Genomic DNA, 57671 nt, shown 5'->3' with positions numbered 1-57671 from the left:
AACATGCGTATCCGTTTCGCCACGTCACACCCAAAAGATATGAATAATGATATTCTACGTGCAATAGCTACCCATTCCAATATTTGCAAACACATCCATCTACCCTTCCAATCCGGGAGTAATTCCGTACTGAAAGACATGAACCGAAAATATTCCCGTGAATGGTATCTTGACCGGATTCATGCCATCCGGGAGATCGTTCCTGATTGTGGAATTTCCACGGACGTGTTCGTCGGGTTCCACAATGAAAGCGAGGAAGATTACCAACAGACCCTCGCCTTGATGAAAGAGGTGATGTTCGACTCTGCTTTCATGTTCAAATACTCGGAACGTCCGGGTACCATGGCCTCCCGCAACTTGCCGGATAACGTGGACGAGGATGTAAAAGGACGTCGTTTGCAGGAACTCATTGATATGCAAGTGGAAATTTCTCACCAAAGCAACTTGAAAGACGTGGGCAAAGTATTCGAGGTACTTGTGGAAGGGGTTTCCAAGAAGAAATCGGATGAACTTTTCGGTCGCAGCAGCCAGAATAAGGTGATCGTCTTCCCTGATAACGGGGCTAAAGTCGGAGAACTCGTTCAGGTTCGTGTCACGGAATGTACCCCTGCAACCCTTATCGGTGAAGCAATAAATCAATAACCCTAATTGAAAATCGAAAATACTCAATTTTCAATTTTCAATTTTCAATTAACATGTCTCGTAAACTCCTCAATGAAGAACTGAACAGACTCACCACGGAAGAGTATAAAGACGCTGAAAAACTCCCGCTCGTGGTCGTACTGGATAACGTGCGCAGCTTGAATAACATTGGTTCCGTGTTTCGCACGTCCGATGCTTTCCGGCTTTCCAAGATATATCTTTGTGGTATCACGGCAACACCACCCCACCGGGAAATACATAAAACAGCCCTCGGAGCTGAAGAAAGCGTGGATTGGGAGTATTTCGAGGAAACCACCGATGCGGTTCATGCATTAAAAAATGAGGGATACACCATTTTATCCGTGGAACAAGTGGAAAACAGTATTTCCCTAGAACAATTTACCATCGAAAGCGGACGAAAATATGCTTTCATCTTCGGCAACGAGGTAAAAGGAGTACAGCAGGAAGTGGTTGATCTTTCGGATGACTGTATCGAGATCCCACAATTCGGGACCAAACATTCATTCAACATATCCGTCACCGCCGGAATCGTGCTATGGCAGGTCATCCATCCGCTATTTTATAAACAACTGAAATAGGTCGTAAAGTTTATACACTCCTTTTCATCGCCTCTACGATTTTCACGGCTTCCACAGCTTCTCGCACATCATGAACCCGAAGAATATGTGCCCCTTTCAACAAAGAGATCGTGTTCAGTACGGTTGTTCCATTTAATGCCTCTTGGGGTGTAATCTCCAGTAAACGCCAAATCATTGATTTTCGGGAGATTCCCACCAATAAAGGATAACCCAAATCCAGGAAGGACTCCATTTTATCCATCAACTCGTAATTATGGGCTACAGTCTTTCCAAAACCGAATCCTTGATCCAATATTATATTATTAAATCCCAAAGCATTTAAACGAGTAATCCGTTCCGTGAAAAACTCCCGAACCTCACGCACGACGTCATCGTAATGAGGATTAACCTGCATATCCTGAGGTGTTCCCTGAATGTGCATCATGATATAAGGAAGTCCTAATTCCGCCACCGTCTCGAACATCTTGTCATCCATCGTCCCCCCGGAAATATCATTAATGATTACCGATCCGAGACAATGACTGATCTCTTTCGCCACGTCGGCCCGGAACGTGTCAATCGATACCGGTAGATGCGGGTGGTACTTACGAATCAATTCCAGGGCAAAACTCAACCGGGATAACTCCTCCTGAGTATCCACGAACGCTGCTCCCGGACGGGTTGAATACGCCCCAACATCAATAATCCCGGCTCCTTGTTCCACGATCTCATCCACCCGTTCCATGATCTTCAACTCGCTCGTGTACTTTCCCCCGTCATAAAAAGAATCCGGTGTCACGTTCAATATACCCATCACCACGGGTTTCTCCAAGCTAACCTTTTCCGCTCCGATCGTTATATGTGTCATAATTTTCAACTTTCGATTTCCAATATTCAATTATTTGAGTACTTTTACAGGACAAATTAACAATTTATTTTTCAGATTTCATTATCAAAAATAAATAGAGTATGCCAAATACAGCACAAGAATATGATAAAGTGATAGATATATGTCAGGATATTTTCGTAAAGAAAATGCAGGACTACGGGACAGCTTGGAGAATACTCCGCCCGACCTCCATCACCGACCAGATCTATATCAAAGCAAACCGTATACGCAGTATTGAAGAAAAGGGGATTACGAAAGTCGGGGAAGGCATTGTTCCCGAATTTATCGGGATCATCAACTATTCCATTATGGGACTGATCCAACTCCAACTCGGACCGGGTAACGACACCCCCCAAGATGAAGTCCTTCGCCTGTATCAGAATTATTTTCTTAAAGCGAAGGAACTGATGCTTGCCAAGAATCACGATTACGATGAAGCCTGGCGAGAGATGCGGGTCAGCTCGTACACAGACCTGATTCTGATGAAGATTAACCGTACGAAACAGATAGAAGATCACCAAGGTACCACGATCATATCGGAAGGTATCGATGCAAATTACTTCGACATGGTAAATTACGCCGTTTTCGGGTTGATTCGCCTTGTCGTGGAGCAAGAGTAAGGTCTAACCGGAAAATAAACAAACATGAGACTCGTCAAAAACCTGTGCAGGATTATTGTCGGGATAGTATTCATCTATTCCGGATTCGTGAAAGGAATTGACCCGTTAGGATCTGATTACAAATTCACTGACTATTTCAACGCTTTCGGCATGGGCTGGATGAACGCAACCACGTTGTTTTTCTCTTTCGCCCTCTCACTGGCAGAATTTCTGATCGGAACTGCCCTGTTGTTTAATTTATGGGTATCCCGCATGGCATGGGGGTCTCTGCTATTCATGGCTTTTTTCACCCCGTTGACCCTCGTACTGGCACTAACGAATCCAGTGAGTGACTGCGGTTGTTTCGGGGATGCCATGATCCTGACGAACTGGCAAACTTTTTGGAAGAATATCATTTTGTTCTTGTTGGCCATCATGATCTTCGTGTACCGCAAGGAATACAAATCATCGCTTTCCTTGATGGGACAATTTTCGTTTCTCACCCTAGCAGGAGCCGGAATGCTATGTCTTTCCATCTATTGCTATCGTCACCTGCCCGTACTCGATTTCCGTCCTTACGCTGTCGGCAAGAACATCACGGAAGGCATGAGACTTCCCGAAGGAGCCAAACCGGATCAATACGAAGTCACACTAAAGTATAAAAACAAGCAAACCGGAGAGATCCGGTCTTTCACGGAAGAAAACTACCCATGGCAAGACACGCTGAATTGGGAATACGAGAGTAGCTCGGAGCGACTGGTAAAGAAAGGATATATCACACCGATTCATGACCTTGTAATCGAACACCCCACGCTTGGTAACATCACAGAAGAAATTTTGGAAGACGATAATCACACGATCCTCGCCGTAGCATACAACCTTAACCAGAGTGATACACAATATCAACCCGCCATCAACCGACTGGCGGAGTACGCTCGCAAAAAAGGAATTCGATTCTACGGGTTAACCTCATCCACGGAACGGGATATTGAAGCATATAAAAAGCGGAATCACGTCCCCTACGAATTTTGTACGGCTGACGAGATTCAGTTAAAAACCATGATTCGTTCTAACCCCGGTGTGATCATTCTCCGGGAAGGCACAATTCTCGACAAATGGGCCGGAAAAGATGTTCCCGACGTGAAAGAATTACAGGATACCGACTTGACAGCTTATTGCGTGTATTCAAGGGAACAAATGCAACGAATTTATTTGGTTTACTCCATTATCCTTCTTTTCTTTGTAGCATATTTACTGATTCCACGTAGAAAAGGGAAAAGAAACAATTAAGCACAAACAATTCAAAACATAAAGATATGAGAAAAAAGATTGTAGCAGGTAACTGGAAAATGAACAAAACCTTCGCTGAAGGAGTTGAATTGGCTAGAGAAGTGAATGATTACGTGAGATATAAAGAAGGCGGAGAAGGCGTTCTTGTTGTTCTCGGTACTCCCTTTATCCACTTGGCAAAAGTGGCTCATAACATCACAGAATCTTCCATCATGGTTGCTGCCCAAAATTGCGCAACGGAAAAAGCCGGAGCCTACACGGGTGAAATCTCAGCTGAAATGATAGCTTCCACGGGTGCTAAATGCGTGATCTTAGGACACTCTGAAAGAAGAAGCTACTATGGCGAAACAAGTCCTATTCTCGTGAAGAAGGTTGCACAAGCCCTAGACAGCAAGTTGGAAATCATCTTCTGCGTGGGTGAAGTACTGGAAGAAAGAGAATCCGAGAAACATTTCGAAGTTGTGAAACAACAGTTGACCGACGGGCTCTTCAATCTTACCCCGGAACAATTCGCTCATGTGGTAATCGCTTACGAACCGGTTTGGGCTATCGGTACCGGTAAAACCGCTACTCCCGATCAGGCACAAGAAATGCACGCTTTCATCCGTTCTGTTGTAGCAGAGAAATACGGACAAGCCGTAGCTGACGAAACTTCAATCCTTTACGGAGGAAGCTGTAACGCTGGAAATGCCGACGCTATTTTCTCTAATCCGGACGTGGATGGTGGACTTATCGGTGGTGCATCCCTGAAAGCGGCAGATTTCTTCGAAATCATCAAAGCGAGAGCAAGACATTAAATAAAGGGCGAAAAGCCCTTTTAGTTCATAAAGTTCATAAAGTTTATAAGGTCCGTGGATCCCTAGCGGGGCGCTTTACCAACGGCAGCTAGTGCTGCCGTTAAACACGGTCCGAAGGACACCCGTCACTTTGGACTTTATAAACTTTACAAACTTTTATTTCTCTTCCTCAAATCCCTTATAAAAGGTGGAACCAGACACACAATCAACTGCGCCCGAGGCCAGCGCAGACAACGCTGGAAACAGATCATTGCCAAGCCAATAAATAACGTAGCTCCCACGAGAACCTGCAAAGGCAACCACAACAAACCTTCTTCGGGAATGATCATCGGAATCAAAGCAACAGCTCCCGCCGGGGCAAAGAACTTTCCTAGAAATTCAAACAAAGAAAACATACAAAGAAAAATCGGGAGTACAACCACAACTTCCGGTAAATGCAAGTATTTATGTCCCACGATCTGAAAGAACACGCCAATAACAGCCGCCGTGAACAAGACCAATAAAACCTGTACGGGACGATTGCGGAACCCGGCCTTCGAATTGGCAAACTCCACGTAAGTCACGATCAACGGAGGAAGAATGAAGTACAAGTTTCTCGTGTAGATAGCCAATGTGGCAACCGCTATCACTGTCACCAATAAAAACGACCAACGTACCAAGTTATCCTTCCAATGGACAATCACGGGCGTATAAGTCACCCTCTCCCGCAATCCAACTTTCTCCATCCCCCATTGTCCACCAACAACAATAACCGACATAACAAGTACAGCTACCGGATAAACCCAACTTTCCGTCCCCAGTAACACAGGTAACATACAGGCAGAAATCTGCGGTACCAAAGTTGCACGAAATAACGTGAGGCAGATTGCGGCAAAAATAAAGGCAAACGCCAGATTCACAAGCAAGGGGAAAGGAGAATAACATACGATACACACACCTGCCACAGCACCTAAAATCATGAGAGCGACCATACTTGCCCGACTCACCTGCCACACCCGTTTATCCACGATCCACATACCGATTGTCAAGGCTGCCATTTCCGGAAAGATAATTTCCCTTTCCATCAACAATTCTGCTACACCAATCATTAGCAAAATCATTAACAAGGCGTAAAAATAGCGTTTACGTCGAACTATATCCCCGAACATTTGCATTCCGCTTGCACTTTTCAGCATTCTAAAATCTCCCTTTATTCATTATTTTACGACAAAAGTACACAAAATAATCCGTAATTATCATAGGTTAATTTTTCTCCGTTTTATTAGACCTACCTTTGCCGAGCTAAAAAAAATTATATATACATGCAACGAGACAGTATAGATTTTGGTTCAATGAAAGTCGGACAGTTGTTCTGTAAACAACTATTCCCGACCTTGCTGGGTATGGTTTTCTCGGCTTTATTCGTGATCACCGACGGGGTTTTCGTCGGTCGTGGAATTGGTAGTGACGCTTTAGCCGCGGTAAATATTGCCGCCCCGTTATTCGTGTTCGCTGCCGGAATGGGATTAATGTTTGGTATGGGCGGGGCAATCATGGCATCGATCAACCTAGCCCGGGGAAAAGAACGTGTGGCTAACATCAATGCCACGCAAGCAACGCTTGTTTCTTTTACCGGCATGACGTTAGTATCTATCCTTGTCATGGCTTTCCCGACATCTGTGGCTCGAATCCTCGGAGCTCCCGAAGATATTATCGGATTGGCACGAGAGTACCTGATCGCTTATGCCGCTTTTGCCATGTTCCAGACGGCTCTCTGCGTGCTTACTTTCTTCACCCGTATTGACGGACCTAAAATTGCCATGTGGTGTATAACAATCTCCACGGTAATCAACATCGTACTCGACTATCTATTTATATTCGTGTATAAATGGGGATTGACGGGTGCCGCCGTGGCTACCGGTATCGGTGAAATCGTGGGATGTATTCTCATGGTTGCCTATTTATTACGTAATTCCCCTCGTGTTCGTCTCGGTAAACTAAAATTCAGCCGAAAGAGTATACAACTCACGCTACGTAATAGCGGATATATCATTCGTTTGGGTTTCTCGGCATTCCTAGGGGAGGCAGCCATCGGTGTGATGATGCTAACCGGGAACTATGTGTTCGTGAGTTACCTCGGTACGGACGGAGTGGCAGCATTCAGCATCATGTGCTACTTTTTCCCGATCATATTTATGGTTTTCAATGCCATCATCCAATCGGCACAACCCATTATCAGTTTCAATCACGGATGTGCGGCACTTGGACGTGCGCAACAAGCACTCCGGCTGGCATTGATAGCAACAATTGCAACAGGCTTGTTTTTCTTAGTCCTCACGATTTTACTACGGGAACAAATCGTATCCCTGTTCATTGCGGACCACACAAACAATGCATGGAAGTATGCCGTATGCGGGATTCCCTTTTTCTCGATATGCTATGTTTTCTTCGGAATCAACATCACCGCTATCGGGTATTACATGAGTATCGAAAAGTCACGACTGGCAACGATATTTACTGTGTTAAGAGGACTCATATTACCTGTGGTTTGCTTCTTCCTCCTACCATTATGGTTAGGAATCAAAGGGATCTGGCTAGCGGTAGCCGTGGCAGAATTTATCACGTTTGCCGTGATTTGTATAAATGCGATGTATAAAAGAGTTTGAAAGGGGCTTTTTCAAGCCCCTTTCTCCATTATTTCGTTACCCGAACCCGTTTTGCGGTCTCTCCTGTTTCATCCACAGCGTGAGCTACATTACGAGCCAGTTCTATAAATGCCTGTCCAGTGACACTATCTTCATCCAAGGCTACCGGGCTACCATTCTCGCCTCCTTCCATAATACTCTGCACGATTGGAATTTGTCCCAACAGACGCAATCCCTTCTCGTCAGCAAGTTTTTTGGCCCCCTCTTTACCGAAGATATAGTATTTATTATCCGGTAACTCGGCAGGAGTAAACCAAGACATATTCTCAACCAATCCCAACACGGGAACTTGTATTCCCGGGGATTCAAACATATTGATTCCCTTCACGGCATCAGCCAAAGCCACCTGTTGCGGTGTACTAACCACGATTGCACCACTCAAAGCGACAGTTTGTACCAAAGTCAAGTGAATATCACTTGTTCCCGGAGGAAGGTCGATCAGCATAAAGTCCAGTTCGTCCCAGAAACCGCCTTCTACCATCTGTTTTAAAGCATTGGAAGCCATCGGTCCTCTCCATACAGTGGCAGAATCCGGGTCCACGAAGAAACCGATCGACAACAACTTCACCCCGTATTTCACTACCGGCTCGATCAACTCCTTACCTCCTACTTCTACCATATAAAGACTGGCATCCTCACACCCGAACATTTTCGGCATGGAAGGTCCATAAATATCAGCATCCACCAACCCGACTTTATACCCCAATTTAGCCAAAGCTACCGCCAAGTTTGAAGCTACCGTTGATTTACCGACTCCCCCTTTACCTGAAGACACGGCAACAATATGTTTCACCTTCTCCAAGACCAAAGGTTTCTCCAAGTCATGTACGAACACGGTTTCAATCTCCACAGTTGTATATCCTAATTTCTCTTTCAACAGAGATTCACATTTCTTTCTCACCGCTCCCACGAACGGGTCATTGGACTTTTGGAATACCAAGCGGAAATCCACCTTACCGTCCTCAGCCTTTATATTCTGCACCATATCCAGCGCAACGATACTCTTCGAAGTGCCGGGATATTTCACTTCCGACAAAACGTCACGTATCTCTTTTACTATCTCTTGCATAATATCTGTTTTTTATAAATCTTCCAGACAAAATTACTGTTTATAAATTAATTTCCCAACAAACATTCGTTTTGTTAAGGTCAACAGGCTTAAAAGTTACAAATTATTGTCATTATTCCATTGTCAATTGCATATACAAATCATAAGCTTTACGACTAAAACAAGCAACAATCACCCGCTCAAAATTCGGATGTGTCTCCAAGAAGGCCTTGATCTCACGCAAAGCAATCGGGGTTGCCTCCTCCAACGGATAACCATACACACCCGTACTGATCAGAGGAAAAGCGATGGTTTTCAAACCGTTTTCCACGGCCAAGGCAAGACTATTCCGATAACATGCCGCCAGCAACTCCGGTTCCCCCTGTCGCCCGTTAGAATAAACCGGTCCTACCGTGTGAATCACGTGACGAGCTTTCAGATTATACCCTTTTGTAATTTTCGCCTCCCCGGTCCGGCATCCGTGCAACGTCCGGCATTCCGCCAACAACTCTTTGCCAGCAGCCCGGTGAATTGCTCCGTCAACACCTCCACCTCCCAGCAAGGAAGTATTCGCCGCATTCACGATTGCATCCACGTCCAACGTGGTAATATCCGCCTCAACGATTTCCAATCTATCCATGTATCCTATAATTTATCAGGAATCAGATCCTGCAAACGTTTCAAGTCAAATCCCTTGAAATGTTCATCTAGTTCCTCGATCCCGTTCAATTGTAAATAAACTTTCAATGCCAAACGATGTAATGCCACCAGCAACACGTGTTCATGATCAAAAGCCAGAGAAGGCATATCCGACAAGGTGAACCATCGAGCATCTGCCGCATCGTCATATCCGGCCACTTTTATCCCCACGGGATTCACCAAAGCATAATAAGCCACCGTAATTGTCCGTCCCCGGGGATCTCGGTCCACGCCGGAAAAAACCTGTAATTGCTCTACAAACACATCTCTCAAGCCCGTTTCTTCCTCCAATTCCCGCACGGCACATTCATCCGTCGTCTCGTCCATATTCAGGAACCCACCCGGAAATGCCCAGCAACCTTTATAGGGTTCTCCGCCCCGTTCCACCAATAACACCTTCAATATCTCCCCATCAAACCCGAAGATCACGCAATCCGTGGTCACTGCCGGACGAGGGTATTGATAACAATATTGTCCTTCCATTGTCTTCACTTATTTAAGAAATAACTACCAAATATAACGAATAAAACTCAAGCTGGATTCCTCTTTTCCCAACATTTACAAATATATCAATAAAAAACGCCCGAGAACGTAACATTTGGCCACATTTCAGCATAAAACGTATATTAAAACTTGCATCATGAAAAGAGTCGAAATGCTATTATCTATGTTGGGAATCGTGTTCATTCTCACGTTCTGGCTAGCAAGCCGTGAAGAAAGAATACCGTTCAAACTCTGGTATTATACTGACGTAACCTACGACGCAATTGCATACACCCGGGACACACTTTTTCCATCAACGCCCAAAAATTACTGGAATGATTCTTTTCAACCGTATGACATAACTCGTGCAGAATCACGTAATCAATAATCTCATCCGGCAATTTCATCAATTTCACATTCAAGCTGATATTATCATCCGCCGAACAACTCCCCCAGTTCGATATATTATTCCGAAAAGACAATGCCCGGTAACGGAAACCGAACCGCGTTGCCAGTTCCCTCACCCGTCCCGGCAAGTAACGCTTGCTCTCCATGCGATAAATCTCTACCAAGAAATTTTCCACGTAGGGAGCAATTTTCGAGTATGCCGTACCACGGGGAATATACAGGTGGATTTCTTTTCCCTCGATCTTATAGTATGGACGAAGTTCGTCACAGGCAAGCACTTTCAGCACGTGGAACTTCGTCTTCACCTCGGAATCCATGCCTAACCCCACCCCCGTGTCTTTCTCGTAGACTTTGATCTTCGCCAAATTCTGTTCTATCCAGTCCCGTTGTGTATGCACGAATTCCTCTACCTGCCGTCCACTTACCCCGAAGGGAACGTTTACCCACACGCCTCTACCCGGTGCCATTCGCACCGAGAGGAAACGGATATTCTTTCCCCGTCTCACCTTCACCTTGCCGATTCCCGGTAATACAATCTCGTCGTTCATCATCAAAAAGAGCTACCACAGAACGTGGTAGCTCAAACATTTGGGGGCAATCATCATTTAAGCGTTCTGTTTTACCAACTCGCTCAAACGGGTAAATTCTCCGTCTACTGTTTTCAATAGATCGATAGATATTCCTTTATAATAAGATCTAGCTTCTTTCTTATCGTTAAATGATTTACGAGCAGAAATTTTACTTCTCGTTTCATTTCTATATTCAACCATCTTTTTCACGATGTTAACAACTTCCGGCTCACTCTTCCCCACGCTAGAATTGTAATTCATACAATCGGCGATTACTGCGAAAGTCAAATAATCAACATCTTTCTTCAATCTTCTAATACTTGCCATAACACTGATATTTAATTTCCAACAAAATTAATAAAGAATATCATCCTAAACAAGCTTATTGTCAAAAAAATATTTACTTCTTTCATACCCGAGAGGGTACTTTCCCGGCCTCCAGCATCATATCCAATACCAGCATGGCAGCCATCGCCTCCACCACGGGAACCGCACGAGGCACCACGCATGGGTCATGACGTCCCCGGGCTATGAAAGTCACCTCTTCCCCGAAACGATTCACAGTTTGTTGCTCCTGCCCGATCGTTGCCACGGGCTTAAAAGCAACCCGGAAATAAATATCCTCTCCACTAGTGATTCCTCCCAAAACTCCCCCGGCATGATTTGTCAAGGTCCTCGTTTGCCCGTTCCTCAGCACGAAAGCATCATTATGCTCGCTCCCCCGCATACTTGCAGCATGGAATCCCTCGCCATACTCGAAACCTTTCGCCGCATTAATTCCCATCATGTAATATCCCAGCCGGGCCTGAAAACGATCAAACACGGGTTCTCCTACACCCACGGGAACTCCCCGGATAACACAACTCACGACCCCTCCCACACTATCCTGTTCCTCCTGCATTTTTCGGATAAACAATTCCATTTCCCCCGCTACCATCGAATCAGGACAACGTACCACATTAGCCTCCGTTTCCTCCAAATTTAGCTCGCAATAAGTTTTATTCAACACGATCGGCCCCACCTGAGACGTGTAACCATGAACAGAAATGCCCAGTCTTTTCAAAACTTGACGAGCCACAGCTCCCCCCACCACACGAACCACGTGTTCCCGGGCTGACGAACGTCCCCCGCCCCGGTAATCCCGAATACCATATTTCGCCTGCATCGTGTAGTCGGCATGAGACGGACGGAATAAATCTTTTATCTCGTCATAATCCCGGCTCCGCTGATCCTTATTCCGCACGACAAAACCAATAGGTGTACCTGTAGTCACCCCTTCGAATACTCCCGAAAGAATTTCCACCCGGTCTTCTTCCGTCCTTGAAGTAGTCACGGAAGACTGTCCCGGTCTCCTTCGGTACAGCTCATACTGAATCTCGTCCACCGACAAGGGAAGTCCCGCTGGACACCCATCAATCACTCCCCCCAGAGCCTCCCCATGTGACTCTCCGAAAGAGGTTAACGTGTATAACTTACCAATCGTGTTCATAACAATTGAAAATTGAAAATTGAAAATTGAAAATGAAGGAAAACAACACTTCAATATTCAAAGATCAACGTAGATTAAACTTTTGGTCTGTATAAAAAATGGAAAATCAAGACTTGATTATCCCAATTTTCCATTTTCAATTTTCCATTTTCAATTAATTAGTGGCAGCAACCGTCACCGCAAGAGTGTTCTGAACCGCAACCGCCATCAAATCCACAACCGTGGCAGCCGCCACATTTATGAGAATGTAAGCTTTCCAGTTCTTCATCTGTAGCGTCTCTTACTGCCAACACCTTACCCTTGAAAAACAAATCTTTGCCGGCCATCGGGTGATTGAAATCCATGGTCACCGTATCGTCACCCACGGTAACGATTGTCCCGTTCAGGTGACGCCCCAAACTATCCTGCATTGGCAGCACGTTTCCGGGAATCAACTCTTCCGCCTCAACTTCTGCGAATATATCTTTAGGTAACTCTACAATCATGTCCTCGTTCACCTCACCGTAAGCGTTAGCAGCCGGAATATGGAAATCAAAAGAATTCCCCGTGTTCAAGTTCAACAGGTTCATCTCGAAATATTCCAATGTTTGCCCTTGACCGCAAATAAACTCTAAGGGGGTCTTCTCATCAGCTATCTCGATGGGTTCTGCATCCGCTGCCGTTCTCAACTCGTAACTCACGGTTACAAACTTATTCTTTGTTATCATTTCTCTGTTTTTTAATTATTCACGGGCAAAGATACAACTAATTAAGCGAAAAGCTGAAAGCGAAAAGCTAAAAGTTATATAAAACCGCAAGAGCAATAAAATAAGACCGGGATAAAAGTATCACCCTTTATCCCGACCTCAAATGTATATATGGTTAGTAGTTATGTAGTCTTCATATCATTCAACGATAACCACGCGGCTCAATTGAACTCCTCCCTCGTAAAGATTGTCAACACCACCCTTACCAACTACTTGCAATTGGCTGGCCTTAACACCAAATTTCTTCACTAAAGCGTCAGCCACGTTCTGAGCGCGTTTCTCGCTTAACTTCTGATTGTAAGCAGGAGTACCTGTTGCTTTGTCTGCATATCCGGTAACTCTATAAACTTGATTCGGATTGCTCTTGATAATCTCCGCGTAGTATTTCAAGTTAATCATTTCCTTGGCGGTAATGTTTGCTTTGTTGATATTAAAGAATATAGCCAATGGAGCAGCTTTTACCTCTTTAACAACTTGCGGTTGAGCCTTACGAGCTTGATTCAACTCATCCTGCAAACGATCTGCCCGGCGAATTTGCTCTGCCAATTTAGCCTCTGCAGCACTTAACATTTCCGGTGAAACTCCGGTAGAAATGATTTCTGTCGGTTTCTCTCTTCTAAAATTACGTTGGTTGAATTTATACGTAAATCCGGCTGTTACGCCCAAAATACCTTCACCTTTGCTACCGCCGGTATCACCGTCAAATGACTGGGGAACCAAACTACCCTTGATTTCGATGTTAAAGTCAAAAGCGTTAGATAAACGCATTTTATTGATCAAACCTGCCACGAACATAAACTTCGTGTTATCCGCAGAAGAACAACCATGAATCATACCAAAACCGGCAAACGGAACTGCCTCGTAGAAACGATCCGTACGGTAACCACCAATCCAATTGGAAAGATTCAGCAATCCATCAACATGCACGTTAAACTGTTGCCATTTTTGTTTGTAATATCCGTCTACACGAGAAGGACCTTTAGCGTAAATATTAGCAGGATCAGATGTCAAACCTTTTAACGTGAAACCACCAACCTGAGCCCGAACTCCTAATGTCGGCATCAACCATTTTCCCACGGAAAAATCAAATGTCGGGGTAATCCGACGCCCGAAATCATCCTTACTATCATACTCTCCAAAATAAACTTGTCCACCGGCACCTATTGAAATAAACCAGTTATCCCAAAATCCATTGGTAACAAAACCACGCCATGGAGCCGTAGACTCTTCTTCTACCACAGTCACCTTAACTTCTTCTTTTTGTGCGCTAGCCAATAATGGCAAAATCGCTACAAATAACAAAATAAACGTCTTTTTCATATTCATCATCTGTTTGTTAACTATTGTTTGCTTGTTATATATCTAAGTTGATCTTAAATAACACTCGAAATACGGGACTTCGTTTAAAAATGTTACACTCCCATAGGAAAAAATCACACTAAAAATTTTAATTAACTTTATACCAATTCAAACAAGGAGATAATTAACAAATATTATGCCAAAAACAACATCTTTTTGTTAATAAAACACGACTATCGACATAAATATGCCCATAAAGCCAAAATCAAGAACGTAAAAAAAAATTGCAAATCAATACACCTCTAACACGCACACCTGCCTTATTGACAGACTACAATACAATCATCGCCATAGTATATGCCAAAATCCCAATCGCATGACAAAAGGTCTTAACGATACTCCACGAAAAACTTTTTCAACAACATCGAAAAAACCTTCTCGTCATTTCCGTATGTCTTTATCATCTTATCCCACGCCTCCTTCGAATACTTGACTTTATTCCCTTTGTTATCGGAATATTCTCTCTCGTCAAAAATATTCTTCTTCAAGGTGGCACACTCTTTATAATTATGACGAAACTTCAAATCCCCGAATATATCCCGTTCCACGCTCCATTTATTTCCTTTATTATCTTTCACTTGGAGATCACCAAAAATATCTCTCCCGGCATCCACCTTGTTTCCCCTGCCATCATTTACCTGCACATGATCAAAAATATCCTTCCGGATAGAAAGACTTACCCCCTGATTATCCTTGTACTCGAAGTCATCAAACAGATCTTTCTTTATCGAAACCCGACGTCCCTCGCTATTCTTGTATTCAATATTTCCGAATATATCCACGGTGTACTCTTCCGTGTAATTTTTCTTTTTCCCGACATCTTTGGCCAACCCTAACAACAAAAACTCTTCAACATTCCCGTCTCCTCTATGTCTTCCTCTTCGGATCTTGCCAAGAAACTCTTTTGAATAGGTCACCTTATTTCCCCGATTATCCTTGTATATTATATTTTCAAAAATATCTTTTCCTAACGTGGCTCGAAACTCGTTACTGAAATATTCCAACTCCCCCATGATATTTCGCCTTAATGTCATGGACTGTCCCTGATTATTCCGATATCGTGCATCTCCAAAAATATCAATCTCGTACACCTCCTTCACGTTTCTCCGATCCCGGTATTTATGTATCAGCTCAGAGAACAAAAAATCTTCAAAATAAGGTCTATCCTTCCCCGGCACCTTCTCCCACATTGCCTTCGAATACTTCACCTCGTTTCCCCGATTATCCTTGTAAACCTTATCCCCGAAGATATTCGTGGAAAGTGATGCTTGAAATCTATCCCGAGATTCATAACGCAAATCACCATGTATATCAACAAAATATTGTTCTTCACCCATCTGAGCATAAGAAAACGACCAAAGAACAACGAAAAACAGCAACAATGTAAACTTTCTCATAGCAAAAATTTATTTCTCAAATATAACAAAATTCCTGCCAAGTACAAAAGAAAAGCGGGTAACCGTCACGGCCCCGCTATTTTAGTGAAATTAGAATTTTAAAATTGTTACCCTACGAACAATATCAATATGTATTATTTACATTACATACAAAACATAAAAGCCTCCGGACTGTAAATTAAGATCTCACCCAAAATTTAACACTACGCATAGCCACGCACCGGAGGCTTTATAATACCTTCAGCGTCGCTACACGTTGTATTATTTTCTGAGTGAGATGTGCAAATGTAATTTATATTTTCGAAATAGGAACATGAAATACAAAAAAGTTTACCGAGACCCGCCTTTTTACTATGATTCACGACGGATTCACTTTATAAATAATTCATCTATTTACTGCCCCGTTACGCACTTCTTCGATAACCATTTCAATCGCCTTCATCGTGGCCTTACCGATATTTCTTTCACGGGTAAACGAGAACACGAACTTGCGGGCAATCGTTCTTTCCGGCCCGGCAACCCCGATCCACACGGTTCCCACCGGTTTCTCCGCCGTACCGCCAGTCGGCCCGGCAATTCCGGAAGTAGAAACGGCATAATCCGTCCCGATCAAACGGCGGGCTCCTTCTGCCATCTGCCGTACCACGGGTTCACTGACTGCCCCGAATTGTTCCAAACTTTCAGGACGAACTCCCAGCACCCGTTCCTTCACGTCATTGGCATACGCCACCACACTCCCTCTAAAGTAGGCGGAAGAACCGGCTATCGACGTGAGCTGAGCCGCGATATTTCCACCCGTGCAACTCTCTGCCGTGGCAATCGTCTTTCCCTTCAACATCAGTAATTCCCCAAGTTCCCGTTCCGTTCCTCCATTCTCCCCCTCCGTGTAATGCTGTCCTTCAAGAGTCTCTTTCAAGCTATCGTAACGGGCATCCAAGTTAAAAACCTGATCCCCCTTAGCCGTCAGGCGCAACTTCACAAATCCCGGCGACGGCAGGTAAGCCAAGCTGAACCCTTCCGGCAAATGTTCTTCCCATTTCTCCAACAAAAGAGCCAACTCTGATTCCGGGATGTCATACACTTTCAACATCCTGTAATCCAGATGCAAGTGCGGATACAAGCGCTGCAATTCCGGGATCACGCTCTGGATCATCAAATCCTCCATCTCGAAAGGAACACCCGGCAAAGACACCAATACCTTTCCGTCCCGTTCAAACCACATCCCAGAAGCCGTTCCTTTCCGATTGTAAAGAATTTTGGCCGATTCCGGTAAGATAGCCTGACTACGATTTCCCTCGTTCATTCTCATTCCCCCGTTCTCCAGCAACTTCTCGATCCATCTCAACACTTCTTCATTCATCACCAAGCGAGTATCGAAATATTCTGCCAGCACCTTTTTCGTCATGTCATCCTTTGTCGGTCCCAACCCCCCAGTCACGATGATCAGTTCCGCTTGTTTCATCGCGTAATCCACCCACTGCCAAATCTCCTCCCGTTGATCGGCAATAGACAATATATCCGCCACCTCGGCCCCCAAACGGGTCAACTGCCTCGAAATATATTGTGAATTCGTGTCCAGAATCTGTCCTAACAGAATCTCGTCCCCGATAGTAATAATAATAGCTTTCATTCGTTTATATTTTTATTCGTGAATACGTTTTATAGCATCTATCCGTTTCAATAACGACGGATGAGAATAATAGATATACTCGTACAAAGGATGGGGCGTCAAGTTACTTAACGACTTCACCGATATTTTCTTCAAACCGGATACCAAGTAATCACCCTCGTAATACCGGGCCGCAAAAGCATCTGCTTCATACTCGTTACTCCGGGACCACACGTTCATCCCGATTCCCAAAATCAAATTCACGGGAGAATACAATATGGCAAAAGCGATTAATCCCAACTGGAAATATGCCCGGTCCCCACCCAGCGCCTCTGACAAAGCCGCGTTATTCACGCACAGGGAAAACAACCAGAAAAGCACCCCCATCTGTATCACGGAAACCACCATAGAACGTAACGTGTGTCGTTTCTTGTAATGCCCGATCTCATGAGCCAGCACGGCCACAATCTCCTCTTCCGTCAACTCGTCAATCAACGTGTCATACAACACGACCCGCTTTTTAGGCCCCAGCCCCGTGAAATAAGCATTTGCTTTCGTGGAGCGTTTCGAACCGTCAATCACGTATATATTATCCAATTTGAACCCGACTTTCCCCGCAAAAGCCTGTATCTTATCCCTCAACGAACCTTCTTGTAAAGGCGTCTGCTTATTAAACAAAGGCACGATCAATTGCGAGTAGAACATGGCCATAAACACGGAAAACAGGGTAACAGCACCCCAAGCGTACAACCAAAAATAAGTCCCCGCCCACGTGTAGAACCACACCACAAGCGCCAACAACACCCCTCCCAACACCAACGAAAGGACCAACTCTTTCACCGTATCCAGCCAGTAGACCCGCCTCGTAGTCTTATTAAACCCATACTTTTCCTCTATCCGGAAAGTCGCGTAATAATCAAAAGGTATATCCAACACGGAAGAAGCCACGGAAAGCCCCACCACGAAAAGGATGGTCTGCCAGACCACACTATCCGTCAGAGAAACCACCCAACTATTATACCACCCGAAACCTCCTGCCACGAGAAACACGATCATCACAACAAACCCGACTCCGGAACTCCAGCTATCCAACCGTCCGTTTTCCCGCTTGTAGGATTGAAAACGACTATACTCCTTCTCGTCATAAATTCCCTTTAGACTATCGGGTAACACGGGAGACATATGTTTAGAATTCAAAGATTCCAATATTCTCTCCAACACGAAATCCAAGCACAGGAAAACAACAATGATAAAAAATATGGTTTCGGAACTCATTTTATCTGTTTTTAAGATTCATTGCTTGCAAAGGTACAATAATAATCGTCTTTCAGATGAAACTTTAACAAAACGGTAAGATAAATTCGATTCTTTTTTACATATCTTCGCCCGTTGTTGAAAGCATTGCACAAGAATGTATGCACACAAATCTAATAAACGAGATATAATTAATTGATTAAACGAAGAGAACTATGAGGAAAATTTTACTCGCGGTTGTCGCCCTGTCATTACTTGCAGGGCCCACGGCACAAGCTTTCCCTTTCAAGAAAAAGAAGAAAAAAGCAAAAACCGAACAGACCGCAACACCTCCTGCTCCTAAAGAATCCGCTTTTGACAAGCAAGTGAAAGGAGCTAAACACTTGCCGGGAGTTATTGATGCTTACTACACCCCGAAAGGAACCTTAATGTGGGCCATCCAAGCTCGTAACTTGGACAAGATCTACTTGATTGCCAATCGTCTTTCTGAAACCAGCGCCCCGACCGATTTCGTGGCAGGCCAGATGATTAATGACCCGTTCATGGTTCGTTTCTCAACGGATTCCACGAACGTGTACATGCACTCCGTGCTTTGCGAGGACGTGTTAAGAGAAGGTGATCCTATCGCCCCATCTTTCAAACGGAACTTCAATGACCCGATCATGAAGACTTTCGAGGTGAAAGCCACCAAGGGTGACACGTTGTTGATCGACATGACCGCATTCTTCGGACGGGATGAAAAATGTATTACCCCGATGGGCTCCAGCCCGATGACAGGTAAAAAACCGAGCGCCATGTTCGACCCATCCGCATCTCGCGTGAAAGAGGTAAAGAACTTCCCTCGAAACATGGAAATCTCCTCTCAAATGAACTATAACGGACAAAACGGTCCTCTTACCCTTGTTGTTCGTCGTTCTGTTGTCGAACTGGACAAAGATCCCATGCCCATGCGTTACAAAGACAGACGTGTCGGTTATTTCAGTACTCCCCGGAACTTCTACACGAGCGATAAAGACCGCGTGGAAGATTTCGAATTCATCCACCGTTGGAGAATCGAGCCCAAAGATATGGCCGCTTACTTGCGCGGAGAACTCGTGGAGCCGGTAAAACCGATCGTGTTCTACGTGGATAACGCATTCCCTGAAAAATGGAGAGGTGCTGTTAAACAAGGTATTGAAGATTGGAACATCGCTTTCGAGAAAGCCGGTTTCAAAAACGCAATCATCGCCAAAGACTACCCGACCGATGATCCTAACTTTGACCCGGACGATATTCGTTACAACTGTGTACGTTATGCCGTAACCCCTACCGCTAACGCCATGGGACCGAGTTACGTGGATCCTCGTAGCGGTGAGATTCTCGTGGCTGACGTGATCTGGTATCACAACGTGATTTCTCTTGTACACGACTGGCGGTTCGTTCAGACGGGAGCCGTTGATCCTCGCGTTCGTACGGAAGTATTTAGTGACGACGTGATGAACGAATCTTTACGCTACGTGGCATCACACGAAATCGGACACACGTTAGGTCTGATGCACAACATGGGTGCAAGTTACTCTTTCCCCGTGGACTCATTACGCAGCCCGTCATTCACGAAAAAATACGGAACCACCCCGAGTATCATGGACTATGCCCGTAATAACTACGTGGCTCAACCCGGAGACTACGAACGCGGTGTAAACCTCGTTCCGCCCGTGCTAGGAGTATACGACATTTACGCTATCAACTGGGGTTACCGGATTATCCCGAACGCTAATACCCCGGAAGCCGAAGTCGCAACATTAAATAGCTGGATCGAAGAAAAATCTGACGATCCGATGTATCGTTTCGGGGCACAGCAATTCCCGCAAACTCTCGACCCGACAGACCAAACAGAAGATTTAGGAGATGATCACGTGAAAGCCAATTCACTTTGTATCAAGAACCTCAAGATCATCATGAACAACTTGGAACAATGGTGCAGCAAACCGGGAGCCTCGTATAAAGACATAAAAATGTACTACAATGGAATCTTGAGCCAGTACCAAAGAATGCTTAGCCACGTGTTGGCTTACCCCGGTGGTGTTGAATTCACGGACTTGGTACAAGACGGCAAAGGTGGTGTAGCTAAAAAATACATCCCGAAAGCCAAACAGCAAGAAGCAATCAAATGGTTAGTAAACGAAGTAACCACTTGTCCAAAATGGTTGATCACGAAAGACCTGAGAGAAAAATTGGAATTAGACCCGAACATGTACGACCAACTGCAATACGCCGTGGTAGGTAAAATCTTCAGCGCAGGTTCTCTTGGTAGTGTATATGAAGGAGAACGTTCCGGTCAGAAGGACGCTTACAAGCTTGATGTATACGTGAATGACGCTTACAAGTTACTTATGGCTCCGACCATCGCGTCCCGTTCACTTTCACACGAGGAAATGAACCTACAAACCGCCTTGGTAACGATTGCCAGCCAAATGAGCGGTCTTCAAACTGCAGCCTCCGCATCAGCTCCAAAAAGAGGTTTTGCCTCTATTGATCCGGCGCAAGCTTTAGCTAGCTTGGAAAACAGCGTGAATAGCCAGCATAAGCTGTGTAGCCATGCAGAATGCAACTTGGGAGAATACGACTACTTCCGTTTGACCATGAAAGCTGCCACACTTCCAGCATCAGTAGGACGTCCTGCCATGTTATCATTGTTGAAGAAAGTACAAGCTCTTTACAAAGAAAAACGGGGAACCGGAAATGCCGCTACCCGCGCATTCTACGATTACCAAATCATGACTATTGACAAGTTATTCAAAGACTAATCATTAGTCTAATATCTATAAAAGCCGGACCAAATTTGTCCGGCTTTTTTATTGGACTTCTCATTTATTAATTCTAATTTCGTTGCGACATATTAAAGAAATTTTTCCGTTATAGGAATAAAAATATTTACAACACTAAAACAAGATAGAATTATGGCAGAATTCAAGTATCAAGAACCATTTCCGATTCAAAAAGATAGTACGGAATATCGCTTACTGACAAAAGACTACGTGAAAACGATTGAAGTTGAAGGACGTAAAATATTGAAAATCCAAAAAGAAGGGCTTGAATTACTCGCCCGTGAAGCCTATGCAGATGTTTCTTTTTACCTGCGTGCCTCTCACTTGCAGAAATTAGCTAATATACTGAAAGATCCAGAAGCCAGCGACAATGATAAATTCGTGGCCCATACCATGTTGATGAACCAAGTGGTTTCCGCTGAAGGCGAACTTCCCACCTGTCAGGACACGGGTACAGCCATCGCTATCGGTAAGAAAGGCGAAAACGTGTGGACTGACGGCAATGACGCGGAAGCCATCAGCAAAGGAGTATTCGAAACCTATCGGGATCGTAACCTGCGTTATTCTCAAGTAGTTCCCTACACCATGTTCGATGAGAAAAACAGCGGTACGAACCTACCGGCCCAAATCGACCTGTATGCCACTCAAGGAAATAAATACGAGTTCCTGTTCATCACCAAAGGCGGTGGTTCTGCAAACAAGACGTTCCTGTACCAACAGACCAAAGCCTTGTTGACCGAGGAAGCACTGACCAAGTTCATCAAGGACAAAGTGAAAGACTTGGGAACATCAGCCTGTCCACCCTACCATCTGGCAGTAGTCATTGGCGGAACCTCTGCCGAAGCTTGCTTAACAACCGTGAAGAAAGCTTCCGCGGGGTATTATGACAATCTTCCGACCGAAGGAAATGATGGCGGTCAGGCATTCCGTGATCTGGAATGGGAAGCCAAAATTCAGAAAATCTGCCAAGACATGGGCATCGGGGCCCAATTTGGTGGTAAATACTGGGTACACGACGTGCGGGTCATCCGTATGCCTCGTCACGCGGCATCCTGCCCCGTGGGTATCGGTGTAAGTTGTAGTGCCGACCGGAACATCAAGGCTAAAATCACGGAAGACGGTATCTTTCTGGAACAACTGGAAAAGAACCCGGCTCGTTTCTTACCGGCAGAGAACCCGGCATTAGCCCCCGCCGTAAACATTGACCTCGACCAACCGATGGAAGAAGTATTGAAAGAACTAAGAAAATATCCGGTTAAAACCCGTCTGAACTTGTCCGGAACACTTATCGTTGCCCGCGATATCGCACATGCCCGCATCAAAGCCATGCTGGATGAAGGCAAGCCCATGCCGGAATATTTTAAGAATCATCCGATTTACTACGCAGGACCGGCTAAAACCCCGAAAGGAATGGCCTCCGGAAGCTTCGGACCTACCACGGCAGGACGTATGGATCCCTATGTTGACCTTTTCCAAGATCACGGTGGTTCTATGATCATGGTTGCCAAGGGTAACCGCTCTCAAACTGTTACAGATGCTTGTAAGAAACACGGTGGATTCTACTTGGGATCTATCGGCGGACCGGCAGCGATCTTGGCCAAAGAAAGTATTAAATCAGTAGAAATCGTTGCCTTTGAAGAATTGGGAATGGAAGCTATCCGTAAAATACGGGTGGAAAACTTCCCCGCATTCATCATCGTGGATGACAAGGGAAATGACTTCTTTGCCGAATGGGCACACTAATAAAAATAGAGGCGAATCTCACGATTCGCCTCTATTTTTATTAAGATAAAAGTTAAAAACTAAAAGATAAAAATGGAACTTTTACAGCTTTCAACTTTTATCTTTTAGTTTTTATCTTTTAACTTTCTTTACTCCTCTACCGGTTCGAAATCCTCTTTACCGACGCCACAAAGCGGGCAAACCCAATCTTCCGGAATATCTTCAAATGCGGTTCCAGGTGCGATTCCACCATCCGGATCTCCTACTGCAGGATCATAAATATAACTACATACTGTGCAAATGTACTTTTTCATAGTCTTCATTGTTTTAAAGTTTCCAACAAATATAATAAACTCACCAGACATTACATGAATTTTTTCAATAAATTCAAGTGTTTATACGGGGGATAACGGAAATGGTTATCAAAAAATGTGAAAGATTTTACCACGGAACGCAAATTACTGAAAAGTTCAAAACTCGCTTTCCCGTGATACTTTCCGATGCCACTCATTCCCACGCCCCCGAAAGGCAAACGGGGATTTGCCAGATGCACGATCGTGTCGTTCACACAAGCCCCTCCCGAAGAGGTCCGGTTTAACACTTCACGAGCCTCTCGCTCGGGTCCGAAATAATACAGGGCCAAGGGTTTCTCCCGTTTATTCACGAAACGAATCACGTCATCTATCTCCCGGTAGGTCAGCACGGGCAGAATGGGACCAAATATTTCTTCCCGCATAATCGGACTATTCGGGTCCACGTCAATCAGTACCGTAGGAGCAATATACTTTTCCTCCACGTTCACCTCACCCCCGATAACCACCTGTCCGGAAGAATGCATCAAGTGCGCTAATCTTTCTGTTCCCTCCCAGTGAACAATCCGCGGATAATCGGGACTTTCATACGGGCGATCCCCATAAAATCGTTTCACGGCCAGTCTTATGGCCTCCACAAACTCTGCCCGTTGATCTTCATGCACAAACACGTAATCGGGGGCAACACACGTCTGCCCGGCATTGATAAACTTTCCCCAAGCCGTACGACGAGCCGCAATCTCCACGTTCGCACCACGCCCCACAATACAAGGACTTTTCCCGCCCAACTCTAAAGTTACCGGGGTTAAATGTTTCGCCGCCATTTCCATAACATGCTGTCCGAAACGGGGTCCTCCCGTGAAAAAAATATAATCAAAACGCTCTTTCAACAATTGCTCCACCACATCCCCTTCTCCATCAAACACGGCGACATGACCGGGTTCAAAAACCGCCGCAACAATTTTCTTTATAACCTCCGCCGTTGCCGGGGCAAAAGGAGACGGTTTCAACACAACACAATTCCCGGCAGAGATGGCACCAATTAAAGGTTCCAACAATAATTGAAACGGGTAATTCCAAGGGGCGATGATCAACACAACACCATACGGCTCGTACATGATCCGGCTTTTCGAGGGCCAAAAAGCCAACGGGGTTGCCAATCGTCGGGGTTTCACCCACCGTCTCAAATGTTTCACGTGATAATCAATCTCCCCCAACACCATACCGATCTCCGTCAGGTAAGCCTCTCCCCCCGACTTTCTCAAATCACTCCACAAAGCCGCATTTATCTCTTCCATCTGTCCGGTAATAGCCCGCCTCAACGCCCTCAAACGTCCTATCCTGCAAGCGACCTCCCTTGTCATTCCCTTATCAAAAAACTCCCGTAAAGGAATCGTGTACTCCTCTTTTCTAGTTTCCGATTCTACCATATCTCAATCATTCCTGTATCATGTTGTTATAAATACTAAAACAAAGGTATATTTTATTTTGACAAAAAACCTTTTCCCCATCGAATCGTTATATCCGGAGAGAAACAACAAAAGAAATATGAAAATAGGTGCTTTATATGCCTTACTATCAGTTATAACATGGTCAGTTATCAGTGTCATCACCCGTTTTTGCCTGTTAAACTACGAGGCCAACATCCTCGTGTTCGCCTCCATGCAGATTTTTGCCGGGGGAGTCGCGCTATTACTTATCCGAAAACCTGTAACTGCAGAAGGCTGGAAAGCAGGTGTCGGTTATTCATGGTTGTACACGTTGCTGCAAATATTCCGGAACTTCTTTCTAGCCGCAGTTTACCTGTACATCACCAGTACCGAAACCAGCCTGTTAATCAACATAGAAGTTGTCGTGACGGCCATACTGGCCTACATCTTTTTCAAGAGAAGCCCCCACAGCAGCGACATCGTGGGGATGCTCGTGATCACGGTCGGCATTATCCTATTTATCCGTACCCTCCCGGAAGCCATACAACTACGGGTCTCCATTCTCGTCTCCCTAGCAGTTCTGGCAAGCTGTACACGAGCCATCGTGGTAGAGAAAACCACTATCGCCAGTCCCAACACCTCCGTACGCCAAAAATGCGGGATCTCCGGATTCACCATGTTCTGGGGTGGCACGTCGGTCATGCTTTTCTTGATCCTGATCGCCCTCGTGGAACACTATTTTGCCAAAGAACTCATGGCCGTTCCCTTTTCAATGCTCTACCTGCCGAAACTCACCGAGATTTTCCACCCGATGACGATTATTGCCGCCTGCGTGACAGGTTTCCTACTCACCTCACTCTCTACATACCTGTACTACGCCACCCTGCAAACGGCAACTGCCGAAACCTTCATGACCTTCCGGGCCTTCCAGCCCATGCTAACCTTCGGTCTGGAGGCATGGATTGCAGTCTACTCCATCGACTTGCGTCCCGACTTGGACACGAGAGATTACATCTTGGCCTGCATCATCATCCTAGGTTCCCTACTCATCTTGATCATGCCTCCAAAACGAGTGGAAGAAAATCGCTCGAAACAATACATGACGGACTAAATAATTGAAAATGGAGAATTGAAAATTGAAAATGAAAAATATCTCAATTTCAAGATGGTATTCCCAGAGAAAACTAAAAGTTAAAAACTAAAAGATAAAAGTTGAAAGTAGGAAATTAAGAAGCGTCGCCCTTGTGCGGTTGGAATTTAAAATTTAAAATCAACAAAACTTAAAAGAAATCGTTTGATTTCATCTTTTTGATCCGGATGGAACCAATGAATATCAGAGTCATTGCGATACCAAGTAAGTTGCTTTTTTGCATATCGGCGGGTATTTCGTTTGATTAGCCGGATAGCCTCTTCCCTGTCAAACTTGCCGTCAAAAAAATCAAACCACTCCTTGTACCCTACCGTGTTCAAGGCATTCAAATAGCGCAAAGGATAAAGTTCACGAGCCTCCTCCTCCATTCCGGCCTCCACCATCTGATCTACCCGGCGATTAATCCGGTCGAACAATTCTTCCCTTTCCCGGTTCAACCCGATCTTCACGATGTCAAACTCCCGCTCCTTCACGCTCCCGGTCAAAAAAGAAGAATAAGGCTTTCCAGTCATCAGGCAAACTTCCAAAGCGTGCATGATCCGTTTGGCATTCTTCAAATCCACCGTGGTATATGACACGGGGTCCAACCTTTTCAACAACATCCGCAACGCCTCGATTCCATCCCGTTCAAACATCTCTTTCACGGAAAGACGCACTTCCTCGTCAATCGTGGGCATCTCGTCAATACCTTTACACACGGCGTCAATGTACATCATGGAACCACCCGCCATGATCACCACCTCTTTCGTCTCGAACAACTCCCGGATTTTCCGAAGTGCTTGTTGCTCGAACTCCCAACAATTAAAATAATTCCGGACAGACTCTGTTTGTATAAAAAAATGAGGAACTGCCTCCAGTTGCTCTCGCTCCGGCACGGCAGTTCCTATATACATTTCCTTGTAGATCTGTCGAGAATCACATGAAATAATCGACGTCCCGTACATCTTGGCCAGCTCGATACTCAAATCCGTTTTCCCCACTCCTGTCGGTCCAAGCAACACGATTAACGTCCCCATACTCATTTTAGATTTAATGATTTTAGATTTTAAATTGAAAAAAAGGAACCTTGTGCGGCCAGAATCTAAAATTTAAAATCTAAAATCTAAAATTATCAAAGTCTATCTATATAATCATCCAAACTCTCGTAGCGTTCGTCACGATAGTACTCGTCATCACCACCTCGGTCTTGGCGATCCTCGTCATCATAATCCCCGTTGCCGAACTCTTCCATGAAACTATCGTCATAATCCCCCTCGTACTCTTCCTCCGGCTTGTCAAACTCCCAGTCAGCGTTCCCATCCTCGTAAGAGAACTGTTCCGGAATATCACCCTCGCAAGCCACACACACCGGCATCACGTCGGACGAATCACGAATGTACTCCCCGGCATACTCTACCTTAAAATACTTGTTAGAGAAGAAATCATACACGTACTCTAATTCAAGACATCCCGGTTTAATGATGTCACTGATTTTCGTGTTGTCCATGACGAGCGTTTCATTTTCCTCGTCCTCTGTCGTCATATCCATCAATGCAATTTCTTTCACCCGGTTTCCCATCCGGTCAAGCGTGAAAAAAGATGCCATTTGAGAGCTGTCATAATTCAACGTCTCAACTATTTTATCGTGAAATTGTTGAAACGTCTGTTCTCCACCAACAGCAATCTCACATCTAAAATCCGAACTAGTCGGTAAACTGATTTCAAATCTGTAGTCCATATGTTATTTTATTTTAACCTAGCATCAATGCTGACCCGACGCCCAGCGCCGTTACACCTAATATCATTAAAATCACGAAAGCGACAACAGCCAACGCCACGCAGATTCCAACAATACCACAAACCCGTCCGGCACTAAGATTCTTGTAGGAAGCCTCCGTGTACTCTTCCGGATGTTCCAGATAAGCCCTCCGGGGCCCGGAAGCAATGGCTACCGCCAAGATTCCCAGCACTAATCCCACGAACCCGTAACACCAGCAAAATACCAGAGACAAAATCCCTAAAACCAACACCGCCGTCGCGTTAGGAAGATCCTTTTTCTTCATTTCCATTATCTCCATGATCGTAATTTTAATGAATTATTAATTTAAGCAAATATGAAATTAAAATTATTAGCAAACAAACAAAACCTGCAAATTTTATTCCCCCGGGAGTAATTTTTTTCACCCCCACAAAATGCACCATGGCAAGGCCGATAAACACGATCAAGGGGATCAACCCCGGATAGATTTTCACGGACTCCCACAACTCTCCTTTCAAGAGCAATAACACCGCAGTCTGGAATCCACATCCGGGACACTCGATCCCGAAGGTGTCTTTAACCAAGCAAGGCAGTTGATGCCTCTCCAGCCACGTCCAGATGCTCAATTCATACATTTATCGTGTTGAGCAAATGAGGTTTTACCGAAGTATATACAGCAAAAACAACCACAAGGATAACGGCCAACAGGATGATCGCACCGATACAAATCCCGATGATGCCACATATTCTCCCGGCGTTCAAGTTCTTATAGGATACTTCCGTGAATCGCTCCGGGTTTTCCAGATAAGCCTTGCGGGGCGCCGAGGCCAGTACCACCGCCAGAATACCGAGTACCAACCCGATGATCCCGTAGCACCAGCAAAACACCAACGACAGCGCTCCTAAAACAAGCGCTGCCGTGGCATTCGGTAAATCTTTCCTTTCTCCGTCAAAATCTCCCATAATTTATACCTTAAATTTTAAATATCATGAACTACTGTTTCCAGTATATCCATTGCCTCCTTGATCAGGTTGATATTCGCTTGAGAACCCATGTGACCGATCCGGAATACTTTCCCGGCCAGTTTACCATAATTGCCTCCCACGACCATACCCTGCACTCTCAATTCCGAATCCAGACGTTCCCAAGTCATGTGTTCCGGCACGTAAACCGCAGTCACCGTCGGGGAACACACGGCTCCTTCCACGGGGTATATCTTCAATCCCATCTCTTTAATCCGTTCACGGCAGTAAGCAGCCACCTTCTCGTGACGGGCAATGCAACTCTCCACCCCTTCCTCGAAAATCAACTCGCAAGCCTTATGCAACTGGGCTGTTCCCTGCCAGTAGGGCGTGTACGGGAAATACCCGGTTTCGGTTACATTCCGGAAAGGCAACAAGGCCTCGTATCCAGCGTAATTCACCTCCGCCACGATCTTCCATGCCTCTTCACTCACGGAAAGGAATGACATATTAGCCGGGGCCGAGAGACACTTTTGCGAACCACCCAAGGCGAAATCCACATGCCAATCGTCCACGTGTATCGGGGTTCCCCCCAGACCGGAAACGATGTCCACGCAAAGCAACGGTACCCCGTGTTTCACTTTCAAATCACCGATTTCCTTGACCGGGTTCGTCGTTCCACTAGGTGTTTCGTTCTGCACCATCGTGATCATCTTCGGCTTGAACTCCACGATCGCTTTTTCCACGGCATCAAAGTCATGAATCGTCTCATCATAACCGAAATCCAGCACCCGAATCTCGCATCCCAGCGCCTTGGCCATATCGCCGAATCCCTCGCCGAACAACCCGGTAGAAAGCACCAGCACCCGATCTCCCGGTTTCAACGTGCTTTTTAAAGCCGTCCACAACACCAACATACCTTCTCCCGTCTGAATCACCACCCGGTTACGGGTTTCCATCATCTTCTGCAACAATTTTTCCGTATCTTTATACAAAGCCAAATACTCCGGCTCAAAATCGGCAGACCCGAAATTCGTGGCAGCAACTTTCAAAATCTCCTGAGGGACAGCAACAGGTCCCGGCACTAACGGTATCAGATATTTTTCCATCTCTTTTGAACTAATATTTAATTTTCTTAACTCTTAATCATTCTTTTTTCTATCGGACATATCTCCTTATACAAGAAGATAAACTAGTATTATTCAATTCATTAGCGGCAAAAATCATCTCCCGATGTCTTCACGTACCGGATTTATTTCCGCCATTCCAAATATAGTAATAATTTCAGATTCCATCACGTTTCCAACTTTTTTCCTACACTAAAATAATCGTTTTACTTGCCGTTCCTATCCGAATTGCCTCACTGTTACCAGACTGTTGCCTGCCTGTTAGGCGCCTTCGCCCGATCATCGCCGCCTTATCGCCCGATTATAGCCGCCATTTTAACAGGATTTATACAAAGATAACATACACCCTATTCCTACTTCAACATGCAACACACAATTAATAATAGATCACCCCGTACCTACCCCCCAGACCTATCCCGTACAATGGTATATTATTACCTTTAAAAAAGGATATTCATTTTTTACACAATCAATATCTTTCCTAGTAAAAATAAATAGCTAATTTTGGATGATCACAAATTCACCATTAACGATCTCATGCAGAAAATACTGATTATAAACGGAAGCCCCCGGAAAAACGGGAACATCTCGAAAATGTTGGAGGCCATAAAAGAAGAAACTGAAAAACAGGGAGCGAACGTTTCAGCCGTACATGTTCACGATTTACAGGTAAGACCATGCAACGGGTGCATGAGTTGCAGGAAAAACTTAGCTTGTGTTCTCCCGGAAGACGGGGCTCAAAGCACGCTCCGGTTAATAAACTCGTGCGACGTGCTGGTTATCGGCGCCCCGTGTTACTGGGGAAACTTGCCGGGAGAATTAAAAATCCTGTTCGACCGCATCGTTTACGGGATGATGGGCGAAAGCCCGAAAGGGATTCCCCAACCGCTACACAAGGGGAAAAAAGCCATCATCGTGAGTACCTGCACGACTCCTTACCCGTTCAATATACTTTTCAACCAAACGAGAGGAACCGTCAAAGCACTAAAGGAAATTCTCAAATGGAGCGGATTCAAGATCATCGCCACCGTCGAGAGAGGCGGTACGAAAAAATCCCCCTTGCAGGAAAAAGATTTCCGGCATTGTCGAAAAATCGCCCTCAAAACCCTGAAATAATTACAATACAAACTAATTAAGAAAAATAAACCACCCGGGAGTTCATCCTTTGCCATAAAAAACGGGACAAAAACCGAACTTATTTTATGCCAATTCGTCATAATAACTGGAAACACAAATTACAGGTACGTTTTTTGTATAAAAAACAGTGAAGTGTACCCGTAAAACACGTTTGGATTAAATATTAAAATGTATATTTGTACCTTAATTAGAAATTAGTTTTTAAAGAATGAGTGGAGCAGAAAAATTAGTGGAACAAATTATTAAAACGCTGAACGAAAATAAAGCTGTTGATATTGTAAAAATTGATTTGAGAAGAATTGAGAACTGTTTCTGTAGTTTTTTCGTAATATGTCATGGAACTTCCAACACGCACGTGGCCAGTCTTACAGACTTTGTCTACGACGAAGTCAACGAGAAATTGGGAGAAAAACCATTGCACGTGGAAGGAGAACAACAAGCCCAGTGGGTGGTGTTGGATTACGGAAATGTGGTTGTACATATATTTCAAAAAGAACAACGAGATTATTATCAACTTGAAGATTTTTGGGCTGACGCGGAAATAACGAATGTAGAAGAAAATTAAAATTAAATATGGCAGAAAATAACAAAAAGGATAGTTTCAACTTCCCCCCTGTCGGTGGGAAAAACAATAAAGGCCCGAAATTCGGTGGCTACTGGTCGTTTATCATCATTGCCGCTTTCATTATCGGGATTCAATTTTTCAGCATGCCTTCGAATCCTGAACGGATCTCGTGGCAGAAGTTTAAAACAGACCTTTTAGCGAAAGGTGAGGTAAAGGATATTTACATCGTCAGAAATGGCGGTAAAGCCGAAATCACTCTGAAACCGGAGAAAGTGGAAACCCACAGCGACCTTGTAGCAAAAGGATTTAACCAGAAAAGTATAGGTCCGCAATACTACGTACCTTTCGGAACTCTGGAGCAATTTGAAAAGAATTTACAGGATGCACAGAAGGAGTACCCGGAAGAGGCATCCGACGTGTTCATTGACTATAAAGACGATTTCAACTGGTGGGGAGAAGTCATTACACTATTCCTGCCCATCGCCATATTCGTGGGAATCTGGATATTCTTCATGCGCCGCATGAGCAAGGGAGCCGGCGGAGGTGGTGGCGGTGGCGGCATTTTCAATGTCGGGAAATCCAAAGCGAAATTGTTTGACAAAGAATCCAACATAAAAATTACCTTCAAAGATGTTGCCGGGTTAGCCGAGGCCAAACAAGAGGTGGAAGAGATTGTGTCTTTCCTCAAATCCCCGGATAAATACACCAAGCTGGGAGGTAAAATTCCGAAGGGAGCCTTGCTGGTTGGCCCTCCGGGAACCGGTAAAACTTTGATGGCAAAAGCCATGGCAGGAGAGGCAAACGTACCGTTCTTCTCCATGTCGGGATCGGACTTCGTGGAGATGTTCGTCGGTGTGGGAGCTTCCCGCGTACGCGACTTGTTCAAACAGGCCAAAGAAAAAGCCCCCTGTATCATCTTTATTGACGAGATCGACGCTATCGGTCGGGCCAGAGGGAAAAACCCGAACATGGGAGCCAATGATGAACGCGAAAACACGCTGAACCAGTTATTGACCGAAATGGACGGTTTCGAAACCAATTCGGGTGTGATCATACTGGCAGCCACGAACCGGGCAGACATCTTGGATAGCGCTTTGTTGCGTGCCGGACGTTTCGACCGCCAGATATACGTGGACCTTCCGGAATTAAAAGACCGGGAAGAGATTTTCAAAGTTCACTTGAAACCGTTGAAACTCGCCGAAGATATTGACTATGCCTTTTTGGCAAAACAAACCCCGGGATTCTCCGGTGCGGACATCGCCAACGTGGCAAACGAGGCCGCGCTGATCGCTGCCCGGAAAAATAAATCGGCCGTGGAAAAACAGGATTTCTTGGATTCAATCGATCGTATCGTGGGCGGACTTGAAAACCGTAGTAAAGTCATCAAACCGAGCGAAAAGAAAGCGATTGCTTATCACGAAGCCGGACATGCCACCGTGTCGTGGTTATTGCAACACGCACACCCACTTTTAAAAGTGACCATCGTGCCGCGAGGAAAAGCCTTGGGTGCCGCTTGGTACTTGCCGCAGGAACGCCAGATTACCACGAAAGACCAATTACTGGATCAGATGTGTTCCGTGCTGGGTGGACGGGCCGCCGAAGAAATCGTGTTCGGGGAAATATCCACGGGTGCGCAAAATGACCTCGAACGTGCCACGAAACAGGCTTACGCCATGGTATCCATCTACGGAATGAGTGACAAGGTGGGAATGTTGAGTTATTATGACTCCACGGGCCAGAGCGATTTCAGCTTTACCAAGCCCTATTCCGAGAAGACTGCAGAATTGATTGATGCCGAGGTAAAAGATATGGTTTCAGCCGCTTACGAGCGAGCCAAACAGTTATTGAGCGATCACAGGGAACAACACCGTCAGGTGGCGGAATTGCTGATCGAACGTGAAGTTATCTTTAGTGATGACTTGGAAAATATTCTCGGGAAACGTCCGTGGACAGAAGAAGAGGAGACACAACAGCCGGAAGAATTGTAACGGCAAGGCGGAAGGATTCCCGACAGGAAAAAACAGTATAAACTTAAAACCGACGACTATGGAAAATTGGGTATCTGTTTTCACAACAACGAGCGAACTCGAAGCAGGGATCGTGAAAGATCTACTGGACGAGGCGGGAATCCCAGCCGTGATTTTGAATCAAAAAGATTCTTCTTACCAAACCTTTGGTGACATCAGCGTGATGGTCAGCCGGGATGACCAAGAAGAAGCCAAGAAAGTTATTAAAGACTATTATGATCGTGAGTAATTTTTTAAAACGAGCAATCAGCGGCTTGCTGTTTGTCATAGTACTAACAGGGTGTATTTTCATACACCCCATTTGTTTTTATATCCTGTTCTTTATCATCAACATTCTTGGCCTGATGGAATTCAGCCGGATGGCGAAACACATGAACATCCACGTGAACCTGTTCTTCTGCATCCTTTGCGGTAGCATTCTTTTCACCGTTGGATTTTTGCATAATTACATCAATTACAAGGATGGCTATCTCTATTTTTTCCTGTTGACCTTCATCATGTCTATCTGTGAACTCTATCGGAAAAAGGGAAACGGGTTCCAGAACATAGCCTTCTCCTACTACGCCTTGTTATACATCAGTTTACCTTTCACGTTGCTAATATACCTACCCTACATGACCTCGGGGAAATGGATGCCGGAAATCATCTTTTTCCCGTTCTTGCTCGTGTGGGTTAACGATACCTTCGCTTACCTCTCCGGCTCATTATTCGGGAAACATAAACTTTTCCCCAGAATATCGCCCAAGAAATCATGGGAAGGAGCCATTGGCGGGGGACTAATGACCATTATCGTCGGTTTGTGCGTGTCGCCCTATATCGAGGGGTACACGATCCGGGACACGGCCATTATTTCGTGTATCGTGGCTGTTTTCGGGATATACGGGGATTTACTGGAATCCCTGTTTAAACGTAGCATCGAGATCAAGGATTCCGGCAACATACTACCGGGCCACGGGGGCATCTTGGACAGATTCGATGCAATCATATTCACAATTCCCGCTATTTTTGTTTATATGGAATTCATGTATTAACTTTGCCCGCTGTTTTACTAACGTAACGAAATTAATATGAAGATACATAAAGCAGGTCATATATTATTGTTCAAAGCATTCGTACTCTTTGCTTTCATCAATGTACTCGTGTATGCCTTCATCCCTAATATCATTGTTTTCCGGGCGGTACTGATCGTCAGCGGAATTTTGTACCTCTTGATGGTAAACTTTTTCCGTTTCCCCAACAGGCACATTGTCGTGAAGGATAACACGATCCTCGCCCCTGCCGACGGGAAAATCGTGGTCGTGGAAGAAACCTTCGAACCTGAATACCTGAAAAAACAATGTATTCAGGTTTCCATTTTCATGAACATCTTCAATGTTCATATTAACTGGTTTCCTATCAACGGAATAATCAAATTTTTCAAATATCACCAAGGAAGATACATGGCGGCTTACCTGCCCAAGTCTTCCACGGAAAACGAAAGAACAACCATTGCTATTGAGGCAACCAACGGACAAGAAATCGTGATGCGACAGATTGCCGGAGCCATGGCTAAACGTATTGTTTCATACGCTCCGGTCGGGGGAAAAGCCCGCCAGAACGAACATGCCGGATTCATTAAATTCGGTTCCCGGGTAGATTTGTACCTACCGTTAGGAACTAAAATTGACGTGAAACTCGGCCAAAAAGTAACGGGGTCGCAAACCCTTATCGGAACATTTCAAGAACCCGAATCCAAGTAATCATACCGAGGATTCGTAAATCATTATTACTATGTCTGTTCAAAAGAAAGTAAAAAGAGTAACCACCCACGTGTTATCAGAAATGAAACTCAAGGGGGAAAAGATAAGTATGTTAACGGCCTACGATTTCTCGATGGCCCAAATTATTGACAATGCCGGGATCGACGTGATTCTAGTGGGAGACTCTGCCTCTAACGTGATGGCCGGAAACGAAACGACCCTGCCGATCACGCTGGATCAAATGATCTATCACGGGGCATCCGTGGTGAGAGGTGTAGATCGTGCGCTGGTTGTCGTGGATCTACCTTTCGGTAGCTACCAAGGAAACAGTAAAGAGGCACTTTGCTCGGCAATCCGTATCATGAAGGAAACGAGTGCCGACGCCGTGAAACTGGAAGGTGGACGAGAAGTCGTTGAATCCGTAACACGTATCCTGTCAGCCGGAATCCCGGTTATGGGACACCTCGGACTGACCCCGCAAAGTATCCATAAATTCGGTACTTACGTGGTACGCGCCCAAGAAGATGCGGAGGCTAAAAAGCTGATCGAAGATGCCCACCTTTTGGAAGAGGCCGGATGTTTTGCCATCGTGCTGGAAAAGATTCCGGCAAAACTGGCTGCCCAAGTCGCCAAAGAACTAACCATCCCGATCATCGGAATCGGCGCCGGGGGTGGCGTTGACGGACAGGTTCTCGTGATTCACGATATGCTGGGAATCAATCAGGAATTTTCTCCCCGTTTCTTACGTCGTTACCACAACTTATATGCTGAAATGACAGGAGCCGTGGGTAATTACATCAACGATGTAAAAAGCGGTAACTTCCCGAACGAGAGAGAACAATATTAAAATTTTAGATTTTATGATTTTAGATTTTAGATTAAAAATCATGAATCATAAATCGTAAATCATAAATCAAAAATACATGAAGAATCTGGAGATATTATACGAGGATAACCACATTATCGCTATCAACAAAAAGGTTTCCGATATTGTGCAGGCAGACCAGACGGGAGACGAACCTCTCAGTGAGCGTGTTAAGGCATACATCAAAGAGAAGTACAACAAACCGGGGGATGTTTACCTCGGAATTCCTCATCGGGTGGACCGCCCGGTGAGTGGAGTCGTATTGTTCGCCAAAACCAGTAAGGCACTGGTAAGGCTGAACAAAATGTTTCAAGAACACGATCAGGAGATCACCAAAATATACTGGGCGATTGTGGGCAATCTTCCCGAAGAAGATCATGCCAAACTAACCCACTACATGGTGCGGGATGCTGAAAAGAATAAATCCTATGCTTACAATAAACCCAAAAGTGGAGCGAAAGAGGCCATCCTTGAGTATAAATTATTGGGATGCGGACAACGTTACTATTTATTGGAAGTAAAACTTTGCACGGGACGCCATCACCAGATTCGTTGCCAGTTGGCAAAGATCGGCTGCCCGATCAAAGGGGACTTGAAATACGGTTTCCCCCGTTCCAACGAGGGAGGTGGAATCAGTCTTCACGCCCGGTCGATCACGTTCACTCATCCGGTGAAACAGGAAAAGATCACGATCGTCGCCCCTCCACCTATGAATGATACACTTTGGAAATTCTTCTACGAGAGTTTAGAATCATAAAAAAAGACTGTCCAAAAAGTTATTTTATTTCAAAAAACTCCTCCGTCACTTCGTGCCACCTCCTCTATAAACAGAGGAGAAGCTGGTGACTCTTCCCGAAGACAGGGAGTATTTTCAGCTCTCCCTCTGTTTATAGAGGGAGTACCCCGAAGGGGGGAGGGAGTTTTGAAAAATGACTTATCGGACAGTCCCGTTCATCATTTACTATCCTTCAAAGACTTATTCAACTTCATCAACAACGATTGATAGTGAATCTTCGTGTCACCTGTCGCCCCCGCAATCTTGGAATTCAAAAGCCGTTGAGCCTTCAAAGCCATATCCTGCAAGTACACTTTAGAATTATCAATCTCTCCGGTATTCACTTTCCGCACGAAACCGTATCCATAACCAAATTCATTTAATGCCATCTGTTGTGCCACGTAGCCGGGACCACGTTCTTGCTCCACTTGTCGGAACTGATCAAGATACTTGTTAATCAATCCGGTTTCATCCAAACCGTAGGCCGCAATCTCTTCCACGGAAGGCATATAAGCCGCATCCGTCAACATCCGCAACGCTCCCCCTCCGGCCTCTTTCAACGAACTGGCGGAAACATCCACGATAAATTGTTGCAGCATCTTGTCGGCATCCGTCAAAGCCCGTCCTTTCACCGTGTTTTCAAACGCACCATTATACAAGTCTGTCAGGAATTCCTGAATCGTGTACGGATTAGATGCGAGATGAGATGACAATATGATATTTCCGGTCAAACGTTCCAACTGGTCCAGTATTCTTTTTTGCAGTACCGGAGTCATGTCCACTCCCATGGCGAAATTCTTTTTCAAATCCGTCTTGCTCAACCAATCCGAAGACTTGAACTCTTTCAGTATCCACGCCAAAGAAGCCCGTTGTTTTTCCTTTGAAACCGGCTCATGACGCTGTCCCTTCGTACCGTCTTTCACTTCCGTCAGGTAGATACCACCCACGTTATACATCACGTTCATGATATAACGATAGTATTGATTTGCCAACTGTTTGTAAAGCTCTTCCCGGTGCGTGAAATCCGCATCGTCATTCACCCATTCTCCGAGATTAGACAAGATATATTTCAAATTCTTTATCCCGTACTCCCCGGCTTTCATCGGATCGTCACCCAAGTCCTCTTCAATAGCACTCGGATCATAACGGGAATAAATCTGTTGCCTTCCATAACGATAGCGAGGGTCTCCGGCTTTCTCGTCCACCCAACTTTCAAGAATAGCTTGTTCTTCCCATTCATCATTCACCTGTGGTAAGGGTTGATAGTTCCATTTCACTAGGAAACAATCATATATACCCAAATCCGGCGGGGTCAAACGTACGCCCTTGTCTCCGGGTTGAGCCACGTAATTAAAACGGGCGTAGTCCATGATACAAGGAGTTGTCCCATACGTGTTAGTGAAAGATGCGGAACGTAATGAATCCACCGGGTAAGCGGCAGAGGCCGACATATTGTGCATGAAACCGAGGCAATGCCCCACCTCGTGAGCCACCACGTAAGCAATGGATTCTTTCACGATGTCATCCGGCATCTTCTTCGCCCGCACGGACGGGTCAATTTGTGCCGTCTGCACGAAACGCCAGTTATTAATCAAACGAATCACGTCGTTATAGACCAAAACAGAGGCATTAACAATTTCTCCGGTCGTTGGATCCACCCACGACGGTCCCATCGCATTTGCCGTCGAAGAAGGTAAATAACGAATACAGGAATATTTCAGGTTATCCGGATCAAATTCAGGATCATCCTTCGGAAAATCACGTACCTGCACGGCATTCTTAAACCCAATCTTCTCAAAAGCCTCATTCCACCGTAGCGTACCCTCCTTTATCGGTTGTTTCCACAATTCCGGAAAAGCATCATCAATATAAAACACGATCGGTTTCACGGGTTCCACAAGTTCCCCCCGCTGAAAAGCCGCCATATCTTTAGGCTCCATACGCCAACGGTTGGCCAGCGTATAATCCTGAATCCCATCCTTCTCCGTGGAGACGTGTTGTTTACTCGTGATAAAAATACCTACCCGTGAATCGGAAATCCGGGGACGCATTTTCTCTTCCGGCAGTAACAATAGAGAACGAGTCACCGTGGCCGTCAACGGCATATTATCCAAGAACGAGAACGACATGAATTTCAACGATACTTTATAAGATAACATGGACTTCACGCTCAAGTTATCATCAAACGCCTTGACTTCTCCTAAAGCAACCCCATCTTTGTTAAAGACAGAATTCAACTGGATCAATCCCATAATCGTCGTCGGAAGAAAGGCAAATTCTTTCATATCCGTCGTGAATATCGGTGTCACATCAATCACCACGGCCGTACTGTCCGGCGTGTAAGCTGCAATCTTGTACGAGTACAACACGGCATCCGCAAAGTTCTTGTCAATAGCCTTTCGCAGGGAAGGTTCTTTCGGATTCGAGGTCACGAAAGCATTTACTTCATTCAGGTAAATAGTACTGTCGATCTTCGTGAAACGCACGTGTAACGGGTCATTTTGCTTGTAACCCACGTCACAGAAATCATTACTGGAAGTCGAGGTCAACGTGGACGCAAACAACATTTCCCGTCCCAGATATTTCACCGGAATCTCGAAATACAATTTCCCATCCACCTTATGTAAGGTGATGAAATTACTCTTCACCGTCTCGCACGACTTTTTCTGAAATAATTTGTCATAAGCACTCTTCTTCTCCGCCACCTTAGCCGTGACGGCATTTTTACCTTTCTTCTTCCGCCCGGCTGCCTCGGCATCCAGCGAACAAGGTAGCACGAAAAGTGCCACGAACAATACTAGCATCCATTTTTTCATACTTTTCAATTTTATATTAAGACATTAAAAGAGGTTCTAAAGTTTGTAAGGTTTATAAGGTTCATAAAGTGACAGGCGGCCTTCGGTAGCCAGAGCAGCCATGAACAAAACTTCCCGTAGAGAGTTCATAAACTTTATAAACCTTACAAACTTTATGAACCTTATAAACTCATTATTCAACTTTCGTGAAACGGAACACCAGTGGATATAACTCCCTCATAGGATACTCTTTAGGTTCTCCATAACTTGGATGAGTTTCATCATAGTATGTCCCTGTCAAGAAATCTGTCGGCTCATAATCAATTACCCGGAATTCAAGCACATTACCTTTACTCAACAAGCGTACAAGTACAATCGCTTTTCTTTCTGTTATACTCGTCACCGAATAATTCACATTTGCTTTACTCAATTCCAAAGTAACCACGTCCCGTTTAACTCCATAGGCATCTTGATCCCATAGCTGTTCCGGAGCCTCTCCGACATACACGACCTCACAATTCCGAAGGTATCTAGCCAAGTCTCCCTGTACACCATCCACATTTAACGTGTTTGTAGCACCCGCCGCAAAAACAATTTTATCCGTAGATAAATTATTTACCGGAAGATTATCACAGTCTGTAGGATGTCCCCATACCATTCCCTTAATAAAATCTCCACTGATAAACGTCGGTGAAACCCACGTTCCTACAAAGTCCTCATACAAAGTCGGTCCATTCACATTAACCGTAACGGAAGCATTCGTCCCTCCCTCAAAAAGTCCACCTTCAACCAAACGAATAATCACCTTGTCCTTACCGGCCTCTTTCTTCAAGAAACGAATCGTCACGTCGGCCGTTGCCTTCATGATACCCAGTACCAATTCCCGACCACCACCAACAATCTCGTAATGTTCGCCTTCTACCGCCGTAGATGCCGGGTCTATTTCAAAAGGCACCCGAACTTCATCCCGTTTATACATATAATCAACCCCTTTCACGGTTAACCCCATCGAAACAACAATTTCACTTTTCAAATCCATCGTGGTTTGTGAAAAAGAACAAGTAAAAATATCTTTCGTTTCCACCGGGATAATCGCCCAACGATTATTCCATAAACGATAATTTGGAACTTCCTGTAAACTCAAACGAATCTCCCGTTGTCCGATCACGTTTTCCTTCGGGGTCACCCAAATCGTATCGATCACATCACCGGGATGAAGTATAAACTCGTTGGCAGAAATCGTGTAATCTTCATCCAACACGGCAGTACCGTCGATCGAGAAAGGAACTCTCACTTCTTCCGTCACCGGTTCCGAAACCATTAATTCTACGGCCAGTGGTTCTGCCGCTTTCAGTATATAAATAGAGCGTCCGAAACTCAACTTCGGATCACTATTATCATCATCCGAGCAAGCCGACATAAGACTTAGCCCTATCAATAACGAGAAAACAAATAAAATCTTTCGCATAACTATATCTTTTTATTCGTTCAAACTCCTTAATTTCCAATCGCTTCTTGGTAAGCATCTCTTTTAGCCTGAATAATATCCCGTTCAGCATTTGTCAAACGACTAGGTGCTGGTAGTACAAATTCAGTCTTCATATCCACCAATCGAGGGGGTGTATCGTCAACATCATCACAGCTTGCAAATAATAACACGAATAACCCCAATCCTAACATATATTTTAATGTTCTCATTTTCATTCTGATTTAAATACAACACATTAATAAGTTTCATATCCCGGATTCTGTATTAACCCGGAGTTCAATGCTATATCTTCCTTCGGTATAGGGAACGTGTACAGGAATTTAGCCGTAACATATTTCACCCCGCTATGCCCACACCATCTTTCCGGTCGCCCGTTCCGTTTCAACTCGTACCAACGATCACCTTCCAAATAAAGCTCCTTCCGTCGTTCATTCAATATTGCAGCCATCAAAGGTGTCAGAGGTTTCCCTTCTGCATCCACTTGGACTAACGCGGCGGGATCGACAGCCGGTAAATTTGATTCCGTGTATGGAGTATATCCGGTAATCCGGTTCTCTCGCAGATGATTTAAATACTTCAAACCATTCTCCGTATCTCCGGAATGAACGTAACTCTCAGCCATGATCAGACACATTTCCGCCGTTCGCAAGGAGGTCTTTAACATTTTGGTGTTCACAAATTCCGTGTTAAAAGAAAAGGTATAACGTATGTCCCGTTCCTTCTCTACAAACAAATTCACAAACTCCAAAGATAATGGACGCCCTTTCGTCTTCTGCATATCGGTGTACACGTATCCTTCTGATTTGGATATTCCGGAACGTATCAACACGTTTCCTAACTGTTTCACCTCACTTTGAATCATCTCCTTATAGGCTTCCCCGCTAATTAACGGATACTTATCCAACACTTCTTTAGCCATACTTGCCGCCAATGCCCACTCTTGCATCCAGAAATATACTCTCGCCAAATACGCTTTAGAAACATCCACGTAAAAACGATAATGCTCGTCAGTCTGGTTCAGACTAATTGCTTGCTTCAAATCTTCAACAATAAAATCAGCTGTTTCCTTCAAATCCGAACGTTCAGGCTTCCCTTCCATATCAAACTCTTTCACGATAGGTACCCCTAACATCTCAGTTGCATTACTCTTGTCATACGGTTCACAATAATTGCGCATCAAAGTGTAGTAGCACACGGCACGAATCGTGTGAGCCGTTGCCAATAACTTTTTACCGAACTCCGTATCACGCTCTTTCAACTCCCCGATCACGATATTACAATCACGAATAACCTCGTACAACGATTTAAAACGGAACGACAAACTACTAATATCACTCCCCACGTAAATCGGCAAATCCAACTTGGTTGTCAAATCCGCATCCCAGTTATCGGTATAAGCCTCGTAAGAAGCAGCCGTCGAAGGAGCTCCGAAAAAAGCATACTCTCCAGCCCCGTCAATACTGTATAAATGCCTATGTAGTAAGGCTGAAAACTCCTCTGCCGTTTCCGGAATAACCTCTCCCTTATTTTTCACGTCCAAATATTCCGTACAAGAAAGATTGCAGAAAAGGAGCGAGATGATAATATATAAACTTGACTTTCTCATATCCTTAAAATTTAAATATCCTATTTCTTTCATTTAAAATCCCACGTTTATTCCTAACGTTATAGAGCGGGTGATCGGGTAAGTCGTACCCGGTGTTTCCGGATCAATACCGGAATAATTCGTAAACGTGATGAAATTATTCATGGTAAAAGAGAACCCTACCGTATTCAATCCCAAAGATTTCACGATATGTTGTGGTAGATCGTAGAACAACGAAATATTCTTTATTCTCAGAAAAGAAACATTTTCCAGATAGACCCCCTTCGTGATTTCTTGTGAATGCACGTTGTATTGATCCAATAATAATCGCTCTCCCATAAAATCTATTATTCTTGGATACTTTACCCCGGTTCCCTTTTCCTCTGTCCAACGATTCACCATATCTTTCGAAACATTCAAATGATTACGGTACAGATCACTATACACGGTCTGAGGGGTTTCTCCCGTCCGGTTAGAGGTGATTATCTCGTAGCTTGCCGGAGAATTCACCATGTTCAGCAATTTTGCCCCCGAAGAAACAACACCACCAACATTCAAACGTAAATTCCTATAAGAAAAATCCACGTTAAAACCACCAGTAACCGGAGAAACAGAAGTTCCTAAATAATACCGGTAATTATCCACGGCCTGTAAATCCGTCCCTTTATAAATCTGAGCATCCGGTCTCAGCTCATACGTGTACACACCATCACGCGCATCAATTCCCGTGTAACGTCCGGCAAAAACAGACTCCAATGGAAAACCTTCATATCGTCCGTCCGTTATTACACGCTTTTTGCTATACTTCGACAAAATATTACGGTTCCATGCTATGTTTCCGGCTAGAGTGAATTTAAAATCCTTACCATTCAATACTTTCACCCGCAAGGTTCCTTCTATTCCTTTATTTTTTATCTCTGAAGTATTAAATCCCTGTCCGGAAAATCCGGTTGTAGACAAAACATCTACTGTTGACACGACATCGGAACTCTTCCGATAATACGCCTCAACCAACCCACTGACTCTTTCGTCGAATAACCCGAAATCCAATGCAATCTTCATGTCTTTTGTCTTTTCCCAACGCACTTTAGGATTAGGAGCGGCACTAATATTCCCCGTTCTCAATCCATCCCAATAAGTTGTCGAGTAATTCAACACCAGATCTTTATTGACAGATTTCACAACATTCCCGGTATATCCCATGGCAGCTCGTAATGTCAAACGGCTCACGATAGGATACAAACCATGCATAAACCGTTCCTCATCCAAATGCCATGCAAGCCCTAAGGACCAAGTCGGATTAAACTGTTCGTCACTACCAAAATTATTCGAACCATCTGTCCGGAAGGTAACACTCAACAAATAACGCTTCAAATAGCTATAATCCAAAGAAGCATAGAATGAAGCAAAACGACTTTCAGAACTCACTTCTCCGGACAACTGGTCAATCAAATCAGCATAACGTTTCACATCTTCCACTTGAGGATTCGGATGCACCGGCATAGCCGAATTACCCGTCACGTCATCATACCCGAAACGCTTCGCATAAGTCCGATCGCTCTTATCCCCCCTCAACTCGGCTCCTCCCAACAAAGTTACCTGATGAGCATCCCCGAACACATCCCGATATTCCAATTGTCCCCGAACATTGTAGCTTGAACCATCTGATGAAGTCTGCGTGATAGAACCATAAGGAATCCACTCGCTATTATTCTCATCAAAATAAAGTCTATCTAAAAAAGCGGCATAAGTATCCCGTCCTTTTACATCATCTACCTTATTGTTATAATACGTGTATGATACCAATCCTGAAATTCTCAGTTTTTCTATGATATCATAACCAAGATTCATCCGCACGGAAGCACTTGTATTATCAGCCGAACTCGATGTTTCCTTCATCTCCCGCATAATATTAAACCCGCTAGGAGGCTGTACCCCATCACTCAAATTACCATCATTAATACCTGCCAGATTGAAATAAGTCCGATCTGACCGATAACTCCCGTCCGGGTTATATAATGTTTCGTAAGGATTTGCAAAATAGGCATATTCAAAAGGACTTACCGTCATAGAATAGCTATCTGATTTTTGTTTTGATAAATCGATACCAAAACCGAGATTCAAACGATCAGATGGATTCAAATCAACCTTTGCATTCAGGTTATAACGTTGATAATCTGTTTCTTTTACTAATCCTCGATCATCCGTAACCCCCAAAGAAACATAATAGGTATATTGATTCGATCCCCCGGAAAAAGAAAGATGATGATTCATCGAGAAGGAATTACGAAACAACACGTCAAACCAATCCGTCGAATGTTTTGCCAAATTTGCAATATAAGCATCCTGTTCTTCCTTGCTCATTGGCACAAAATCATCCTCGTGCCAAAGTTTATCGTCTTTACCAAGTTTCTCCGACCGGAGCATTCCTACAATACCAACCACCGGACTATGTATTTTCTTCCGTGGATCCGTTTGCGCTTGATTATACACGAAAGATTCCGAAGAAAATTCATCCCATAATTCCTGTTCCCAAGCCATTTTCTCGGAAGAATTCATTAACCCCGGATTTCGTTGCGGTTTTAGTCCAATAGAAAGAGTGGTCGAATAGTTGACCCTCATCTTTCCCGCTTTTCCTTTCTTTGTCGTAATCACAATCACACCTCCCGCAGCCCTTGATCCGTAAATTGCTGCAGCTGAAGCATCTTTTAATATCGTCACGTTCTCAATATCATTCGGATTAATTCCGGCTATTCCTGTAACAAAAATCTCGTTCAGATTACCCGATTTAATCTGCCCCGTCGAGATATTCGGAACGTTCTGTTGCAAAGGGACGCCATCCACCACCCATAAAGGTTCCGCATCCCCACTGATTGTGTTCGTTCCTCGTATTCTGACCTTGGCAGCCTCTCCCGGACGACCGGAAATTGCCATTACACTCACCCCGGCAACCTGTCCTTGTAATAACATGTCAACAGTCGGCGTCGCTTTGTTAGCAAAAACCTCTTGCCCCAAACTAGCTGTTGACCCCGTTGAACTACGAGTTGTTGTCTGCCCGTATCCCGTAATAACGACCTCATCCAATTGTCCAACCTTCTCTTTCATTACCACCCGAATCTGTTTCTTAAAATCAATTACTTTGACTTCCCGTGTCTCCATTCCTACAAACGAAAACAATAAAAACACCTCTTTTTGTTCTGGGATAGCCATTTGAAATCTTCCCGTGACATCCGTGGTTACACCCACGTAAGTACCTTTCAACAGGACAGTTACTCCCGCTATCGGCACGGAATCTTGATCCATTACCAAACCACTCAAGGTCACCTTTTTCACCTCTTGCTTGGCCGGACGATCCGGACGTATAATCACCACGTGATCCTCGATCTCGTAAGAAAATCCTGTTCCTTTCAGGCACTTGTCCAAAACCTCCCGGATAGACGCATCTTTCACATCTAGAGACTTCACCCGTACATCTTGAATGTCATCCAGATTATATACAAACGTGTAATCACTACTTTCCCGAATCTGGGAAAAGATATTGGTCAGACTAATATCATTCCCTTTCAACGTTAATTTTAACTCTTGCGAGTAAACACTTGCCGATAAAGCAGTGTTTTGCAAGAACAAGCACACGCATAGCAACTTCACGATTAACAATTTTCTCCACAACTTAAATCTCCTCAAGCTGTTGGGGTTGTCATTTTTTTTCATACTTTTGCTTTTAGGTTTCACATTTCATTTAATGATGAGCTTAGTAGGCAGGTAATGGGGCTACATTACCTGCTTGCATCATTTTAAAGTTACATTACAATTTTTCGAATTCGATTATGCTAGTAAATTTTGACAAAAGTAACCTTTGAAATCTGTTCTCTAAATCCCCTATTATAGGGATTTTCTTTCCAAAGTTCACTCTAGCAAATCGTAGGCTTCCATCCATTTACGGATATAAATACTTTTTCCTTGAATTAGAAACTTTACTTTTTGTGTCTTTTCAATTTTAGTTAGTAAATCCTGAATATTATTATAGCGTTTCATTTCAACCGAATATCTCAACTGTTTCAATGCCTCATCATTAAAAATTATATTAACATCATACCATTGTGACAAACGCTCGGCAATCGTCTCCAAAGCCGCATTTTCGAAATAAAACACACCATCTTTCCATAACGTGAAATTCCTTGCATCCACCTCTCTCATCAAAATCTTTCCGGTCTCCGTGATCACCTCGGCCTGTCGGTCCGGTACCATAAGTACCGATTCATCCTTATATGTCAAGCAAACTTTACCCTCGACAAGAGTTGTAACCGTACGTCCCCGATAAGTCATCACATTAAAACTTGTTCCCACCACTTTTATATCCGACCCGTTCGCCAACACGTGAAAAGGTTTCCCCTCATCCTTTGCTACTTCAAAATAAGCCTCCCCTTCAATCTCCACGCTTCGCCTATCCCCGACAAACGTAACAGGAAAGCGCAACTCGGAATCGGAATTCAACCACACCTTCGTCCCATCCGACAATTCCAGCATATACTCTCCCCCGCGAGGTACAACCAACGTGTTGTACTCCTCCACCTTCGGGGTACTCGCTTCTTCTTCTATTGCCCGGTAAACAATTTTCTTTCCCGTCGCAACTACTTTTACCCCGGGTAAATCCAATTTCATATCTTCTTTTTGTTCCAATTTCAAGAATCTCCCGTCAGCCATAATTAACTGGGCTCTTCCTGTCCCCGGAACAATTTCCACATTGTCAGCAATCATGACTTCCGGGGATTTCCACTCGGAAGACACGAAATACCCGCACACCAATAAAGGCATCACCATAATAGCCGCACATCGGCCTATTCTTCTCCAAATAACATACTTTCTGAAATGAACACGCTCAAATTTCCGCCACTCATTCTTTACTGTTTGTTTTTCTTTCTCCCTACGCTCGTTTTCCGTCATGATATATGTCCGGATTTCATCATATTCTTTCGCATGGGCAGGGCTTTCTACACGCCATTGCTCCAACCGGGCTTGATTCTCTTTCATAATCACCCCGGCAAACTCTTCCGCAATCCAATGAGCAATTTTAAAACGTCTTCTTAGCAAATTCATACGATTTAAATTTAGCGTTTATTAAGAAGACGATTGAGAAAAAAAAGTGGGTGAGTGTAAAAATAAATTATTTATCGACTAAAACGAACAAAATCATCAAAAGATCCTTTGACAGCAAGGTTCTCAACGTCACGTAAGCACTCTTTTTCAATGATTTAATTGTATTCACGGAAACACCTAGCCGTTCTGCCACTTCCGTGTTGTTAAATCCTTTCAAGTTCAATAAAATGATCGAACGTGTCTGTGAAGGTAGCTTATCAACAGCATCGTACAATATTCGGGACACCTCCTGTTGAGTAACCTCCTTCAAAAAATCATATTCTTCGGGATCTTCCTCGTTTACCCGATTCTGGTACTGATTTTCTATTTTTTGATGCTTACAATGATCCAGATAGATACGACGGGCTACGGTGTACAAGAAAGCTTTGGCATTCTCTTCCGTCTCGAACTCACCCCGATGCTCGAACACTCTCACAAATGCTTCCTGCGTGAAATCTCTTGACAATTCACGCTCTCCCGTGTAGCGTTGCATCAACGTGTAAACGGGAATAAAAAAAGTCTCGAAGAAAGCCTTAAACTCTTTATGCGATACGATAGCCATAATGAAAAGCATTGTTCTTTCGCAAATATAAACATTTTATAATAATATTCCACACGACCACAATTGCTTATTCCGTTACTTCGCTCGCAAAAAGTTTTGAAAAATATCACAAGGTTTATTTACAACAACCTTTGACCATTAATCACCAGTTCAAAACTGATATTCAAAAACTCGGCAGCCTTCCGACTTAACATCATCCGCCCCAAAAAGATTTCGAAATAATCCATCACGGCCGAAATAGAAGTATCAATCTTCAAATCCAAAATAATAGCCGAATGATCTTCATTAAAATAAATCTTGGATTCTTCCACGGCATAATTCACCCGGTCATGAATATCAAAACTCGCAAAATCCTGATTACGCACCCGACTTCTCCGTACATCCGTTTTGTCAGCCAAAATCAAGGCGGCAGCTATCGGATTCACGGCAGCAGCCGTACTCTCGTCATGATTACCGATAGCGCTGATGACCATTGCAATCTCCGCCGGGTCCATCCCCATCCGGTCCAGCAATCGGAATGCCATTACCGCACCACTCTGTGCATGGTCAATCCGGTTCACGATATTGCCAATATCGTGCATATACCCGGCAATCTTGGCCAGTTCGGCCGTCCGCTTCGGGTAATTCAAAGTTAATAAAATCATCTCCGCCATCGTCGCCGCTTTCACCACGTGGGGGAATGAATGTTCTGTATATCCTAAAGCGGACAAGGCCTTGTCGGCCTCCGTGATATAACACTTTATACTCTCGTCATTTCGTATATCCTCGTACGTAACTAACATAAAAAACTACCTATTATTTTAACAATACTTTTTCCCACTCTTCCGGCTTGAATCCCACCAACACGAAATCCTCCCCGATGACCAAAGGACGTTTCACCAACTTCCCGTCAGACGCCAATAACTCCAATTGTTCCTCCTCGCTCATCCCGTCCAGTTTCTCTCTCAACTGCATGGATTTATACAACAACCCGCTCGTGTTAAAGAACTTCCGCAACGGCAAACCACTTCTCTCGAACCATATTTTCAACTCCTCCCGTGTCGGGCGTTCTTCCACGATATGCCGATTCGTGTAATCCACCTTTTGCTCGTCTAACCACTTTTTCGTCTTCCGGCAAGTACCACACGCCGGGTACTCCAAAAATAAATATCCTTTCATTATTTTAATCTTAACATTCTCAAACATAAATCGACCTCGTCCGGGTAACCCGTATGTTTTCCCTCTACATCCGACAATTTCACGGCAGGCAAAAACACCTCGCTCCCTTTCGGACGACATTCAAATAACTTGATTACCATATTTAATGGTGTGACCCCCACATCATTCGTGAGATACGTTCCGATTCCATACACGTCATGCAGACGTCCGTTCACGAAAGCCTTGATCTTTTTCACTCCCTCCAGATCCAATGCATCACTGTACACGATCGTCTTACTTTTCGGGTCCACCCGATGTTTCCGGTAATGCTCCAATGCTTTCTCCGTGAATTCAAAAGGATCACCACTATCCCAACGTAAACCATCAAACAACTTGGCATACTTCGTGTCAAAACTATTAAAGAAATCATCGGAAGTATACGTGTCAGTCAAGGCTATACCCAAATAACCGTCATAAACATCCACCCAATTTTCCAACGCCAAGGCATTTGCCGACCGATAACCGAAATGCGCCCCGTGATACATGAACCATTCGTGGGGATGAGTACCCATCGGAATCAAGTCGTATTTCATGGCAAAATAAACATTACTTGTCCCGTTCAACAAGCCCTTCATATTCTCTTTCAATATGCCGATCACTCGATCCTGCACGTCAAAGGAGTATCTTCTCCGGGTACCGAATTCGGAAATTTCCGCTTTTATATCCGCGAAGGCTCTTGCTTTCTCCGTTGCATTCCGTTCCAAATCACGGGCAACCTGTCCCGTCATCCGAAAATACAATTCGGAGATCATCGCCATTAAAGGAACTTCCCACAACACGGTCCGGTACCACAAGCCCCGAATTTCCACGTCTAGCTTTCCTCCCTCCTGACTCACCTTCACCTCAGCAGGATTAAAACGAAAACCTTTCAAAAGGTCGAAAAACACCGAATCAAAATAATAACATTTTGCTCGCATAAACTTCTCGTTTTCCTTTGAAAGTACCACTCCCGCCATAGCCTCCACCTCTTTTTTCAAAGCATCAGCAAAACCGGGAGGGAAACTCGTATTTCCCCTGTTCACGAAACGATAAACCACTTCCGAATCCGGAAACTTCTTTTGTATGGCATTCATTGCCGTGAACTTATACAAATCATTATCCAAAAAATCATGGATGATCATATTACCCCCTTTTTATGAAAACAATAAAGATTCCGACGTCTCAAAACGAGCCCCCATTCGGGCGGCCTTCTCGTAAATTGGAATAGCTAAATCCTCGCATCCCAAAATATTACCCATACAATCTTCCAGTATTACCAGTCGCTGAACTACCTCAGGATAATCAAACAACTGCCTCAACGTGTTTGCCACACAGTGACTTTTTGCCTCTCCGGCCAACCAGATCACGTCATACGACTCTAGCTCGTCCTTCAGTTTCATATTAAACTTTGTATCAGCAGCATAATCCAAAGGAATATTTGCCCGAAAAGCACCGAAAAACTCGGTTGAAGGATTCAAGCCCTTCTCCACCACCTCGTAATACTTTCCTTCTCTGGCCCAGCACGTCACGGCCTCCATCAACACGGGGGTTATGGCAGCCCCTTCACTCCCGTACAGACAATGTTCCGGCCAAATCATGTGTTTATATTCCTCGTTTTCAATCAATCGACGTAAATAATCAATTACCTCTTCTCTATCCCCGAAAGGAATCCACTCTCCCGACAATACCTCCCACCATGAAATAGTTGTAAAAGGAGCCGGATGCTCTCCCCGCTTGTTCTTCCAATAGGACGGATGAGCGATGTCCATCACATGATGTTCATCTGCCGTGAGAATAATCTTATCAATAACAGTCATTTTCTCCTTGATCAACCGACTTAACCTCTCCACGTCTTTCTCTGCCCCCGGCACGTAAAGCGAACCCGAAGGCAAACAAAAATCATTTTGCATATCCACTACCAACAATACTGTCTTCATCTTCTTACAACATTCCTAAATCATGAAACATCACCCGATATTCTGCCGCTTTATCCTCTAAAGGCTTCGGGTAAGCCCGTGAAGACGAAGGCATCCGGTACAACCGTAAAGCCCTCCCTTTATATCCAAAATCACTGAAACCTCCCACTTTAGGAGCCTCAGCCCCGACCAAGGCCAGCAAAGTATCTGTCGCTTTCTGTCCCGTGGTTACGATTGCCTTACATTCGGGAATTCGTTTCAGCACGGCATCCAAATCCACGGGAGTAACAATCTCCAAAAACTGATCGGACGCATTTCCCCGTTGACGAATCACCTCCATTGCCGTGTCAAACAAGGCAACCCCAGTTTCTTCCAAAAAAGCAACTAACCGTTCCCGGCTAAACGCTTTCTTCCCCTTTTCTAAAAAATAATCTTTATCACCGAAAAATAACACCCCATATATCCTCCACATATCATTTTGCAGATTCGGGTAATAAAACTCCATAGACCACCTCGCTCTTGGCGGTGGAAAACTTCCCAGCATCAACAACTTGGCATTTACCGGCAAGAACGGCTCTAACGGATGCTTTTCTACTTCTATATGTTGATTCTTTATCTCCATTACCAACTTCTACGTTTTCTACAACATTTTTGTTAAAAAATGCCTTTCCTCTTTTTTATTTCCTACAAAGGTAAAAGAGATTATGAATTTCACAACTCATCACGGAAACAATTATTCCGAGCATTTATTAATGAATTTAATTCATACATCTCTCCATTTCTATCAATTTTATAACCAACCTCTTAAAATTTAATCTACCTTTGTAAAGTACCAATAAGAAGGAATATGTGTATCAAAAAGCTAATTGGAGAAACCTCTGAATATGAGAAAAAAGAAATGCTTGAAATCAAAAAGCCCAAAAGTTGGCTAAAAAGTGTTTCAGCCTTTGCTAACGGTATCGGTGGAACACTCATATTTGGTATCTCTGATAGCGATACGATTATAGGACTTTCTGATGCAAAGAGGGATGCTGAAATAATTAGTGAACAAATAAAAACAAAGTTAGACCCGATCCCCGAAGTAAATCTACGTTTCCATGCAACTGAAGATGGAAAAGAACTGATAATCCTTCAAGTTGCACAAGGCAAAGAAACGCCTTACTACTACATAGGTGATGGTAATAGACAAACATTTATCAGAATTGGTAATGAAAGTGTTCCGGCAGATCGTTCCTCTATGAAACGATTGGTATTGAAAGGATGCGGAAGTTCTTTCGATAGCATGTTATCACAATATAAATTTCAAAACATGTCTTTCTCAAAAGTACGTTCGGTATATAAACAACGAACAGGTATTGATTTTGAAGATTCCGACTATGCCTCTTGGGGTATCATCGATGAACATGGTGAACTCACGAATGCAGGAGCCTTACTTGCCGATGAAAGTCCGATTAAACATTCTCGAATATTTTGTACCCGCTGGAACGGATTAGATAAAGCCCCTGGTCTCATGGAGGCTATAGATGATAACGAACTTACCGGAGGATTAGTCAACCTATTGCAACAAGCAACTGACTTTGTCAATAAAAACTCCCGGAAAGCATGGATGAAAACGAGTGATGGAAGAATAGAAATGCCAGATTATCCTGAACGCGCAACCCTTGAAACGATCGTAAATGCCCTAATTCATCGAGATTATTTAGAATATGGTAGTGAAGTACACATAGATATGTTTGACGACAGGATGGAAGTCTATTCTCCGGGAGGTATGCCTGACGGGACAAAAGTTCAAGAAATTGATTTACTAACGATTCCATCCAAACGCCGTAATCCGATCATTGCAGACATCTTCAATCGCTTAAAATACATGGATAGACGAGGGAGTGGATTCAAAAAAATAATTGAAGATTACAAAACATACGAAAGTTTTAGCAATGGACTCGTTCCACAATTTAAATCTGAAACAAATTCTTTCTTTATCACGCTTTGGAATTTAAATTATCCAGCAACAAAAGATGTCACAAAAGATGTCACAAAAGATGTCACAAAAGATGTCACAAAAGATGTCACAAAAGATGTCACAAAAGAACAGAAACAAGTTATTTTGCTAATAAAAGAGAACCCGATAATAACCACAAGCCAAATAGCCAATCAACTTAACCTATCACAACGTCAAATATTAAGACACATCAAAGAATTGACAACTCTTGGTATCATCAAACGTGAAGGAGGTCGTAAAACCGGGTTCTGGGTTATCAAATAAATATCAAAATGCCCTATTTATACCATAACTTAAACCGAACCAGAACAGTCCCCTGTAACTTGATCTTCTCAAAATCCACTCCGGCATCGGCACTTCCCCGACCGGCATCAAGAGCCACGTTCGACATATATTGGGCAGCCATCCCTCCCCAATGCTCTTCCCTGATATAAATAGCCTCTTTTATACTCTGACCGATCGCCGCGGCTAAGCCCGTCGCTTTTTCCTTTGCCACCTTTATCGCATCCTCCTTAACCTCCCGACGCAATTTCTCAATCTGTGAATGATCCACCCGTTCCACTTCGGCCTCCACGCCACCCATCTGTTCCAATCCCGCAAAAACACGATCCAGCGCATTAACATCATGCAACAACAAAACGTACTCTTTTCTCAACTTCATAGCCCCGCTTTTCAATTTATAGCGATTCCCAGCCATATTCCTCACGGCTAAATCCTTCTTCACATCAATCCCTACTTTTTGCAACGTTTGGAACAACTTTTTCTCCTGTTGCTCCAACTCCGTCTTCCCCCTTTGATCCTTTTCCCTCAATATGATTTTCACGTAAATTTCATCCGGGACCACTTCCATCATGGCCGTCCCTGTTACCTCGATATAAGGCTGCTCCAAAAAATCGTTTTCTTTACTTTGAGCCATCCCCAAAGCCAGTGTTCCTAAAAATAACACGAGCAACAAAACTGTCTTTTTCATCATGCGGTAATTTTAAATGATTACTTCTTTTTCCTTTTCTTCTCCACAGACCACCCGAATTTACCAATTTTTTCTCCCAATTCAAAATATCCACCATGCAGATATACCAAAGGATCAGCATTCGCCAACTCAAACTTCCCGCTATCCTTATCCAGATAACGATCGTCCGCCTGCACGTTCACCACGTCGGCAATGAACACGTGATGTGACCCCAAAGGAATGATCTCCTTCACCCGGCACTCGATCGACACCGGCGACTCCTCAATAATCGGGGCCTTCACCACCTCTGCCTTTCCCGGCGTCAACTTCATCTCTTCAAATTTATTATAATCCTTCCCGGAACGTACCCCACACCAATCCGTGGCATACGCCATATCCTTCGTGGTCAAGTTAATCACGAACTCCCCGTTCTTCTGAAGAATCGGGTACGAATATCGTTCCGGCCGCACCGAAATATAACACATCGGTGGATTCGTACACAACGTTCCCACCCATGCTACCGTCAACACGTTATATTCACTCGGTTCACTCCCGCAACTCACCAACACGGCGGGTAAAGGATAAATCATATTTCCCGGTTTCCAGTTATGTTTCATGTCAATCAACTTTATCTGGCAAAGATAAAGCAAAACACCTTTCAAAAAAACTTATTTCAAACACTCCGTGATCTTTTGTTTTAATCTTTCCATCCTCCAGTTTCTTGCGATGATCCGATTATTCTCATCCACTAAAATCGTACAAGGAATTGAAGAAACACCATACATCTTAGCGACCGACTCTTCACCGGAAGAAATCATTCCATGATATTTCCAAACCAACTGATCCTCTGCAATGGCCCTCATCCAATCCTTTACCCTCGTATCCGATGAAATACTAATCACCTCAAAACCTTTTGAATGAAATTCATGATAAAGAGCCATCACGTGAGCATTTTCAACCCGACATGGTCCACAATAAGAGGCCCAAAAATCTATTAACTTCAATTTACTCTTCACTCCATAAAGAGAAAAAGAATCCCCTTCCGGAGTATTCAACATGAAATCAGGAGCAATCTGCCCTTCCGAAGTCGCAACAGCCTGACGGATCATCCACATCTCACCTTCCACCTTAGCCAATCGCTCCTCAAAGCCTCTTTCTTGGAACCATACCTTAGCCTGACCTCCAAGTAAACCATACCTTTCTTTTATCATCTCCCATCCCCTTATCTCCAATTCCAACGAAGGGATCTCAGAACCCAAAGCATAGTCAAATTGGCGTGTACGTAGCTCATAATTCACAATACCCCTGACTATAGCTCCGGCAGAAGCATTCAAATTAGGATTTGCTCCTACTAATTCCGTTTCCTTCGCCTCGTACTCATCTATAAGTTTCAGAAATTGTATTCCTACAGAATCCCGTTCAACCTCTGTAGCCTCCAAATACACCTTAAACAAAAACTCTTTCCCATCCACCAACTGTTTTTCATTCCGATAAAATTCACTCGCTAAAATCCGAGCATCCGTATTCTCAACAATATCACAATGGTCCTTTTGAAAACTCAAATACGCCATGTAATCTTTATTCTCCAAAATAAAATCTTTACTTGTTTTCACCTCATCACTCCACGCTTTCACCACCTCCAAACAAACAACTTTTGCACCATCCACTCTTCCCCTCAACTCGAAACGTCCATTTATCACATCCGCAAAAGCTAAAGTATCCACGCTCCCGTTAGTTCTCGTAAACAACACAATCTTACACTCTTGCGAACCCTCATAAAAGCCAGCAATACGAAAATCTCGTGTACGACAAGCTATCATACTACAAATCAATACAATAAACAAAGCAACCTTTTTCATCTATAAATCATTTAAAAGACACAAAATAGGAGTTGAAATCACAATTTTAAATATTGTGTCCCAACTCCATCCATCAGTCAAAAGCACGCATTTTATTTCCCTTTTCTACGAATCAATACAACAACTCCAAACGCCAAAATCAATGCAGGAAGAATCCACTTCAAAGCGATTGTCATAGCTGAAGCCGCCTCATAACTAAGAGTGAAATTATTATCTATTTTCCCCGGGCGCACCGTATTCACGGGTAACTCCTCGTACGATAGCCAGTCAAACATGGCATCAATCAACACTCTATTTGACGAAGGCAAATTTCGTCTTAAAGCGGACAACTCACCCATACTGAAACAATCGGCATCACCAACCACGATAATTCGTTGATCCCGACCATGACATTCCCGGTTTAAGGCCAGCATGATTGTTTTTACCCCTACCTGCTCTCCCATACATGGATCCAAACAAGGAACTTCATTCACGAAATCAATCGTCTGTCTCTCGTTCCAACAAGCGGAATCCCGACTTATTAACACTGGTATCGTTTTAAACCCTTTATTTTCAACAACCTTCAATGCGGCAGCTCCGGGCATCGTAAAATTATCATCTATCTCACACGACCGCTTAAAGAAACGAGATATTTTTCCAGCCTCCAGTGTCGCACGACACGATAATAAATTGACGGGATAATCATCTTTTGGATGTTGTACCAAAATTCCTTCTTCGAAGTGTACTCCCAACATATCCATAACCGGTTGTAAATACATATCCGTTTTCGGTTTTCCGGCAACAATCAAATTTCGGCCACTCTCGATATATCGTTTCAATGCATCTAACTCTACTTCAGAAAATGGTTCTAAAGGCTCTGCAACAACCAACACGTCCAGACTATCCAATCCACGCTCGTTCCTTCCAAGATAAACCTTCTCTATATCAAACCCTTGATTAATCAATGCCTGTCGATTCGTTTTCTCTGCCATCATATAAGAGTAATCCCGATTACGATCTCCGGAAACAGAACGGGCTCCATGATCAGAAACAAACCCGACCCGGGGTAATTTCATGGCAACACGTTTCAAGGCTGCCGAAATCTCAATTTCAGACGGGAGTTTCCGGGAGTCATAAAATGTCCGTAAAAAAGTCTTTTCCCCATTCTCCCGCTCAATCAAACTGACAAAACGATACCCCTCGTCCGAAAGATCAATCTCCTTTTGAACTTCATCGATTGTCAAAAAACGTCCTAATCTCGCATTTCGAAGTTTTGCTTGATCTTCCACCGCATCCTTCCACGTTTTACCACGAAAATAATAATTAAATG

The 57671-nt window shown here is 44.1% G+C and carries 55 protein-coding genes (2 of these 55 cut by a window edge); 18 read left to right on the top strand and 37 right to left on the bottom strand.

Features of this window, described 5'->3' with window-relative positions:
• Both miaB and R8806_RS02270 read left to right on the top strand, forming a co-directional pair.
• Positions 1-642, top strand: the end of a protein-coding gene (gene miaB / locus R8806_RS02275; protein ID WP_124317647.1) for a tRNA (N6-isopentenyl adenosine(37)-C2)-methylthiotransferase MiaB. It extends 690 nt beyond the left edge of the window; only the last 642 of its 1332 coding nucleotides appear in the window; its start codon lies off the left edge, out of view; its stop codon occupies positions 640-642.
• A 53-nt stretch (positions 643-695) separates the two neighbouring features.
• Entirely contained in the window at positions 696-1241 is a 546-nt protein-coding gene (locus R8806_RS02270) for an RNA methyltransferase (RefSeq protein ID WP_124317646.1), read from the top strand.
• Positions 1242-1251: 10 nt separating this feature from the next.
• Here R8806_RS02270 and folP read toward each other — a convergent pair whose 3' ends face one another.
• Positions 1252-2088 (bottom strand): dihydropteroate synthase, encoded by an 837-nt coding sequence (folP, locus tag R8806_RS02265; RefSeq protein ID WP_124317645.1) that lies wholly within the window; start codon positions 2086-2088, stop codon positions 1252-1254.
• Positions 2089-2189: 101 nt separating this feature from the next.
• Here folP and R8806_RS02260 point away from each other — a divergent pair, with 101 nt between their 5' ends.
• From R8806_RS02260 to tpiA, 3 genes are read left to right on the top strand one after another with little or no spacing between them, the layout of a single operon-like run.
• Complete coding sequence (locus tag R8806_RS02260; protein WP_124317644.1) at positions 2190-2729, top strand: DUF1599 domain-containing protein; 540 nt, start codon at positions 2190-2192, stop codon at positions 2727-2729.
• A 24-nt stretch (positions 2730-2753) separates the two neighbouring features.
• Positions 2754-3998 (top strand): BT_3928 family protein, encoded by a 1245-nt coding sequence (locus R8806_RS02255; RefSeq protein WP_124317643.1) that lies wholly within the window; start codon positions 2754-2756, stop codon positions 3996-3998.
• A gap of 26 nt (positions 3999-4024) precedes the next feature.
• Positions 4025-4795: a triose-phosphate isomerase gene (gene tpiA, locus R8806_RS02250; protein ID WP_087419890.1), complete on the top strand. Its 771-nt coding sequence runs from the start codon at positions 4025-4027 to the stop codon at positions 4793-4795.
• Positions 4796-4941: 146 nt separating this feature from the next.
• On the opposite strand, the gene R8806_RS02245 is transcribed toward tpiA, so the two are convergent.
• On the bottom strand, positions 4942-5970 hold the full coding sequence (locus R8806_RS02245; RefSeq protein ID WP_229782883.1) for an HPP family protein: 1029 nt from the start codon (positions 5968-5970) through the stop codon (positions 4942-4944).
• Positions 5971-6096: 126 nt separating this feature from the next.
• Between R8806_RS02245 and R8806_RS02240 the strand changes: the two genes are divergently transcribed.
• Positions 6097-7440 carry an MATE family efflux transporter gene (locus tag R8806_RS02240; protein ID WP_124318177.1) on the top strand — a complete coding sequence of 448 codons (1344 nt, stop codon included), beginning with the start codon at positions 6097-6099 and terminating at the stop codon, positions 7438-7440.
• Between the two features lie 28 nt (positions 7441-7468).
• Here R8806_RS02240 and R8806_RS02235 read toward each other — a convergent pair whose 3' ends face one another.
• The 11 genes from R8806_RS02235 to R8806_RS02185 form a co-directional block, all read right to left on the bottom strand.
• Complete coding sequence (locus R8806_RS02235; RefSeq protein ID WP_124318176.1) at positions 7469-8548, bottom strand: Mrp/NBP35 family ATP-binding protein; 1080 nt, start codon at positions 8546-8548, stop codon at positions 7469-7471.
• 112 nt (positions 8549-8660) lie between these two features.
• Positions 8661-9167: an O-acetyl-ADP-ribose deacetylase gene (locus R8806_RS02230; protein ID WP_151411441.1), complete on the bottom strand. Its 507-nt coding sequence runs from the start codon at positions 9165-9167 to the stop codon at positions 8661-8663.
• Between the two features lie 5 nt (positions 9168-9172).
• On the bottom strand, positions 9173-9709 hold the full coding sequence (locus R8806_RS02225) for an NUDIX domain-containing protein (RefSeq protein ID WP_124318344.1): 537 nt from the start codon (positions 9707-9709) through the stop codon (positions 9173-9175).
• 245 nt (positions 9710-9954) lie between these two features.
• On the bottom strand, positions 9955-10668 hold the full coding sequence (locus R8806_RS02220; RefSeq protein ID WP_229782882.1) for a M48 family metallopeptidase: 714 nt from the start codon (positions 10666-10668) through the stop codon (positions 9955-9957).
• 54 nt (positions 10669-10722) lie between these two features.
• Entirely contained in the window at positions 10723-11013 is a 291-nt protein-coding gene (locus R8806_RS02215; RefSeq protein WP_027201158.1) for a hypothetical protein, read from the bottom strand.
• Positions 11014-11095: 82 nt separating this feature from the next.
• Positions 11096-12175 (bottom strand): chorismate synthase, encoded by a 1080-nt coding sequence (gene aroC / locus R8806_RS02210; RefSeq protein ID WP_151411440.1) that lies wholly within the window; start codon positions 12173-12175, stop codon positions 11096-11098.
• A 158-nt stretch (positions 12176-12333) separates the two neighbouring features.
• Entirely contained in the window at positions 12334-12882 is a 549-nt protein-coding gene (locus R8806_RS02205; protein ID WP_317715758.1) for an FKBP-type peptidyl-prolyl cis-trans isomerase, read from the bottom strand.
• Positions 12883-13059: 177 nt separating this feature from the next.
• Positions 13060-14241, bottom strand: a complete 1182-nt coding sequence (locus R8806_RS02200; RefSeq protein WP_229782881.1) for an OmpA family protein — start codon at positions 14239-14241, stop codon at positions 13060-13062.
• 368 nt (positions 14242-14609) lie between these two features.
• The gene (locus R8806_RS02195) at positions 14610-15677 is read right to left on the bottom strand and encodes a hypothetical protein (protein ID WP_151411439.1); all 1068 of its coding nucleotides are present in this window, start codon (positions 15675-15677) and stop codon (positions 14610-14612) included.
• 385 nt (positions 15678-16062) lie between these two features.
• The gene (locus R8806_RS02190) at positions 16063-17307 is read right to left on the bottom strand and encodes a competence/damage-inducible protein A (RefSeq protein WP_124317664.1); all 1245 of its coding nucleotides are present in this window, start codon (positions 17305-17307) and stop codon (positions 16063-16065) included.
• Positions 17308-17319: 12 nt separating this feature from the next.
• Positions 17320-18561, bottom strand: a complete 1242-nt coding sequence (locus R8806_RS02185) for a M48 family metallopeptidase (RefSeq protein ID WP_124317663.1) — start codon at positions 18559-18561, stop codon at positions 17320-17322.
• Positions 18562-18755: 194 nt separating this feature from the next.
• Between R8806_RS02185 and R8806_RS02180 the strand changes: the two genes are divergently transcribed.
• Together R8806_RS02180 and R8806_RS02175 are read left to right on the top strand one after the other, a co-directional pair.
• Complete coding sequence (locus R8806_RS02180; protein WP_124317662.1) at positions 18756-21326, top strand: zinc-dependent metalloprotease; 2571 nt, start codon at positions 18756-18758, stop codon at positions 21324-21326.
• Positions 21327-21479: 153 nt separating this feature from the next.
• Positions 21480-23090, top strand: a complete 1611-nt coding sequence (locus R8806_RS02175; RefSeq protein WP_124317661.1) for a fumarate hydratase — start codon at positions 21480-21482, stop codon at positions 23088-23090.
• 128 nt (positions 23091-23218) lie between these two features.
• Here the strand turns inward: R8806_RS02175 and rd are convergent, their stop codons facing one another.
• Positions 23219-23383, bottom strand: coding sequence for a rubredoxin (gene rd, locus R8806_RS02170; RefSeq protein ID WP_065219960.1), 165 nt, complete (start codon positions 23381-23383; stop codon positions 23219-23221).
• A gap of 50 nt (positions 23384-23433) precedes the next feature.
• Positions 23434-24810 carry an aldehyde dehydrogenase gene (locus R8806_RS02165; RefSeq protein ID WP_124318266.1) on the bottom strand — a complete coding sequence of 459 codons (1377 nt, stop codon included), beginning with the start codon at positions 24808-24810 and terminating at the stop codon, positions 23434-23436.
• Positions 24811-24928: 118 nt separating this feature from the next.
• Here R8806_RS02165 and R8806_RS02160 point away from each other — a divergent pair, with 118 nt between their 5' ends.
• Positions 24929-25921, top strand: coding sequence for a DMT family transporter (locus tag R8806_RS02160; protein WP_124318267.1), 993 nt, complete (start codon positions 24929-24931; stop codon positions 25919-25921).
• Between the two features lie 146 nt (positions 25922-26067).
• On the opposite strand, the gene miaA is transcribed toward R8806_RS02160, so the two are convergent.
• The 6 genes from miaA to R8806_RS02130 form a co-directional block, all read right to left on the bottom strand.
• Positions 26068-26976, bottom strand: coding sequence for a tRNA (adenosine(37)-N6)-dimethylallyltransferase MiaA (gene miaA / locus R8806_RS02155; RefSeq protein WP_124318099.1), 909 nt, complete (start codon positions 26974-26976; stop codon positions 26068-26070).
• Between the two features lie 95 nt (positions 26977-27071).
• Positions 27072-27677 (bottom strand): IS1096 element passenger TnpR family protein, encoded by a 606-nt coding sequence (locus R8806_RS02150; protein ID WP_087419876.1) that lies wholly within the window; start codon positions 27675-27677, stop codon positions 27072-27074.
• Between the two features lie 13 nt (positions 27678-27690).
• The gene (locus tag R8806_RS02145) at positions 27691-28017 is read right to left on the bottom strand and encodes a CCC motif membrane protein (protein ID WP_051465995.1); all 327 of its coding nucleotides are present in this window, start codon (positions 28015-28017) and stop codon (positions 27691-27693) included.
• A gap of 10 nt (positions 28018-28027) precedes the next feature.
• Positions 28028-28333 carry a DUF2752 domain-containing protein gene (locus tag R8806_RS02140; RefSeq protein ID WP_124318100.1) on the bottom strand — a complete coding sequence of 102 codons (306 nt, stop codon included), beginning with the start codon at positions 28331-28333 and terminating at the stop codon, positions 28028-28030.
• Positions 28326-28661: a CCC motif membrane protein gene (locus tag R8806_RS02135; RefSeq protein WP_124318101.1), complete on the bottom strand. Its 336-nt coding sequence runs from the start codon at positions 28659-28661 to the stop codon at positions 28326-28328. The genes R8806_RS02140 and R8806_RS02135 overlap by 8 nt, the downstream gene beginning before the upstream one ends.
• Positions 28662-28678: 17 nt before the next feature.
• On the bottom strand, positions 28679-29770 hold the full coding sequence (locus R8806_RS02130) for a pyridoxal-phosphate-dependent aminotransferase family protein (protein ID WP_124318102.1): 1092 nt from the start codon (positions 29768-29770) through the stop codon (positions 28679-28681).
• 555 nt (positions 29771-30325) lie between these two features.
• On the opposite strand from R8806_RS02130, the gene R8806_RS02125 reads away from it, so the two are divergent.
• The 8 genes from R8806_RS02125 to R8806_RS02090 all read left to right on the top strand — a co-directional run bounded on the left by R8806_RS02125 (position 30326) and on the right by R8806_RS02090 (position 36878).
• On the top strand, positions 30326-30904 hold the full coding sequence (locus R8806_RS02125) for a flavodoxin family protein (protein ID WP_124316395.1): 579 nt from the start codon (positions 30326-30328) through the stop codon (positions 30902-30904).
• Positions 30905-31133: 229 nt separating this feature from the next.
• The gene (gene rsfS / locus R8806_RS02120; protein WP_124316387.1) at positions 31134-31490 is read left to right on the top strand and encodes a ribosome silencing factor; all 357 of its coding nucleotides are present in this window, start codon (positions 31134-31136) and stop codon (positions 31488-31490) included.
• Positions 31491-31498: 8 nt separating this feature from the next.
• A complete protein-coding gene (ftsH, locus tag R8806_RS02115) occupies positions 31499-33478 on the top strand; it encodes an ATP-dependent zinc metalloprotease FtsH (protein WP_124316388.1) in 1980 nt (659 codons plus the stop codon).
• A gap of 58 nt (positions 33479-33536) precedes the next feature.
• The gene (locus R8806_RS02110; protein ID WP_087419869.1) at positions 33537-33746 is read left to right on the top strand and encodes a putative signal transducing protein; all 210 of its coding nucleotides are present in this window, start codon (positions 33537-33539) and stop codon (positions 33744-33746) included.
• Positions 33733-34548, top strand: coding sequence for a phosphatidate cytidylyltransferase (locus R8806_RS02105; protein WP_124316389.1), 816 nt, complete (start codon positions 33733-33735; stop codon positions 34546-34548). Before R8806_RS02110 ends, R8806_RS02105 begins: the two co-directional genes overlap by 14 nt.
• A 36-nt stretch (positions 34549-34584) precedes the next feature.
• Positions 34585-35256 carry a phosphatidylserine decarboxylase family protein gene (locus R8806_RS02100; RefSeq protein WP_087419867.1) on the top strand — a complete coding sequence of 224 codons (672 nt, stop codon included), beginning with the start codon at positions 34585-34587 and terminating at the stop codon, positions 35254-35256.
• Between the two features lie 31 nt (positions 35257-35287).
• Positions 35288-36103, top strand: coding sequence for a 3-methyl-2-oxobutanoate hydroxymethyltransferase (panB, locus tag R8806_RS02095; protein WP_087419866.1), 816 nt, complete (start codon positions 35288-35290; stop codon positions 36101-36103).
• An 85-nt stretch (positions 36104-36188) separates the two neighbouring features.
• Positions 36189-36878, top strand: coding sequence for an RluA family pseudouridine synthase (locus R8806_RS02090; protein WP_118305100.1), 690 nt, complete (start codon positions 36189-36191; stop codon positions 36876-36878).
• Between the two features lie 197 nt (positions 36879-37075).
• On the opposite strand, the gene R8806_RS02085 is transcribed toward R8806_RS02090, so the two are convergent.
• The 12 genes from R8806_RS02085 to R8806_RS02030 all read right to left on the bottom strand — a co-directional run bounded on the left by R8806_RS02085 (position 37076) and on the right by R8806_RS02030 (position 52177).
• Positions 37076-39712, bottom strand: coding sequence for a zinc-dependent metalloprotease (locus R8806_RS02085; RefSeq protein ID WP_124316390.1), 2637 nt, complete (start codon positions 39710-39712; stop codon positions 37076-37078).
• Positions 39713-39884: 172 nt separating this feature from the next.
• Positions 39885-41159, bottom strand: a complete 1275-nt coding sequence (locus tag R8806_RS02080; protein WP_124316391.1) for a hypothetical protein — start codon at positions 41157-41159, stop codon at positions 39885-39887.
• A 29-nt stretch (positions 41160-41188) separates the two neighbouring features.
• Positions 41189-41389 carry a hypothetical protein gene (locus tag R8806_RS02075; protein WP_124316392.1) on the bottom strand — a complete coding sequence of 67 codons (201 nt, stop codon included), beginning with the start codon at positions 41387-41389 and terminating at the stop codon, positions 41189-41191.
• A 26-nt stretch (positions 41390-41415) separates the two neighbouring features.
• Positions 41416-42786 (bottom strand): RagB/SusD family nutrient uptake outer membrane protein, encoded by a 1371-nt coding sequence (locus R8806_RS02070; protein WP_124316393.1) that lies wholly within the window; start codon positions 42784-42786, stop codon positions 41416-41418.
• A gap of 33 nt (positions 42787-42819) precedes the next feature.
• Positions 42820-46476 (bottom strand): SusC/RagA family TonB-linked outer membrane protein, encoded by a 3657-nt coding sequence (locus R8806_RS02065; RefSeq protein WP_317715756.1) that lies wholly within the window; start codon positions 46474-46476, stop codon positions 42820-42822.
• A gap of 195 nt (positions 46477-46671) precedes the next feature.
• Positions 46672-47862 carry a FecR family protein gene (locus R8806_RS02060; protein ID WP_151411438.1) on the bottom strand — a complete coding sequence of 397 codons (1191 nt, stop codon included), beginning with the start codon at positions 47860-47862 and terminating at the stop codon, positions 46672-46674.
• A gap of 67 nt (positions 47863-47929) precedes the next feature.
• Positions 47930-48463 carry an RNA polymerase sigma factor gene (locus R8806_RS02055; RefSeq protein WP_087420604.1) on the bottom strand — a complete coding sequence of 178 codons (534 nt, stop codon included), beginning with the start codon at positions 48461-48463 and terminating at the stop codon, positions 47930-47932.
• A gap of 119 nt (positions 48464-48582) precedes the next feature.
• A complete protein-coding gene (locus tag R8806_RS02050; protein WP_087419859.1) occupies positions 48583-49245 on the bottom strand; it encodes an HD domain-containing protein in 663 nt (220 codons plus the stop codon).
• A 13-nt stretch (positions 49246-49258) separates the two neighbouring features.
• Complete coding sequence (locus R8806_RS02045) at positions 49259-49621, bottom strand: arsenate reductase family protein (protein WP_164719590.1); 363 nt, start codon at positions 49619-49621, stop codon at positions 49259-49261.
• Positions 49621-50781 carry a nicotinate phosphoribosyltransferase gene (gene pncB, locus R8806_RS02040; RefSeq protein WP_124316322.1) on the bottom strand — a complete coding sequence of 387 codons (1161 nt, stop codon included), beginning with the start codon at positions 50779-50781 and terminating at the stop codon, positions 49621-49623. Before pncB ends, R8806_RS02045 begins: the two co-directional genes overlap by 1 nt.
• A 12-nt stretch (positions 50782-50793) precedes the next feature.
• On the bottom strand, positions 50794-51576 hold the full coding sequence (locus tag R8806_RS02035; protein WP_124316323.1) for an isochorismatase family protein: 783 nt from the start codon (positions 51574-51576) through the stop codon (positions 50794-50796).
• A 4-nt stretch (positions 51577-51580) separates the two neighbouring features.
• Positions 51581-52177 carry a uracil-DNA glycosylase family protein gene (locus tag R8806_RS02030; protein ID WP_124316324.1) on the bottom strand — a complete coding sequence of 199 codons (597 nt, stop codon included), beginning with the start codon at positions 52175-52177 and terminating at the stop codon, positions 51581-51583.
• A gap of 225 nt (positions 52178-52402) precedes the next feature.
• Here R8806_RS02030 and R8806_RS02025 point away from each other — a divergent pair, with 225 nt between their 5' ends.
• Positions 52403-53818, top strand: a complete 1416-nt coding sequence (locus R8806_RS02025; RefSeq protein WP_183312855.1) for an ATP-binding protein — start codon at positions 52403-52405, stop codon at positions 53816-53818.
• Positions 53819-53831: 13 nt separating this feature from the next.
• On the opposite strand, the gene R8806_RS02020 is transcribed toward R8806_RS02025, so the two are convergent.
• The 4 genes from R8806_RS02020 to R8806_RS02005 form a co-directional block, all read right to left on the bottom strand.
• A complete protein-coding gene (locus R8806_RS02020) occupies positions 53832-54527 on the bottom strand; it encodes an SIMPL domain-containing protein (RefSeq protein ID WP_124316326.1) in 696 nt (231 codons plus the stop codon).
• Between the two features lie 17 nt (positions 54528-54544).
• Positions 54545-55120, bottom strand: coding sequence for a flavin reductase family protein (locus R8806_RS02015; RefSeq protein ID WP_124316327.1), 576 nt, complete (start codon positions 55118-55120; stop codon positions 54545-54547).
• Between the two features lie 51 nt (positions 55121-55171).
• Entirely contained in the window at positions 55172-56362 is a 1191-nt protein-coding gene (locus R8806_RS02010) for a TlpA disulfide reductase family protein (RefSeq protein WP_124316328.1), read from the bottom strand.
• A 92-nt stretch (positions 56363-56454) separates the two neighbouring features.
• A protein-coding gene (locus tag R8806_RS02005) for a Gldg family protein (protein WP_124316329.1) crosses the window boundary here: on the bottom strand, positions 56455-57671 show its 3' portion. 1093 nt of this gene lie beyond the right edge of the window; 1217 of the gene's 2310 nt are visible here — the last part of the coding sequence; its start codon lies beyond the right edge, outside the window — the gene reads right to left on this strand; the stop codon is at positions 56455-56457.

This window comes from Butyricimonas faecihominis, assembly GCF_033096445.1.
GTDB classification, from domain to species: Bacteria; Bacteroidota; Bacteroidia; order Bacteroidales; family Marinifilaceae; genus Butyricimonas; species Butyricimonas faecihominis.
This window is presented reverse-complemented; position numbering and strand designations above follow the sequence as displayed.

Excerpts from the sequence above, each read along its gene's own strand:
- R8806_RS02270 (WP_124317646.1), top strand. The coding sequence starts at position 696 with ATGTCTCGTAAACTCCTCAATGAAGAACTGAACAGACTCACCACGGAA.
- folP (WP_124317645.1), bottom strand. The coding sequence starts at position 2,088 with ATGACACATATAACGATCGGAGCGGAAAAGGTTAGCTTGGAGAAACCC.
- R8806_RS02260 (WP_124317644.1), top strand. The coding sequence starts at position 2,190 with ATGCCAAATACAGCACAAGAATATGATAAAGTGATAGATATATGTCAG.
- R8806_RS02255 (WP_124317643.1), top strand. The coding sequence starts at position 2,754 with ATGAGACTCGTCAAAAACCTGTGCAGGATTATTGTCGGGATAGTATTC.
- tpiA (WP_087419890.1), top strand. The coding sequence starts at position 4,025 with ATGAGAAAAAAGATTGTAGCAGGTAACTGGAAAATGAACAAAACCTTC.
- R8806_RS02245 (WP_229782883.1), bottom strand. The coding sequence starts at position 5,970 with ATGCTGAAAAGTGCAAGCGGAATGCAAATGTTCGGGGATATAGTTCGA.
- R8806_RS02240 (WP_124318177.1), top strand. The coding sequence starts at position 6,097 with ATGCAACGAGACAGTATAGATTTTGGTTCAATGAAAGTCGGACAGTTG.
- R8806_RS02235 (WP_124318176.1), bottom strand. The coding sequence starts at position 8,548 with ATGCAAGAGATAGTAAAAGAGATACGTGACGTTTTGTCGGAAGTGAAA.
- R8806_RS02230 (WP_151411441.1), bottom strand. The coding sequence starts at position 9,167 with ATGGATAGATTGGAAATCGTTGAGGCGGATATTACCACGTTGGACGTG.
- R8806_RS02225 (WP_124318344.1), bottom strand. The coding sequence starts at position 9,709 with ATGGAAGGACAATATTGTTATCAATACCCTCGTCCGGCAGTGACCACG.
- R8806_RS02220 (WP_229782882.1), bottom strand. The coding sequence starts at position 10,668 with ATGATGAACGACGAGATTGTATTACCGGGAATCGGCAAGGTGAAGGTG.
- R8806_RS02215 (WP_027201158.1), bottom strand. The coding sequence starts at position 11,013 with ATGGCAAGTATTAGAAGATTGAAGAAAGATGTTGATTATTTGACTTTC.
- aroC (WP_151411440.1), bottom strand. The coding sequence starts at position 12,175 with ATGAACACGATTGGTAAGTTATACACGTTAACCTCTTTCGGAGAGTCA.
- R8806_RS02205 (WP_317715758.1), bottom strand. The coding sequence starts at position 12,882 with ATGATAACAAAGAATAAGTTTGTAACCGTGAGTTACGAGTTGAGAACG.
- R8806_RS02200 (WP_229782881.1), bottom strand. The coding sequence starts at position 14,241 with ATGAAAAAGACGTTTATTTTGTTATTTGTAGCGATTTTGCCATTATTG.
- R8806_RS02195 (WP_151411439.1), bottom strand. The coding sequence starts at position 15,677 with ATGAGAAAGTTTACATTGTTGCTGTTTTTCGTTGTTCTTTGGTCGTTT.
- R8806_RS02190 (WP_124317664.1), bottom strand. The coding sequence starts at position 17,307 with ATGAAAGCTATTATTATTACTATCGGGGACGAGATTCTGTTAGGACAG.
- R8806_RS02185 (WP_124317663.1), bottom strand. The coding sequence starts at position 18,561 with ATGAGTTCCGAAACCATATTTTTTATCATTGTTGTTTTCCTGTGCTTG.
- R8806_RS02180 (WP_124317662.1), top strand. The coding sequence starts at position 18,756 with ATGAGGAAAATTTTACTCGCGGTTGTCGCCCTGTCATTACTTGCAGGG.
- R8806_RS02175 (WP_124317661.1), top strand. The coding sequence starts at position 21,480 with ATGGCAGAATTCAAGTATCAAGAACCATTTCCGATTCAAAAAGATAGT.
- rd (WP_065219960.1), bottom strand. The coding sequence starts at position 23,383 with ATGAAAAAGTACATTTGCACAGTATGTAGTTATATTTATGATCCTGCA.
- R8806_RS02165 (WP_124318266.1), bottom strand. The coding sequence starts at position 24,810 with ATGGTAGAATCGGAAACTAGAAAAGAGGAGTACACGATTCCTTTACGG.
- R8806_RS02160 (WP_124318267.1), top strand. The coding sequence starts at position 24,929 with ATGAAAATAGGTGCTTTATATGCCTTACTATCAGTTATAACATGGTCA.
- miaA (WP_124318099.1), bottom strand. The coding sequence starts at position 26,976 with ATGGGGACGTTAATCGTGTTGCTTGGACCGACAGGAGTGGGGAAAACG.
- R8806_RS02150 (WP_087419876.1), bottom strand. The coding sequence starts at position 27,677 with ATGGACTACAGATTTGAAATCAGTTTACCGACTAGTTCGGATTTTAGA.
- R8806_RS02145 (WP_051465995.1), bottom strand. The coding sequence starts at position 28,017 with ATGGAGATAATGGAAATGAAGAAAAAGGATCTTCCTAACGCGACGGCG.
- R8806_RS02140 (WP_124318100.1), bottom strand. The coding sequence starts at position 28,333 with ATGTATGAATTGAGCATCTGGACGTGGCTGGAGAGGCATCAACTGCCT.
- R8806_RS02135 (WP_124318101.1), bottom strand. The coding sequence starts at position 28,661 with ATGGGAGATTTTGACGGAGAAAGGAAAGATTTACCGAATGCCACGGCA.
- R8806_RS02130 (WP_124318102.1), bottom strand. The coding sequence starts at position 29,770 with ATGGAAAAATATCTGATACCGTTAGTGCCGGGACCTGTTGCTGTCCCT.
- R8806_RS02125 (WP_124316395.1), top strand. The coding sequence starts at position 30,326 with ATGCAGAAAATACTGATTATAAACGGAAGCCCCCGGAAAAACGGGAAC.
- rsfS (WP_124316387.1), top strand. The coding sequence starts at position 31,134 with ATGAGTGGAGCAGAAAAATTAGTGGAACAAATTATTAAAACGCTGAAC.
- ftsH (WP_124316388.1), top strand. The coding sequence starts at position 31,499 with ATGGCAGAAAATAACAAAAAGGATAGTTTCAACTTCCCCCCTGTCGGT.
- R8806_RS02110 (WP_087419869.1), top strand. The coding sequence starts at position 33,537 with ATGGAAAATTGGGTATCTGTTTTCACAACAACGAGCGAACTCGAAGCA.
- R8806_RS02105 (WP_124316389.1), top strand. The coding sequence starts at position 33,733 with ATGATCGTGAGTAATTTTTTAAAACGAGCAATCAGCGGCTTGCTGTTT.
- R8806_RS02100 (WP_087419867.1), top strand. The coding sequence starts at position 34,585 with ATGAAGATACATAAAGCAGGTCATATATTATTGTTCAAAGCATTCGTA.
- panB (WP_087419866.1), top strand. The coding sequence starts at position 35,288 with ATGTCTGTTCAAAAGAAAGTAAAAAGAGTAACCACCCACGTGTTATCA.
- R8806_RS02085 (WP_124316390.1), bottom strand. The coding sequence starts at position 39,712 with ATGAAAAAATGGATGCTAGTATTGTTCGTGGCACTTTTCGTGCTACCT.
- R8806_RS02080 (WP_124316391.1), bottom strand. The coding sequence starts at position 41,159 with ATGCGAAAGATTTTATTTGTTTTCTCGTTATTGATAGGGCTAAGTCTT.
- R8806_RS02075 (WP_124316392.1), bottom strand. The coding sequence starts at position 41,389 with ATGAGAACATTAAAATATATGTTAGGATTGGGGTTATTCGTGTTATTA.
- R8806_RS02070 (WP_124316393.1), bottom strand. The coding sequence starts at position 42,786 with ATGAGAAAGTCAAGTTTATATATTATCATCTCGCTCCTTTTCTGCAAT.
- R8806_RS02065 (WP_317715756.1), bottom strand. The coding sequence starts at position 46,476 with ATGAAAAAAAATGACAACCCCAACAGCTTGAGGAGATTTAAGTTGTGG.
- R8806_RS02060 (WP_151411438.1), bottom strand. The coding sequence starts at position 47,862 with ATGAATTTGCTAAGAAGACGTTTTAAAATTGCTCATTGGATTGCGGAA.
- R8806_RS02055 (WP_087420604.1), bottom strand. The coding sequence starts at position 48,463 with ATGGCTATCGTATCGCATAAAGAGTTTAAGGCTTTCTTCGAGACTTTT.
- R8806_RS02050 (WP_087419859.1), bottom strand. The coding sequence starts at position 49,245 with ATGTTAGTTACGTACGAGGATATACGAAATGACGAGAGTATAAAGTGT.
- R8806_RS02045 (WP_164719590.1), bottom strand. The coding sequence starts at position 49,621 with ATGAAAGGATATTTATTTTTGGAGTACCCGGCGTGTGGTACTTGCCGG.
- pncB (WP_124316322.1), bottom strand. The coding sequence starts at position 50,781 with ATGATCATCCATGATTTTTTGGATAATGATTTGTATAAGTTCACGGCA.
- R8806_RS02035 (WP_124316323.1), bottom strand. The coding sequence starts at position 51,576 with ATGAAGACAGTATTGTTGGTAGTGGATATGCAAAATGATTTTTGTTTG.
- R8806_RS02030 (WP_124316324.1), bottom strand. The coding sequence starts at position 52,177 with ATGGAGATAAAGAATCAACATATAGAAGTAGAAAAGCATCCGTTAGAG.
- R8806_RS02025 (WP_183312855.1), top strand. The coding sequence starts at position 52,403 with ATGTGTATCAAAAAGCTAATTGGAGAAACCTCTGAATATGAGAAAAAA.
- R8806_RS02020 (WP_124316326.1), bottom strand. The coding sequence starts at position 54,527 with ATGATGAAAAAGACAGTTTTGTTGCTCGTGTTATTTTTAGGAACACTG.
- R8806_RS02015 (WP_124316327.1), bottom strand. The coding sequence starts at position 55,120 with ATGAAACATAACTGGAAACCGGGAAATATGATTTATCCTTTACCCGCC.
- R8806_RS02010 (WP_124316328.1), bottom strand. The coding sequence starts at position 56,362 with ATGAAAAAGGTTGCTTTGTTTATTGTATTGATTTGTAGTATGATAGCT.